The sequence below is a fragment of the Leifsonia virtsii genome (assembly GCF_030433675.1).
GTDB classification, from domain to species: Bacteria; Actinomycetota; Actinomycetes; order Actinomycetales; family Microbacteriaceae; genus Leifsonia; species Leifsonia virtsii.
This window is the reverse complement of sequence record NZ_JAROCB010000005.1, coordinates 108825-164391: the sequence shown is the minus strand read 5'-3', so window position 1 is coordinate 164391 and position 55567 is coordinate 108825. Positions and strand designations below refer to the sequence as shown.

General features: G+C 70.1%; 56 protein-coding genes and 3 tRNA genes (2 of these 59 only partly in view). 23 read left to right on the top strand and 36 right to left on the bottom strand.

What is annotated here, in order from left to right; translation table 11 throughout:
• The 8 genes in view from aldh to P5G59_RS17665 are tightly spaced (at most 44 nt apart) and all read right to left on the bottom strand, a layout consistent with a single transcriptional unit that may run on beyond the window.
• Positions 1 to 770, bottom strand: partial view of an aldehyde dehydrogenase AldH gene (gene aldh, locus P5G59_RS17700; protein WP_301220334.1) — the 5' portion only. It extends 607 nt beyond the left edge of the window; 770 of the gene's 1377 nt are visible here — the first part of the coding sequence; it begins with the start codon at positions 768 to 770; its stop codon lies beyond the left edge, outside the window.
• A gap of 44 nt (positions 771 to 814) precedes the next feature.
• Entirely contained in the window at positions 815 to 1708 is an 894-nt protein-coding gene (locus P5G59_RS17695; RefSeq protein ID WP_301220333.1) for a BadF/BadG/BcrA/BcrD ATPase family protein, read from the bottom strand.
• The gene (locus P5G59_RS17690) at positions 1705 to 2724 is read right to left on the bottom strand and encodes an SIS domain-containing protein (protein WP_301220332.1); all 1020 of its coding nucleotides are present in this window, start codon (positions 2722 to 2724) and stop codon (positions 1705 to 1707) included. The genes P5G59_RS17695 and P5G59_RS17690 overlap by 4 nt, the downstream gene beginning before the upstream one ends.
• Positions 2721 to 3857 (bottom strand): Gfo/Idh/MocA family protein, encoded by a 1137-nt coding sequence (locus P5G59_RS17685; protein ID WP_301220331.1) that lies wholly within the window; start codon positions 3855 to 3857, stop codon positions 2721 to 2723. Before P5G59_RS17685 ends, P5G59_RS17690 begins: the two co-directional genes overlap by 4 nt.
• On the bottom strand, positions 3854 to 4567 hold the full coding sequence (locus P5G59_RS17680; protein WP_301220330.1) for a sugar phosphate isomerase/epimerase family protein: 714 nt from the start codon (positions 4565 to 4567) through the stop codon (positions 3854 to 3856). Before P5G59_RS17680 ends, P5G59_RS17685 begins: the two co-directional genes overlap by 4 nt.
• On the bottom strand, positions 4564 to 6567 hold the full coding sequence (locus P5G59_RS17675) for a primary-amine oxidase (RefSeq protein WP_301220329.1): 2004 nt from the start codon (positions 6565 to 6567) through the stop codon (positions 4564 to 4566). Before P5G59_RS17675 ends, P5G59_RS17680 begins: the two co-directional genes overlap by 4 nt.
• A 1-nt stretch (position 6568) precedes the next feature.
• Positions 6569 to 7348, bottom strand: a complete 780-nt coding sequence (locus tag P5G59_RS17670) for a GntR family transcriptional regulator (protein WP_301220328.1) — start codon at positions 7346 to 7348, stop codon at positions 6569 to 6571.
• Complete coding sequence (locus tag P5G59_RS17665) at positions 7345 to 8385, bottom strand: Gfo/Idh/MocA family protein (protein WP_301220327.1); 1041 nt, start codon at positions 8383 to 8385, stop codon at positions 7345 to 7347. Before P5G59_RS17665 ends, P5G59_RS17670 begins: the two co-directional genes overlap by 4 nt.
• A 166-nt stretch (positions 8386 to 8551) precedes the next feature.
• On the opposite strand from P5G59_RS17665, the gene P5G59_RS17660 reads away from it, so the two are divergent.
• The 5 genes from P5G59_RS17660 (at position 8552) to P5G59_RS17640 (ending at position 14069) form a co-directional block, all read left to right on the top strand.
• Positions 8552 to 10231, top strand: a complete 1680-nt coding sequence (locus P5G59_RS17660; RefSeq protein ID WP_301220326.1) for an ABC transporter substrate-binding protein — start codon at positions 8552 to 8554, stop codon at positions 10229 to 10231.
• A gap of 64 nt (positions 10232 to 10295) precedes the next feature.
• Positions 10296 to 11279, top strand: a complete 984-nt coding sequence (locus tag P5G59_RS17655; protein WP_301220325.1) for an ABC transporter permease — start codon at positions 10296 to 10298, stop codon at positions 11277 to 11279.
• Between the two features lie 8 nt (positions 11280 to 11287).
• Positions 11288 to 12286, top strand: coding sequence for an ABC transporter permease (locus P5G59_RS17650; protein ID WP_301220324.1), 999 nt, complete (start codon positions 11288 to 11290; stop codon positions 12284 to 12286).
• Positions 12283 to 13140: an ABC transporter ATP-binding protein gene (locus P5G59_RS17645; RefSeq protein WP_301220323.1), complete on the top strand. Its 858-nt coding sequence runs from the start codon at positions 12283 to 12285 to the stop codon at positions 13138 to 13140. The genes P5G59_RS17650 and P5G59_RS17645 overlap by 4 nt, the downstream gene beginning before the upstream one ends.
• The gene (locus tag P5G59_RS17640) at positions 13137 to 14069 is read left to right on the top strand and encodes an ABC transporter ATP-binding protein (protein WP_301220322.1); all 933 of its coding nucleotides are present in this window, start codon (positions 13137 to 13139) and stop codon (positions 14067 to 14069) included. Before P5G59_RS17645 ends, P5G59_RS17640 begins: the two co-directional genes overlap by 4 nt.
• A gap of 40 nt (positions 14070 to 14109) precedes the next feature.
• On the opposite strand, the gene P5G59_RS17635 is transcribed toward P5G59_RS17640, so the two are convergent.
• From P5G59_RS17635 to P5G59_RS17590, 10 genes are all read right to left on the bottom strand, one after another.
• The gene (locus tag P5G59_RS17635) at positions 14110 to 14883 is read right to left on the bottom strand and encodes a GntR family transcriptional regulator (RefSeq protein WP_301220321.1); all 774 of its coding nucleotides are present in this window, start codon (positions 14881 to 14883) and stop codon (positions 14110 to 14112) included.
• Positions 14884 to 14931: 48 nt separating this feature from the next.
• A complete protein-coding gene (locus P5G59_RS17630) occupies positions 14932 to 15909 on the bottom strand; it encodes an NAD-dependent epimerase/dehydratase family protein (protein WP_301220320.1) in 978 nt (325 codons plus the stop codon).
• A complete protein-coding gene (locus P5G59_RS17625) occupies positions 15906 to 16694 on the bottom strand; it encodes a sugar phosphate isomerase/epimerase family protein (protein WP_301220319.1) in 789 nt (262 codons plus the stop codon). The genes P5G59_RS17630 and P5G59_RS17625 overlap by 4 nt, the downstream gene beginning before the upstream one ends.
• Positions 16691 to 17359 carry a ThuA domain-containing protein gene (locus P5G59_RS17620; protein ID WP_301220318.1) on the bottom strand — a complete coding sequence of 223 codons (669 nt, stop codon included), beginning with the start codon at positions 17357 to 17359 and terminating at the stop codon, positions 16691 to 16693. Before P5G59_RS17620 ends, P5G59_RS17625 begins: the two co-directional genes overlap by 4 nt.
• Positions 17360 to 17427: 68 nt before the next feature.
• Positions 17428 to 19086, bottom strand: a complete 1659-nt coding sequence (locus P5G59_RS17615) for an ABC transporter substrate-binding protein (protein WP_301220317.1) — start codon at positions 19084 to 19086, stop codon at positions 17428 to 17430.
• Complete coding sequence (locus P5G59_RS17610) at positions 19083 to 20234, bottom strand: ABC transporter ATP-binding protein (RefSeq protein WP_301220316.1); 1152 nt, start codon at positions 20232 to 20234, stop codon at positions 19083 to 19085. Before P5G59_RS17610 ends, P5G59_RS17615 begins: the two co-directional genes overlap by 4 nt.
• Entirely contained in the window at positions 20231 to 22315 is a 2085-nt protein-coding gene (locus tag P5G59_RS17605) for a dipeptide/oligopeptide/nickel ABC transporter permease/ATP-binding protein (RefSeq protein WP_301220315.1), read from the bottom strand. Before P5G59_RS17605 ends, P5G59_RS17610 begins: the two co-directional genes overlap by 4 nt.
• A gap of 8 nt (positions 22316 to 22323) precedes the next feature.
• Positions 22324 to 23298, bottom strand: a complete 975-nt coding sequence (locus P5G59_RS17600) for an ABC transporter permease (protein ID WP_301220314.1) — start codon at positions 23296 to 23298, stop codon at positions 22324 to 22326.
• On the bottom strand, positions 23295 to 23948 hold the full coding sequence (locus P5G59_RS17595; RefSeq protein WP_301220313.1) for a ThuA domain-containing protein: 654 nt from the start codon (positions 23946 to 23948) through the stop codon (positions 23295 to 23297). Before P5G59_RS17595 ends, P5G59_RS17600 begins: the two co-directional genes overlap by 4 nt.
• 5 nt (positions 23949 to 23953) lie before the next feature.
• Positions 23954 to 25033 (bottom strand): Gfo/Idh/MocA family protein, encoded by a 1080-nt coding sequence (locus P5G59_RS17590; protein WP_301220312.1) that lies wholly within the window; start codon positions 25031 to 25033, stop codon positions 23954 to 23956.
• A 191-nt stretch (positions 25034 to 25224) separates the two neighbouring features.
• Here P5G59_RS17590 and P5G59_RS17585 point away from each other — a divergent pair, with 191 nt between their 5' ends.
• Both P5G59_RS17585 and P5G59_RS17580 read left to right on the top strand, forming a co-directional pair.
• The gene (locus P5G59_RS17585; protein WP_301220311.1) at positions 25225 to 26172 is read left to right on the top strand and encodes a zinc-dependent alcohol dehydrogenase; all 948 of its coding nucleotides are present in this window, start codon (positions 25225 to 25227) and stop codon (positions 26170 to 26172) included.
• Between the two features lie 100 nt (positions 26173 to 26272).
• Complete coding sequence (locus P5G59_RS17580; protein WP_301220310.1) at positions 26273 to 27664, top strand: APC family permease; 1392 nt, start codon at positions 26273 to 26275, stop codon at positions 27662 to 27664.
• A gap of 22 nt (positions 27665 to 27686) precedes the next feature.
• On the opposite strand, the gene P5G59_RS17575 is transcribed toward P5G59_RS17580, so the two are convergent.
• Positions 27687 to 29417, bottom strand: a complete 1731-nt coding sequence (locus P5G59_RS17575) for a glycoside hydrolase family 9 protein (protein ID WP_435871285.1) — start codon at positions 29415 to 29417, stop codon at positions 27687 to 27689.
• On the opposite strand from P5G59_RS17575, the gene P5G59_RS17570 reads away from it, so the two are divergent.
• Positions 29379 to 30779, top strand: a complete 1401-nt coding sequence (locus P5G59_RS17570; RefSeq protein WP_301220308.1) for an MFS transporter — start codon at positions 29379 to 29381, stop codon at positions 30777 to 30779. The genes P5G59_RS17575 and P5G59_RS17570 overlap by 39 nt on opposite strands.
• Here P5G59_RS17570 and P5G59_RS17565 read toward each other — a convergent pair.
• Together P5G59_RS17565 and P5G59_RS17560 are read right to left on the bottom strand one after the other, a co-directional pair.
• Positions 30703 to 31338, bottom strand: a complete 636-nt coding sequence (locus P5G59_RS17565; RefSeq protein ID WP_301220307.1) for an N-acyl homoserine lactonase family protein — start codon at positions 31336 to 31338, stop codon at positions 30703 to 30705. The genes P5G59_RS17570 and P5G59_RS17565 overlap by 77 nt on opposite strands.
• On the bottom strand, positions 31335 to 31928 hold the full coding sequence (locus P5G59_RS17560) for a dihydrofolate reductase family protein (protein WP_301220306.1): 594 nt from the start codon (positions 31926 to 31928) through the stop codon (positions 31335 to 31337). The genes P5G59_RS17565 and P5G59_RS17560 overlap by 4 nt, the downstream gene beginning before the upstream one ends.
• A 73-nt stretch (positions 31929 to 32001) precedes the next feature.
• Between P5G59_RS17560 and P5G59_RS17555 the strand changes: the two genes are divergently transcribed.
• On the top strand, positions 32002 to 32412 hold the full coding sequence (locus P5G59_RS17555; protein ID WP_301220305.1) for a winged helix-turn-helix transcriptional regulator: 411 nt from the start codon (positions 32002 to 32004) through the stop codon (positions 32410 to 32412).
• A gap of 472 nt (positions 32413 to 32884) precedes the next feature.
• Positions 32885 to 33874, top strand: a complete 990-nt coding sequence (locus tag P5G59_RS17550) for an NADP-dependent oxidoreductase (protein WP_301220304.1) — start codon at positions 32885 to 32887, stop codon at positions 33872 to 33874.
• 105 nt (positions 33875 to 33979) lie between these two features.
• Here P5G59_RS17550 and P5G59_RS17545 read toward each other — a convergent pair whose 3' ends face one another.
• Together P5G59_RS17545 and P5G59_RS17540 are read right to left on the bottom strand one after the other, a co-directional pair.
• Positions 33980 to 34645 (bottom strand): response regulator transcription factor, encoded by a 666-nt coding sequence (locus P5G59_RS17545; RefSeq protein ID WP_301220303.1) that lies wholly within the window; start codon positions 34643 to 34645, stop codon positions 33980 to 33982.
• A gap of 18 nt (positions 34646 to 34663) precedes the next feature.
• Entirely contained in the window at positions 34664 to 35023 is a 360-nt protein-coding gene (locus P5G59_RS17540; RefSeq protein ID WP_301220302.1) for a response regulator, read from the bottom strand.
• A gap of 141 nt (positions 35024 to 35164) precedes the next feature.
• Here P5G59_RS17540 and P5G59_RS17535 point away from each other — a divergent pair, with 141 nt between their 5' ends.
• From P5G59_RS17535 to P5G59_RS17510, 6 genes are all read left to right on the top strand, one after another.
• Positions 35165 to 35539, top strand: a complete 375-nt coding sequence (locus tag P5G59_RS17535) for a cupin domain-containing protein (protein WP_301220301.1) — start codon at positions 35165 to 35167, stop codon at positions 35537 to 35539.
• Between the two features lie 36 nt (positions 35540 to 35575).
• Positions 35576 to 36667 carry an SLAC1 family transporter gene (locus tag P5G59_RS17530; RefSeq protein ID WP_301220300.1) on the top strand — a complete coding sequence of 364 codons (1092 nt, stop codon included), beginning with the start codon at positions 35576 to 35578 and terminating at the stop codon, positions 36665 to 36667.
• The gene (locus P5G59_RS17525) at positions 36664 to 36855 is read left to right on the top strand and encodes a DUF302 domain-containing protein (RefSeq protein ID WP_301220299.1); all 192 of its coding nucleotides are present in this window, start codon (positions 36664 to 36666) and stop codon (positions 36853 to 36855) included. The genes P5G59_RS17530 and P5G59_RS17525 overlap by 4 nt, the downstream gene beginning before the upstream one ends.
• The gene (locus tag P5G59_RS17520; protein ID WP_301220298.1) at positions 36852 to 37676 is read left to right on the top strand and encodes a sulfite exporter TauE/SafE family protein; all 825 of its coding nucleotides are present in this window, start codon (positions 36852 to 36854) and stop codon (positions 37674 to 37676) included. The genes P5G59_RS17525 and P5G59_RS17520 overlap by 4 nt, the downstream gene beginning before the upstream one ends.
• A gap of 24 nt (positions 37677 to 37700) precedes the next feature.
• The gene (locus tag P5G59_RS17515) at positions 37701 to 38456 is read left to right on the top strand and encodes an SDR family NAD(P)-dependent oxidoreductase (protein WP_301220297.1); all 756 of its coding nucleotides are present in this window, start codon (positions 37701 to 37703) and stop codon (positions 38454 to 38456) included.
• 98 nt (positions 38457 to 38554) lie between these two features.
• Positions 38555 to 38941 carry a hypothetical protein gene (locus P5G59_RS17510; protein WP_301220296.1) on the top strand — a complete coding sequence of 129 codons (387 nt, stop codon included), beginning with the start codon at positions 38555 to 38557 and terminating at the stop codon, positions 38939 to 38941.
• A 127-nt stretch (positions 38942 to 39068) separates the two neighbouring features.
• Here the strand turns inward: P5G59_RS17510 and P5G59_RS17505 are convergent, their stop codons facing one another.
• Complete coding sequence (locus P5G59_RS17505) at positions 39069 to 40028, bottom strand: alpha/beta hydrolase (protein ID WP_301220295.1); 960 nt, start codon at positions 40026 to 40028, stop codon at positions 39069 to 39071.
• 63 nt (positions 40029 to 40091) lie between these two features.
• Positions 40092 to 40931 (bottom strand): alpha/beta fold hydrolase, encoded by an 840-nt coding sequence (locus P5G59_RS17500; protein ID WP_301220294.1) that lies wholly within the window; start codon positions 40929 to 40931, stop codon positions 40092 to 40094.
• Between the two features lie 266 nt (positions 40932 to 41197).
• On the opposite strand from P5G59_RS17500, the gene P5G59_RS17495 reads away from it, so the two are divergent.
• Complete coding sequence (locus tag P5G59_RS17495; protein ID WP_301220293.1) at positions 41198 to 42592, top strand: nuclear transport factor 2 family protein; 1395 nt, start codon at positions 41198 to 41200, stop codon at positions 42590 to 42592.
• Positions 42593 to 42822: 230 nt separating this feature from the next.
• Here P5G59_RS17495 and P5G59_RS17490 read toward each other — a convergent pair.
• The 3 genes from P5G59_RS17490 to P5G59_RS17480 all read right to left on the bottom strand — a co-directional run bounded on the left by P5G59_RS17490 (position 42823) and on the right by P5G59_RS17480 (position 44173).
• Positions 42823 to 42896: transfer RNA gene (locus P5G59_RS17490), tRNA-Met, on the bottom strand.
• Positions 42897 to 42941: 45 nt separating this feature from the next.
• A tRNA-Thr gene (locus P5G59_RS17485) sits at positions 42942 to 43013 on the bottom strand.
• Positions 43014 to 43216: 203 nt separating this feature from the next.
• The gene (locus P5G59_RS17480) at positions 43217 to 44173 is read right to left on the bottom strand and encodes an aldo/keto reductase (RefSeq protein ID WP_301220292.1); all 957 of its coding nucleotides are present in this window, start codon (positions 44171 to 44173) and stop codon (positions 43217 to 43219) included.
• A gap of 110 nt (positions 44174 to 44283) precedes the next feature.
• Here P5G59_RS17480 and P5G59_RS17475 point away from each other — a divergent pair, with 110 nt between their 5' ends.
• From P5G59_RS17475 to P5G59_RS17465, 3 genes are all read left to right on the top strand, one after another.
• Entirely contained in the window at positions 44284 to 45141 is an 858-nt protein-coding gene (locus tag P5G59_RS17475; RefSeq protein WP_301220291.1) for a pentapeptide repeat-containing protein, read from the top strand.
• A gap of 181 nt (positions 45142 to 45322) precedes the next feature.
• Complete coding sequence (locus tag P5G59_RS17470; RefSeq protein WP_301220290.1) at positions 45323 to 46348, top strand: LacI family DNA-binding transcriptional regulator; 1026 nt, start codon at positions 45323 to 45325, stop codon at positions 46346 to 46348.
• Between the two features lie 88 nt (positions 46349 to 46436).
• Positions 46437 to 48155, top strand: a complete 1719-nt coding sequence (locus P5G59_RS17465) for a glycoside hydrolase family 13 protein (protein ID WP_301220289.1) — start codon at positions 46437 to 46439, stop codon at positions 48153 to 48155.
• A gap of 12 nt (positions 48156 to 48167) precedes the next feature.
• Here the strand turns inward: P5G59_RS17465 and P5G59_RS17460 are convergent, their stop codons facing one another.
• The 3 genes from P5G59_RS17460 to P5G59_RS17450 form a co-directional block, all read right to left on the bottom strand.
• The gene (locus tag P5G59_RS17460; RefSeq protein WP_301220288.1) at positions 48168 to 48980 is read right to left on the bottom strand and encodes an inositol monophosphatase family protein; all 813 of its coding nucleotides are present in this window, start codon (positions 48978 to 48980) and stop codon (positions 48168 to 48170) included.
• Between the two features lie 198 nt (positions 48981 to 49178).
• Positions 49179 to 49260 (bottom strand) — tRNA-Tyr (locus tag P5G59_RS17455).
• A gap of 90 nt (positions 49261 to 49350) precedes the next feature.
• Positions 49351 to 49677: a helix-turn-helix domain-containing protein gene (locus P5G59_RS17450; protein ID WP_301220287.1), complete on the bottom strand. Its 327-nt coding sequence runs from the start codon at positions 49675 to 49677 to the stop codon at positions 49351 to 49353.
• A gap of 148 nt (positions 49678 to 49825) precedes the next feature.
• On the opposite strand from P5G59_RS17450, the gene P5G59_RS17445 reads away from it, so the two are divergent.
• Both P5G59_RS17445 and nagA read left to right on the top strand, forming a co-directional pair.
• On the top strand, positions 49826 to 49969 hold the full coding sequence (locus P5G59_RS17445; protein WP_301220286.1) for a hypothetical protein: 144 nt from the start codon (positions 49826 to 49828) through the stop codon (positions 49967 to 49969).
• 150 nt (positions 49970 to 50119) lie between these two features.
• Positions 50120 to 51271 (top strand): N-acetylglucosamine-6-phosphate deacetylase, encoded by a 1152-nt coding sequence (gene nagA, locus P5G59_RS17440; protein ID WP_301220285.1) that lies wholly within the window; start codon positions 50120 to 50122, stop codon positions 51269 to 51271.
• Between the two features lie 19 nt (positions 51272 to 51290).
• Here nagA and P5G59_RS17435 read toward each other — a convergent pair whose 3' ends face one another.
• From P5G59_RS17435 to P5G59_RS17420, 4 genes are all read right to left on the bottom strand, one after another.
• Complete coding sequence (locus P5G59_RS17435; RefSeq protein WP_301220284.1) at positions 51291 to 51938, bottom strand: biliverdin-producing heme oxygenase; 648 nt, start codon at positions 51936 to 51938, stop codon at positions 51291 to 51293.
• A gap of 122 nt (positions 51939 to 52060) precedes the next feature.
• Complete coding sequence (locus P5G59_RS17430) at positions 52061 to 52642, bottom strand: DUF5666 domain-containing protein (protein WP_301220283.1); 582 nt, start codon at positions 52640 to 52642, stop codon at positions 52061 to 52063.
• A 23-nt stretch (positions 52643 to 52665) separates the two neighbouring features.
• Positions 52666 to 54036 (bottom strand): HAMP domain-containing sensor histidine kinase, encoded by a 1371-nt coding sequence (locus tag P5G59_RS17425; protein WP_301220282.1) that lies wholly within the window; start codon positions 54034 to 54036, stop codon positions 52666 to 52668.
• Positions 54037 to 54040: 4 nt separating this feature from the next.
• A complete protein-coding gene (locus P5G59_RS17420) occupies positions 54041 to 54730 on the bottom strand; it encodes a response regulator transcription factor (RefSeq protein ID WP_301220281.1) in 690 nt (229 codons plus the stop codon).
• 214 nt (positions 54731 to 54944) lie between these two features.
• Between P5G59_RS17420 and P5G59_RS17415 the strand changes: the two genes are divergently transcribed.
• Positions 54945 to 55433, top strand: a complete 489-nt coding sequence (locus P5G59_RS17415) for a YajQ family cyclic di-GMP-binding protein (RefSeq protein ID WP_301220280.1) — start codon at positions 54945 to 54947, stop codon at positions 55431 to 55433.
• Here P5G59_RS17415 and P5G59_RS17410 read toward each other — a convergent pair.
• On the bottom strand, positions 55420 to 55567 hold the 3' end of the coding sequence (locus P5G59_RS17410; protein WP_301220279.1) for an alpha/beta hydrolase. 848 nt of this gene lie beyond the right edge of the window; the window shows 148 of its 996 coding nt (coding positions 849–996); its start codon lies beyond the right edge, outside the window; the stop codon is at positions 55420 to 55422. The genes P5G59_RS17415 and P5G59_RS17410 overlap by 14 nt on opposite strands.

The following is a 55567-nucleotide window of genomic DNA, read 5'->3' as shown; positions in this document are numbered from 1 at the left end:
GCGTTGACGCCCGCGGTCGCGGCGGCGGCGATGTCGGCGGACGGCATGACGACGAACACATCGGTGCCGCCGAGCTCCAGGACGGACTTCTTGATGTTGCGCCCGGCGGCCTCGGCGACCGAGGAGCCGGCGCCGACCGAGCCGGTCAGCGTCACCGCGCGGATGCGACGGTCGTCGATGAGCGGCGCGACGGCGCCGCCCTCGACCAGCACCGTCTGGAACGCGCCCGCAGGGAACCCGGCGCGCTCGAACAGCGAACCCAGGTACAGGGCGCTCTGCGGAACGCTGGACGCGTGCTTGAGGATGCCGGTGTTCCCGGCCATCAGCGCGGGCGCGGCGAAACGGATCACCTGCCAGAACGGATAGTTCCAGGGCATCACGGCGAGCACGGTCCCGATCGGCTGGTACCGCACGCTGACCGCGGACGCCCCGACATCGCCCGCCGCGACCGGGTGCTCCTCGGCGAGGTACTCGGCCGCGTGGTCGGCATACCAGCGCATCCCGCGCGCCGACTTCGCCACCTCGTACTTCGCCGTGCCGATGGTCTTGCCCATCTCGGTGGTGACGAGCGCGGCGACCTCGTCGAGTTCGGCGTCGAGCAGATCGGCCGCGGCGCGCATCCACTCCGCCCGCTGCTCGAAGGTGGTGTCGGCGAGCCCGCGGTAGGCGGACTCGGCGGCGGCGAGGATCTCTTCGAGCTGCTCCGCGGTGTGCGGCTCGAACGTCCTGAGCGTCTCGCCAGTGCTGGGGTTGATGGAGGCGATGGCCATTGTTCACTCCTTCGTTGCGACGGCCGGTGGGGGTGCGCGGGCGGTCAGACCGCGATGCGCCTGGCCAGCTCGACGGCGCCGGCGACCGGCGCGTCCGCGAGCGGGACGATGGTGAGGCAAGGATGCGCAGCGGCGACGGCGTCGCCGAACGCGGCCAGCAGGCGGGGCTGGTGCACGAAGACACTGCCGCCGACGACGATGTGGGAGCCGGTCGCTCCGCGTACGACGACCCTGCCGACCAGCTCGGCGAGCGCCTGCCCGGCGTTCCGGATCACGCCGGCCGCGAGCGCGGAGCCGGCGTCGGCCGCCTCGAAGACGGTGACCGCGTGCGGACCCCAGTTCTCGGGGGTCGGGTCGTCGTTCACCGCGCGCGCGAGAGCCGGTGCGGAATCCACGCCGAAGGACCGCTGCAGGAGCGCGGACAACGGATCGTCTGTGGCACCCTCGTCCTCGGCGCGCAGGGCGGCGATGGTGGCCTCCCGGACGATCGCGGGCGCTCCGCCCTCGTCGCCGATCACCCAGCCCCATCCTCCCGCGAAGAGTGTGCGTCCACCGGCGTCGGAACCGACCGCGATGGAGCCGGTGCCCGCGATCACCCCGATGCCCTCGGTCAGGCCGGCGGCGGGCACGAGCAGCTCGGCGTCGTTGACGACGGTCGCCCGGTAGCCCAGCTCGCCCAGGGCCGTGCGCAGTTCGCGGGCGTGCTCGACGGTGTCGAGGCCCTGGGCGCCGACGCCGAGCGCCGCGACCGAGGCCCCCTCCGGCAGCACCTGACGGACGCGCGCGTGCAGCCAGCGAGCGGCGCCGCCTGCCGGGGATGCGCTCCATTCATCCGCCGGCAGGGCGACGTCGGCGACGCGCGAGCCGTCGAGGGTCTCGGCGCGTACACCGAGCTTGGTGCCACCGGCATCCAAGCCCACGATCAAAGGGGTGCTCATACCGCCCCTCCCGCGTCCACGGGCACCTTGGTGTCCGCGTTGTGGAAGACGAACTCCTCGATCTCGACCCCGCGCACCTCCGCGACGGCGCCGACGAGGATCTGCATGACCAGGACCTCCAGCACAGCCCGCTGCGCCGCAGGCAGCTTCGGCAGCCGCACCGGGTGCAGGGTCGGCGACGACACGATGTCCTCCGCCGACACCAGGATGACGTGGTGGCCGGCGTCGGCCAGGGTCGTCGCCAGGTCGAGCTCCCGGCTGTCGCCGAGGACCACATGCACACCGCCGCCCGCCGACTCCATCGACCCGTGCAGGTACTGCCGCGTGCTCATACCGGTCGCCGGGATGCGCGCCACCTCGCGGAACAGCAGTGCGCCGGCCTCGGCCGACCCGACCGCGGGGCCCGAGCCGACGAAGTCGCTCGACGTCACATGCTCGAACAGCCCGGCGAGCGCCGAGAGCGGCCCGGCGAGGCGGTCCTCGACCTCGGCGAAGGTGTCGCCGAGTCGGAGCCAGCCCGGGTCGGGCTCTCCGCCGTCCCAGGTGTCGGCGAGCATCCCGAGCGCCGCCGCCGTGGCGGTGTAGCCGAGGGTCGACGCGTAGCTGTCGGCGAGGTTCCCCAGCGACAGCGTGGAGGCGATGCGACCGATGGGCGACGGCTCGCTGTTCACGACGGCGAACCGCAGCTCCGGCGGCACCGACTCGAGCACGGCAAGCGTCTCGGCGCTGCGGCCGCTCTGCGAGATCCCGACGATCGGGTGCGGGCTGGACGGGAACGGCAGCGGGTAGTCCCCAGCGCCGAGCCGCCACGAGTGGATGCCGCGCGACCGGAGCGCCCAGACCGGCGCGCAGGCGGCGGCGAGGCTGGCGCCGATGCCCACGAAGACCGGACCGGGCCCGGCCAGCTGGCCGAGCTCCGCCCGCGCCGCGACCTGATCGGCGATCAGCGGGATCGCCCGGCTCAGCTCGGAGGCCTGCGTGGCGCGTGCTTCCGCGAACGTGATGTACCCCTTCATCGGGCTCCCCCTGACGGTGCGGTGCCGGCGGGCGCCGGCGTGGTCTGTGCGGTCGGATCCCAGTCGGTCGGCAGCGGTTCGACGACCGGAGCGGAGCTGCGGACGGCGACCGGGCCGCCCGACCGGGCGGACTCCTCGATGGCGAGCATCGTCTCGAGGGCGTGGAAGGCCAGGCGGCCGGAGGCGCGCGGCGGCCGCCCCTCGCGCAGCGCGCGGGCGAGCTCGAGCACGCCGACGCCCCGCTCGCGGTGCGCACCGGGAGGCGCGGACTCCGACCAGTCGTGGTCGCGGTCGTCGCCGGCGAGGATGCGCGTCGCGCCGTCGAAGCCGCTCACCGGAACCTCCAGCACGCCCTCCGAGCCGGTGATCTCGAACGCCTGGCGGCGACGGGGCGAGTCGAAGCTGTAGACCGAGGTCCCGACGACGCCCGAGGCGAACCGGGTGAGCACGCTCACGTGCGTGTCCACTTCCACGGGGAACCGGGTCCCGGCGTCCGGTCCCGACCCGATGACGCGCTCGGAGCGCGGTCGCTGGCCGATCGCCTCCACCGAGACGATCGGTCCGAGCAGCTGGATCATGGTGCTCACGTAGTAGGGGCCGATGTCGAACAGCGGCCCCGCCCCGCGGGCGAACAGGAACTGGGGGCGGGGGTGCCAGGCGTCCGGTCCAGGACCCTGCATGAGGGTCAGCAGCGTGCGCGGCTCGCCGATCGCGCCGTCGAGGAGCAGGCGCTGCGAGTGCTGGATGCCCTCGCCCAGGATGGTGTCCGGCGCGTTCGCGACGACGACGCCTGCCGCCTCCGCCGCGTCGAGCACCTGCTGGGCCGCTGCCAGCTCGAGAGTGAGCGGCTTCTCGCCCCAGACGTGCTTCCCCGCGGCGATGGCGGCGAGCGCGACCTCGGCATGGGCGGCCGGGATGGTCAGGTTGACGACGATCTCGATGTCGTCGCGGGCGAGCAGCGCGGCCACCGACGGCGCCGCCTCCACCTCGTACCGCTCCGCCTGCGCCCGGGCACGCTCGACGTCGAGGTCGGCGATGGCGACGACCCGGATGTCGGGGTACGTGGCGAGGGAGCGGAGGTACTCGTCCGAGATGTTGCCCGCGCCGACGATGCCGACGCCCGTGGCCGTCATGCGCCCACCGCCGGACGGACGGCCCCGAAGAAGCGGGCGTTGCGCTCCACCAGCGGGAAGACATCCCCCTCGTGCACCACCACCTCGACCACCGGGAGCTCGAGCGCGGTGGCGGCGGCCATGGCCTCCGTCACGTCGAACGGGTTGGCGTCGTCGTCCTTCACGTGCAGGAACCGCACGCGGTCGCCGAGGCGCGGGATCAACGACAGCACATCCTCGCCGCCGACGGCGGCCCAGTACGTGTCGAGCTCCAGCACGACCGCCGGGTCGAGGGCGTCGACGAGCACGTCGTAGGCGGTCCGGCCGTCGATGTGCTGCGAGAGCTCGAAGTCGTGGTTGTGGTAGCCGATGCGGATGCCGCGGTCGGCGGCGACGGGCACCACCGCGTTGATGGCGTCCGCCAGCGCCTCCACGCCGTCCCGGTCGGCGATGCTCTCGGGCGGGACGAACGGCACGATCACCGTCGAGATGCCGAGGCGTGCCGCGGCGTCGAGCACGGCGTCGCGGTCCAGCTGGGTGATCTTGGCGTGCGCCGTCTCTGCGACGAGCCCCGTGGCGTCGAGCGCCGCCCGGAGCCCCTCGGTGTCGCTCAGGATGTCGTACGGTTCGACGTGTGTGAAGCCGTACCCGGCGAGACGCTCCAGGGTGTGCGGGAGGGCGTCCGGTCCGATGTCGTCGCGGACGCTGTAGAGCTGGATGCCGAGGCTCATGCGCCGTGCCCTTCGTGCCCGTGGTGCTCATGCCCGTGGTGCTCGTGCCCGCCGTCGCCCGGCGCGCAGTGGTCGCCCACCGTCTCGGGGATGTCGAGCGTCGGGTTGGCCCCGAAGAAGCCGTGCGGCTTGAGGGTGAAGCCGGCGGAGTCGACCGGCATCACCGGCCAGTCCTCGATGCGCGGGAAATGGGTCAGCCCGAACGTGTGCCACAGCACGATGTCGGCGCCGTCGACGTCGCGGTCGGCGGCCGTCCACTTCGGCAGACCCGCCCCTCCCGGGTGCATGTTGACGAAGTCCCCGGCCGGGTAGAGCTCGGAGGGCTCGTAGGCGGTCACCCACAGGTGCTTGGCGGAGTAGGTGGCGCGCTGGTGGATGTCCGACTGCTCGTCGGCGAGGAGCGCAGGCTTCCCCTCCGGATACAGCACGTAACCGACGTCGCCGCCGAGACGGTTCTGCCGCTCCGGATTCGAAATCAGCCACACGCGGTTCTTGGCGTTGTCCGCCATCCGCTGCGCCTCCTTCTCCGTCCGCAGCCGGGTGACCGTCTGGGTGATGCCCGTCCCGGTCGGGTTCGCGGGCCCGCGCGGGACGAGGGCGGCCTCCAGCTCGTCGACCGCGTTCACCGTGCCGTCGATCATGGTGTCGAGCCGGGCGGAGAACAGGTGCTGGTGGTACGGGGCGCCGAGGCCCGGAGCCAGCTCGGAGGCGTACGCGTAGCCCGGGCCGGGATAGGCGGACGTGAACACGACGCCGGTGGCCTTGACCTCCAGCTCGATGTTCCCGTCGAGCGAGAAGTACCAGTAGAAGCCGTAGTCGTAGTTGCCGACCGTGACGAAGAAGCTGACCACCAGCCGGCGGTTGCGCCGGGAGTCGCTCGACCCGTTCCAGTTGTCGAAATGCTTCCAGAGGATGCCGGCGTCCTCCTCGTGGATGCAGATGGCCTGCGGGATGACGCGGACGTTCCCCGCGTTGTCGGCGAGGGTGGCGTCGAGGTACGTGATGTCGCCGACGCAGTCGCAGCCCAGCTCGAGCGAGTTCGCGAACCCGCCGAGCAGGTACTCGCCGCAGTCGAAGAAGTTCTGGAACCAGCGCTGCGGGCTGGGGTCGCCGTAGGGGACCATCATCTCGGCGATCGAGGCGCGGTAGAGCACGGGACGCTGCACGCCGTCGTCGGCGATGGAGACGTTGTGGAAGACCAGTCCCTCGCGCTGGTCGAAGGACACCTGCAGCCTCCAGCCCAGCCAGTCGAGCACACCGTTCTCGTCGATCGTGAAGCTCGGGCCCTCGGGCTGCGTGATCTCGATCGGCTTGAGGCCCGCCCGCTCCGGCTTGCCCACCCACTCCGGGAGGTGGAAGTTGCCGTCCTCCTGCGGCACCGGCAGGTCGACGTAGTCGATCACGTCGAGCACCTCTCGGGTCACGACATCGACCATGACGGTGACGCCGTCGACGGGGTGCGCCCAGCCCAGGTCGTCCGGCGTCTTCTGCACGAAGGTGAAGCAGCGCTGGATGCGCCGGCCCGCCTCGTCGGTCGCCGGAGCGCCCGCCGACAGCGGGTTGACGCGGAGGGTGGTGAGGTCGGTGAGGCCGCGCTTGGCCATGGCGGCGCGCCAGCGCTCGTCCTGGTGCACGATCTCCTCGACGAGGCCGAACTCCGCGAGCACCACCGGCACCTGGCCGTCCGCCGGGTCGAGCTCGACGACGGAGACCAGCCGGTCCTCCGCCGGGCAGACGACCACGTCATGCGATGCGCCGGTGCCGAAGTCGACGAGCATCGCCCGGAAGCGGCGCGGCTCGGGGCGGGCGCCCGGAGCGAGCAGCGTGCGCTTGTCCTGCTCCAGGAGCCCGAAGTACGACACGTGCCCGTCGGGGCCGAGCAGCCCCTCCCGGACCAGGATGGCCCGCGAGGCGGCGACCTCCTCGGGGCGCAGGGAGGCGAGCGCCGCGGCGACGGCCGCGGAGTCGGTCTCAGCGAGGGCGGGGGCGGTCTCGGTCATGTCAGGGCTCCGTTCGGTTGTGGCGGGAGAAGTAGGTGCGCAGCCGGTAGCGGTCGCCGGCGTACTGGACGGTGGAGGCGAGCACCGCGCGCTCGGAGCGGTTGCGGACGACCTGGTGCATGACCAGGGTGGGCGTGCCGGGCTGCACGCCCAGCTGGTCGGCGACCTCGGCGCTCGCCTCCCGCGCCTCGATGGTCGTTTCGGCGTTGGCGAGCTCGTTGCCGGTCTCGGTGAGGGCCTCGTACAGGGAGGACGTCTCGAAGTCGTAGCGGTCGGCGTCGGGGAGCAGCGCAGCGGGGATGAGCGCCCAGTCCAGGGCGATCGGCACACCGCCGAGCATGCGGACGCGGCCCAGCCGGAACAGCGGAAGCCCCGGAGCGATGCCGAGCAGCTCGGCGTCGTCGATGGTGCTGGGGGCGACGCTCGCCTCCAGCACCCGGGAGGTCGCGGCGAGGCCCATCCTCTCGGCGGTCTCGCTGAACGACTCGAGACTGTTCGGCCACTCGTTGCGCGTGTCGCCCGGGCCGGAGACGTACCAGCCGCGTCCGTGCGACGGCGCGAGCGCTCCGTCCTCGACCAGGGCCTGCAGCGCCTTGCGGAGCGTGACGCGGCTGATGCCGAGCGTCAGGCACAGCTCGCGCTCCGGTGGGAGGCGCGACCCGGCGCGGAGCGTGCCCGCCCCGATCCTCTCGCGGATCGAGGCCGCGGCCTGCACCCACAGCGGGTCGGGGTAGTCGGCCCGGACGACGCCGCCCACGGGACCGATCGGTGTCGTCGTCATCGTTCGAGGCTCACCTTCTCCCAGACGCCGGTCCGCATCGAGGCGTAGCAGGCGTCCAGGATGCAGTTGACGACGAAGCCGTCGTCGAAGGTCTCATCCGGCTCCTCGCCGGCGGCGAACCGCTCGACGAAGTGCCGCATCTCCTGGCTGAAGCCGTAGGCGCGCGCCTCCTCCGGCACCGGGTAGACCCAGCCCGTGTCCGCGTCGGCCTTCTCCACCAGGTACCCCGCCGGGTTCTCGATGAAGCCCCAGACCGGGGTGTGCGAGGTGTCTGTGACGAGTCGCCCGGCGGTGCCGACCAGTTCGTGGCGCAGCTGCATCCCGCCCTTCTCGATCCACGACGACTCGATCTGGGCGAGCTGGCCGCCGGCGAACTTCAGCAGCGCGACCGCCGTGTCCTCGCCCGTGGTCTTGTCCGCGTGCGCCATGGTGGCTCCCCAGGCGAACACCTCGGTGACCGGGTTGTCCTTGCCGAAGAAGTGGCGGGCCGACTCGACCGTGTGGCAGCCCATGTCGAGCAGGGCGCCGCCGCCCGCGGTCTCGGCGTCCCAGAAGTGCGGCGCATGCGGGCCGGAGTGCGCCTCACGGGCACGCATGGTGAGCGGCTCGCCGATGGCGCCGGCGACGACCATCTGATGCGCCTTCGCGATGTTGGGCGAGAACACCGAGCTCTCCGCATAGCCGTGCCACACGCCTGCCTCGCGGACGAGCCGGAGGATCTCCGCCGCTTCGGCCCCCGTGCGGGCAAGCGGTTTGGTGCAGACGATCGCCTTGCCGGCCGCGGCCGCGATGCGCACGGCCTCGACGTGCGCCTCGTTCGGCAGGGCGACGACCACGAGGTCGACCTCCGTGTCGGCGCACAGGGCGGCCATGTCGTCGTACTGCCGGTCGACGGGTCCCCACTTCTCGGCGAAGGCTTCCGCCCGTGCGCGGTCGCGGGAGTAGTTCGCGACGATCCGGGCTCCGCGGGCGTCCTGGAGCGCGTCCGCATAGGTGTCGGCGATGAATCCGGAACCGAGGAGTCCGACTCGAATCACATTTCCTCCTGCTCGATGGGGCATGTTCGCAATAGTAGCGATGTGGTACGCCATTGGTCTATACCAAAACCGATCTTCGGCGAAAGAAAGAATACCTCTTGCTACCTCTAGGTACCGCTATGTATGCTCACGGTCATCCATCACCCCGCTACCCGAGGAGAATGCAGTGCGACCACGAACGTCGACCAAGAGGCGAGTGGCTGCGGCTCTCGCCACCGTGGCAGCCGCCACGCTGATCATGACCGGATGCGCCGGAAGCAGCGGAGCCTCCAGCAGCTCCCGCTATCTGAACGTCTACTCCGGCAACCCCGGCAACCTGACCGACAACTTCAACCCGTTCGTCGCCGATGTCGCCTACGGCGCGAACGGCGCCGTCCTGGGTGCGGTCTACGAGCCGTTGTTCTACTTCAACTCGGCCAAGAACGAGAAGCCGCATCCCTGGCTCGGGACCGAGTACACCGTGTCGCCCGACGGCCTGACGTACACCGTCACGCTGCGCGACGGCGTGAAGTGGCAGGACGGCAAGCCGTTCAGCGCCGCAGACGTCGCCTACACGTACAACCTGCTCAAGCAGAAGCCGGAGCTCAACCTCTACGGCCTCAAGATCGCCGACGCCAAGGCCGTCGACGACACGCACGTCACCATCACGCTGAGCCAGCCGGACTATCCCAACGAGTACCGCCTGCTCGGTCTCACCTTCATCGTCCCCGAGCACATCTGGAAGAGCATCCCGGATCCGGCGAAGACGACCAACCAGAAGCCGGTCGGCACCGGCGCGTTCGACTTCGGCCAGTTCACGCCGCAGTCGGTGACGCTGACCGCCAACAAGGACTACTACCAGCAGGGGCAGCCGGCCATCCCCGGCATCCGCCTGGTCACCTCGACGGGCAACGCCGCGGCGCTCAACTCGCTCAACGCCGGCCAGATCGACTGGGCGGGCATCGCCCTCCAGGACGTGCAGAAGTCGTTCGTCGACAAGGACAAGAAGTACAACAAGTACACGTCGATCCCCGCCGACATCAAGGTGCTGATGCCCAACCTCAGCAAGGCGCCGTTCAACGACCTCGCGTTCCGCCAGGCGCTCAGCCTGTCGATCGACCGCGACGCCATCATCAAGCAGGCGTTCGGCGGCACCGACACCCCGGCCAACCCGACGAGCCTCCTGCAGCCGCGCGACGAGGCCTATATCCCGGCCCAGTACCAGGGCAAGACACTCGACCAGAACATCGACAAGGCGAAGAAGACCCTCACCGACGCCGGCTACACCTACGACGGCTCGGGGAACCTCCTCGGCAAGGACAAGCAGCCGGTGAAGTTCAAGATCACCACGGTCACCGGCTACACCGACACCATCACCGCCGACCAGCTGCTCGTGCAGGACTTCCAGAAGATCGGCATCCAGGCCACCCCGGAGGAGCTCTCGCTCGGCGCCTACTCGACGGCCCGCCAGAACGGCACGTTCGATCTGCTCGACGACCGCATCCCGACCGGCCCGAACCCCTTCCAGCAGTTCAGCGACAGCCTCGACTCGGCCAAGACCGCGCCGGTGGGCACCGCGGCGAACGCCAACTTCGTGCGCTTCAGCGACCCGAAGGTGGATGCGCTCATCGCACAGGCCGGCGGCACCAACGACCCGGCGACGCTGACCACCGCGTACCAGGCTCTCGGCACCTACTTCGCCGAGAACCAGCCGTACATCATCCTCAGCCAGAACGGCGCGGTGACCACCTACCGCGACCAGTACTTCACGGGGATGCCCACACCGGACAACCTGTGGGCGACACCGTCCAACTGGCTCTCCGGCAACATCGGCTACATCGCGAAGTCGCTGAAGCCCGTCAAGTGAACCCCGGTGCGGGGCGGCGGCCGACCGGTCGCCGTCCCGCACCCCGACCCGGTGGGACGGCCTCGTGCGCTACTACCTCAACAAGCTCGGCTTCTACCTGATCGCCGGCTGGATCGCGATCACCCTCAACTTCCTCCTGCCCCGGCTGGTCAAGGGCAGCCCGGTGGACGTCATCCTGGCCAAGACCCAGGGCGTCGCCCCCATGCCCCCGGAGGCACGTCACGCCCTCGAGCTGCAGTTCGGCGTCTCTCACGAACCGCTGATCGTGCAGTACGGGCAGTACCTGCACAACATCTTCACCGGCCAGTTCGGGCTCTCGGTGAGCTACTACCCGACCCCGGCCATCGATGTGGTGATGCAGGCACTGCCCTGGACCCTCGGCCTCGTGGGCCTCGCGACCGTCATCAGCTACGTGATCGGCGTCGTGTTCGGGTCCTGGCTCGGCTGGCGCCGCGGGACCTGGACGGACGCCGCGCTTCCCGCATCCACCTTCTTCTCGGCGATCCCGTACTTCTGGCTGGCGCTCGTGCTGGTCTACGTCTTCGGCTCGATCCTGCACTGGTTCCCGGTGAGCGGCGGCTACGACCTCAACGTCGCGCCGGGCTTCACCCCGGAGTTCATCGGCTCGGTCGTCGTCTACGGCGCGCTGCCTGCGATCACGATCATCCTCGCCTCCGTCTCCGGCCAGTTGCTCGGGACGCGCAACATGATGGTGTCGACCATGGCCGAGGACTACGTGGTCACCGCACGCGCGAAGGGCCTCCGCCCGACCCGCGTGTTCGGGTCCTACGCCATGCGCAACGCGCTGCTGCCGTCGGTCGCCGGCTTCGCGATGTCCCTCGGCTTCATCGTGAACGGGTCCGTCGTCACCGAGAGCGTGTTCGGCTACCCGGGCGTCGGCTTCACCCTGCTCACCGCCGTGCAGAACAACGACTACCCCCTGATGCAGGCCCTGTTCCTCATCATCACCCTGGCCGTGCTTGGCGCGAACCTGATCGTCGACCTGGTCTACGGCTTCATCGACCCCCGCACCCGGCTGGCGAACTAGGAGGAACCATGAGCTTCACCCAGCAAGAGCTCGCCGACCCGGAGCTGTCCGGCTCCGAGGCGGACACCGACGACGCGGCCACCGCCCGCACCGGCTTCCTCCGCGCGGCCGGCCGCCGAGGCGGAGCCGCCGGACGGCGGCGCACGACCCGCGGATGGAAATTCTGGGTCGGCATCGGGATCTGCGCGTTCTTCGCCGTCGTTGCGATCGCGGCGCCCTTCCTCGTGCCGAACCCGAACCAGTCCAGCCCGGTCGGCCTGCAGCCGCCGAGCGCCGAGCACTGGTTCGGCACGACCAACATCGGCCAGGACGTGTTCGGCCAGGTCGTCGCCGGGACGACCGGATCCGTGGTGATCGGGGTGGTCGCCGGCGCGATCACCGTGGTGCTCTCGATGCTCTTCGGCATCGGCGGCGCGTTCCTCGGCGGCTTCTGGGACAACGCCTCGTCCCTGATCAGCAACGTGTTCCTGGTCATCCCGGGGCTGCCGCTGCTCATCATCGTCACCGACTACGTCGAGTCGCGCGACATCGTCGTGATCGCGATCGTCATCGCCCTCGTCTCCTGGGCGGGCGCGGCCCGCGTGCTCCGGGCGCAGACCCTCAGCGTCCGCTCGCGCGACTACGTCGACGCCGCCCGGGTCGCCGGCGAGTCGACGTGGCGGATCATGCTGCGCGAGATCCTGCCCAACCTGATGCCGATCATCGCCTCGCAGTTCGTCTTCGGAGCACTCGGCGCCATCCTGGCGGAGGCCGGTCTGTCGTTCCTGGGGCTCGGCGCCCCCGGCGGCAAGAGCTGGGGCAGCATCCTGTTCTTCGCCCAGAACGCGCAGGCGATCACCCTCGGCGCGTGGTGGTGGTTCGTCCCGCCTGGGCTCTGCATCGCGATCCTGGGCGCAGCCCTCGGTCTGATCAACTTCTCCATCGACGAGCGCATCAACCCGCGCCTGCGCACCGCGGCGATCGCCAAGCGGTCCCGCGCGCGCCTCACGAGAGGAGCCGCCGCATGAGCGAGCCGCTGCTGCGCATCCGCGACCTCACCGTCGACTACGTCACCGACCGGCCGGTCCGCGCCGTCGACGGCGTCTCGCTCGACGTCCGCCCCGGCGAGATCGTCGGGCTGGCCGGCGAGTCGGGCTGCGGCAAGTCGACCCTCGCGTACGCCGTCACCCGGCTGCTGCAGCCGCCCGCGCAGATCAGCGGCGGCACCATCGAGTGGCGCCAGGAGGACGGGTCATCGACCGACATCCTGCGCCTGGACGGGCGGGCACTGCGCGCCTTCCGCTGGCAGGAGATCTCGATGGTGTTCCAGGGCGCGATGAACGCGCTCAACCCCGTCCACCGCATCGGCTCCCAGATCGAGGATGTCCTGATCGACCACCGCACCGGACTCAGCCGGGCGGAGCGCCGCGAGCGCGCCGCGGAGCTGCTGCGCACGGTCGGCATCCCGGTGGACCGCCTGCAGAGCTACCCGCACGAGTTGAGCGGCGGGATGCGGCAGCGCGTGATGATCGCGATGGCGCTCGCGCTGCGGCCCCGGCTGATCATCATGGACGAGCCGACCACCGCCCTCGACGTCGTGGTGCAGCGCAACATCCTGGAGGAGATCGACCGCCTGCGCGCGGAGTTCGGCTTCGCGGTGCTGCTCATCACCCACGACCTCGGGCTGCTGCTGGAGGTGAGCGACCGCGTCGGCGTCATGCTCTCCGGCCGGCTCGTCGAGGAGAACACCCCGCGGGCGCTGCTGGACGGTGCCGGGCACGACTACACCCGTCACCTGTTGCGGTCCTTCCCCAGTCTGCGCGGCGACGTGCCGGTGACCGGGACCCGCTACATCGACCGAGGAGAGGAGGCGCTCGCGTGACCACGCTGGAGGCGCTCCACCTTAGCAAGGACTACCCCATCCGCGGCCGCGGCCTGCGCCCGCAGACCCTGAAGGCGGTCGACGACGTGTCCCTGCTCGTCCGGCCGGGCGAGTCCGTCGCCCTGGTCGGCGAGTCCGGCAGCGGCAAGTCGACCATCGCGAAGATGCTGATCCGGCTGACGGAGCCGACAGGCGGCGACATCACCCTGGACGGCGAACGCATCCCCGCCGGCCGCCGCGCCACGAAGCGGTACCGGAAGCGCGTGCAGATGGTGTTCCAGGATCCGTTCTCGTCGCTGAACCCGTCACTGCCCATCCGGCACCAGCTGGTGCGGCCTCTGCGCATCCACGGCATCGTGCGCACCAGGGCCGAGGAGGAGCGGGAGCTGCGCCGACTGCTCGACTCGGTCAACCTCGCGCCCGCGTCCGAGATCCTCGCCAAGTACCCGCACGAGCTGTCCGGCGGCCAGCGCCAGCGCATCGCCATCGCCCGGGCGCTCGCCCCGCGTCCGGAGGTGCTGATCGCCGACGAGCCGGTCTCGATGCTCGACGTGTCCATCCGCCTCGAGATTTTGCAGCTCCTCGACGACCTGAAGCGCGAGCGGAATCTGGCGGTGCTCTACATCACCCACGACCTGGCGACCGCACGGCACTTCTCGACGCAGATCGTGGTCATGCGCCACGGTCGCGTCGTGGAGCGCGGGCGTTCGGCCGACGTCATCCTCGACCCGGTGCACCCCTACACGCAGCTGCTCGTGCGCGCCGCGCCCGATCCGCACTCCGAGCCGTTCCAGGTCGACCCCGATCGCCACCTGGGGTCACCGGACGTGCTCGTCAGCCCCTCCGACCCCGGCCCCGCCGACGAGCGGCACTGGGCGCGCGCCTGGGCGGACGATGCGGCCGTCGCTGAGCTGCTCGCCCGCGTCTGACGCCCGACGGACGCTGGGGGTAAGGCCCGCCGGGACGTGCTCAGCGGGTGCGCGCGAAGTGCGTGCGCAGGCGGTAACGCTCGCCGGCGTACGTGATCGTGGAGACGAACAGGGGCCGCTCGGACTGGTCGACGGCGGCCTGGCGCATCACCAGGACGGGCTTGCCGACCTCCAGGCCGAGGTGCTCCGCGACGTCGCCGGTCGACTCCCTCGCCTCGATCGTCGCGTCGGCGCGGAACGGCTCGACGCCGGCGTCCGACAGCGCCTCGTAGAACGAGGCGGTCGAGAAGTCCACCGACCCGAGCGACGGCGCGAGCGACGCAGGGAGGCGCGTGACGTCGACCGCGATGGGGACGTCGTCCAGCAGGCGCACGCGCTCCAGGTGGAACAGCGGCGTGCCCGGCGCGACGCCGAGCTCCTCCGCCTCGTCCAGGGTCGCCGGCTTGGTCTCGGCGCGGAGCACCCGTGACGACGAGGCCAGCCCCAGCCGGTTCGCCGTCTCGGTGAACGACTCCAGGCTGTTCGGGAAGTCCTTGCCCGGCGCGGGCGCCTGCGCCACGTACCAGCCCCGGCCGTGCGAGGCGCTCAGCACGCCGTCCTCTACCAGCTGGCTCAGCGCCTTGCGGAGCGTCACCCGGGAGATCGAGAGCTGCTGGCAGAGCTCCCGCTCCGGAGGGAGGCGCATCCCCGGCTTCAGCACACCGGTCGCGATCTCGTGGTTGATCAGGTTGATCACCTGGATCCACAGGGGCTCGGGATAGTCAGGCCTGATCGCGGCGACCGCGTCCCGGCCCAGAGTCTCCGGTTGCGTCAACGTCGATACCCTTCCCCCGCCGATAGCACGCCTCATTCATACCACTCATTACCGCGCGGCGAGACGATCGAACGCTGCGGCGAGTTCCGCGCTCACGCTCCTCGCCCCGGCGTTCCGGTCGTGGTGCTCGACCACGCGGCGCGCGCCCTCGGAGAACGACACCTGCGGAGCGAAGCCGGGGACGAGCCTCTGCAGCTTCGTCGTGTCGAACAGCATCGTGTGCCGGAAGTCATGCTCGAGCACCTCGTCCCACCCCGGGATCTCCTCGCCGATCGTCGCGCTCGACCGGTGGACCAGCAGCGGCGAGCGCACACCGGCGGCCCTCGCCAGCTCCAGGTGGATCTGATCCCAGGTGAGGATGTCGCCGCTCACGACGTTCACGCTCTCGCCGATCGCGTGGCCGAGCCCCAGGAGCGGCACGAAGGCGCGGGCGAAATCGGACGAGTGCATCAGGGTCCAGAGGGAGGTGCCGTCGCCGTGCACGATCACCGGCTCGCCGGAGCGCATGCGCTCGACGGCGGTCCAGCCGGCGAGCACCGGCACGGTGGTGTCGTCGTAGGTGTGGAAGGGCCGCACGATGGTGAGGGGCAGGCCGTCCTCCCGCGAGGCGCGTTCGAGCTCCAGCTCGCAGGCGATCTTGTCGCGCGCGTACCCGAACACCGGCTGGCTCCGCGGGCTGGACTCCGTGATCGGCAGCAGCGGCACCGGCCGGGCGAACACGGAGCAGGTAGAGATGAACACGTACTGTCCGGTGCGCTCGGCGAAGTAGGCGGCGTGGCCGTCGAGGTCCTTCGGCGTGAACGCGACCCAGTTGACGACGGAGTCCCACCGTTGGTCACCGAGCAACCGGGGCAGCTCCTCCGGGTCGCGCACGTCGCCGGTGAGCACCCGGACGCCGTCCGGCACCGGCCGGCGGGGCGCCGAGCGGGTCACGATCGTGACCTCCAGCCCTCGGTCGACCGCCTCGCGCACAGCCGCCGAGCCGATCATCCCGTTGCCGCCGAGGAAGAGGACACGCGCGCTCATGCCGCCACGCTCCCCTGCGAGACGCCGAGCCCGACCAGGTGCCGGTACGACCGCTCCAGGGCGTCGAACGTGTCGACGCTCAGCCGCTCCAGCTCGACGATGTGCCAGCGCAGCCCCGAGGGCGTGCCCAGGATGCGCTCCCAGTCCATCGCCCCCTCGCCGATCGGCACCATGAGGTCGTCCTCGTAGCTGACCGCCGGGCCGTCCTTGATGTGGATCAGCCGGACGCGATCGCCGAGCCTGGCGAGCACCTCCGCCGGATCGGCTCCGCCCATCCGCGCCCAGTAGGCGTCGAGCTCCAGCACCACGCGGGGGTCGAGCAGCCCGAGCAGCACGTCGTAGGCCTGGCGGCCGCCGAAGACCTGAGAGAACTCGGCGAAGTGGTTGTGGTAACCGATGGTCAGCCCGCGCCGCGCGGCGTTCTCCGCCGCAACGTTCACGCGCTCCACTCCCGACCAGATGGCGTCGGGGGAGTCGAACTCCTCCCGCTCCATCGACCACACCAGCGTGGACGCGCCCAGCGCCTCGGCGACGTCGAGCAGGGCCTCCGCCCCGTCGCCCGCTGGGAAGGGGGTGTGCGCGCTGGTGATGGCGAGCCCCGCGGCCTCGGCGGCGCGACGCACCCGCTCCGGCCCGTACTCCTCCACGAGCCCGTAGGTCTCGACGCCCTGGTAGCCGATGGCGGCGACCCGGTCGAGGGTGCCCTCGAGGTCGGCCAGCGCCTGCTCCAGGATGGTGTAGCCCATCACCGCGAGCGGCACAGCCGTGCGGACCTCCGCGCTCACAGCGCGCCCGCCGTCCAGCGGAGCGCCCGGCGGACCAGCTCGCGCACCGGCGGCTCCCCCCACGAGCGCAGGTCGTGACCGAGCGCCAGGTAGACGACGCGCCCTGCTCCGACCTCTCTGGCGTACATCACCGGGATCTCGAGTCCGTCCGCGCGGTGGCGCTTGGCGAGCACGTCGATGTCGTCGTCCGCGAGCTCGAACTCGTAGTACTCGTCGAACAGCTCGAAGTCCTCCAGCCCGGCCGTGATGGGATGGTCGCCGACGATCTCGATCGTGTGGCGGCCCTCGTGATGGCCGGGCCCGTGCGAGAGGTAGCGGTTGCCCAGCAGCTCGAACATCGGCCGGTCGGCCGGGTCCAGCCCGTCCCCCTGCCAGCCGAGGATGTTGGCCCCGTGGATGCCGACCAGGCCCTTCCCCCCGGCGACCGCGGCCTTCAGCGCCTCCTGCTGCGCGGTCGGGAACTGGCCGCCCGACGTGTAGAGCAGGTAGGTGTCCGCCTCGGCGGTCTCCGGACGCGGGTCCACGAACCGGTTCATGCCCATCGCCCGGCGGGTGACCAGCCCCGCCTCCAGGCCGAGCTGCTGGTAGACCAGCGAGGCCGTGAGCAGGTCGTGGTGGATGTCGTCGCCGTTCACGACGACGAGTGCGTTCTTGTTGCTGCTCATCTCTCTTCTCTCACGAGACCGCGGACGGGCCGGCTGCCCGGCCCGTCCGCGGGCGGTTGCGCGGTCGCTCAGGAGACCGGCTTGAGCTTCAGCGCCACCACCGGGTTGGGGTACGGCGCGAAGTAGGGGTTCTGCTCGCTGGGCCATCCGGTGACCTTCGCGCTGCTCCAGTCGCCGTAGTTGCCCCAGTAGAACATCACGATCATCGGGAGCTGGTCGATCCAGATCCCCTGCAGCTGCTCGAGGATCTTGGCGCGCTCGGCGTCCGAGGTGGCCAGCGGGTACTGCGTGAACAGCTGCTTGGCCACCGGGTCGTTGAAGCGCTCGATGTTCTCGAACGTCGGCGTCGCCTGCCCCAGCGGGTAGTACTTGTTCGGGTTCATCATCGAGTCGTAGATGTTGAACGCTCGAGGCGCAGGCCCGACCGGATAGCCGATCGTCGACTGGAAGGTGCCGTCGGCGGTGATCTTGTTGATGTCGTTCACCGAGGTGGTGTCGATGTCGAGCTTGATGCCGATGTCCTTCAGCTGCGAGACCAGCACCTGGGCGCGGGCCGCGATGTCGGTGTACGACGCCGGGAAGCTGACCGAGAACTCGACCTTCTTGCCGCCCTTCTCGTAGTACCCGTCCGAGCCCTTCGTGTAGCCGGCGTCGGTCAGCTGCTTCTCGGCGGCCGGCTTGTCCTGCTTGAAGTTCAGGTCCTTGTACTTCGGCGCGACCTCGCTGAGGAACGCGGGCATCGGCAGGCCGGTCTGGTTCGTGGCCGGCGGCGAGTCCGTGGCGGCGCCGACCTGCGCGCGGTCGACGCCCAGGCTGATCGCCCGGCGCACCGCGATGTCGCTCAGCGGCCACTTCTCCAGGTTCGGGATGAGGCCGTCGGATCCGACGACCGGCGCCCAGTAGTGGTTGTCCTTGCTCTTGGAGAGGTAGGTCTTCTCGGCGTCGGCGATGTAGGTGCCGGACCAGTCGGCCTGCCCCTGCACCAGCGCGTTCGTCTGGCCCTGGTTGTCCTTGTAGGGGATGAACCGGATGCCGCCGATCTTCGCGGGCGTCTGCCAGTAGTTCTTGTTCGTCTTCAGCACGAAGCTCTGGGGAGAGAACGTGTCGAGGACGAAAGGACCGGTGCCGACCGGGTTCTTGTCCACGTACTTGGTGGGGTCGCCCACCTTCGACCAGATGTGCTTCGACACGATCGCGGCAGAGACCAGCGAGGTGAACTGCGTCTCCGACGGCGCGGCGAAGGTCATGACGACCGTGTCCGGGTCCTTGGCGGTGATGGTGTCGAAGTTGACGCCGCCGACGTTGAGCGCCGGGTACTTCTTGAGCAGCTCGTAGGTGAAGACGACGTCGTCGGCCGAGAACTTCTGGCCGTCGGTCCACTTCACCCCGGACTGCAGATGCAGCGTCAGGGTCTTGTTCTCGTCCGTCCACTCCCACGACTTGGCGAGCCACGGGATGTCGTGTCCGATGTCGACGTTGTTGATCTGCACGAGCGGCTCGTAGATGAAGCCGCCGGCGCCCTGGTTGGTGTACGTCGCGCCCTGGGCCGTGTTCGGCAGGTACGGGTTGAAGGACTGGGTGAGGCTGTCGGACTGACTCGCCACGTTGAGGATCAGTCCGTCGCCCGAGCCGGAACCGTTCGAGGAGCAGGCGGCGAGCGGCACGACGAGCGAGGCGGCCAAGGCCGCGCCGATGGCGGCGTGACGTATGGACCTTCTGCGATTCATTGCTGGTCTCCCTTGGTGTCGGTTGTTGCTGGAGCGTCTGTGGGGAGACGGCGGCCCGCAGGGCGCACCGCTCCGAGTCCGTAGGCCGCGGCGTTCTCGACGCGGCGCGCTGCGGCCTCGTCGTCGCCGTCGTACAGCCAGCACTTCGCCCATTGGCCGTCCTCGAGTGCGAAGGCGGGCGGCGCGTCGGTGCGGCAGCGCTCCATCGCGAACGGGCAGCGCGGGTGGAAGCGGCATCCGCTCGGCGGGTCGATGAGGCTGGGAGGCTGGCCGATGTCGCGCGGCCGGGCGTCGTCCGCGCGGGACGGGTCGGGGGCGGAGGCGATCAGCAGCTGGGTGTACGGGTGCGCGGCGTTCTGGGTCACCGTCTCGCTCGGTCCGGCCTCCACGAGCTGCCCGGCGTACATGACGCTGGTGTCCTCGGCGAAGTAGCGCGCGGAGGCGATGTCATGGGTGACGTAGAGCAGGGCGACACCGCGCTCCTCGACCAGGCGACGCAGGAGGTTGAGCACTCCGAGCCGGATGGACACGTCGAGGCTCGACACCGGCTCATCGGCGAGGAACACGTCCGGGTTCGCGGCGAGCGCGCGGGCGATCGAGATGCGCTGCAGCTGGCCGCCGGAGAGCTCGTGCGGGTACTTCTCGGTGAACTGGCGCGCCGGCCGGAGGCTCACCTGGCCGAGCAGGTCGTCGATGATGCGGCGCTGCTCGGCGGCCGTGGCCTTCGGGTGGTGGATGCGGACGGCCCGCATGAGCGTCCGGGCAATCGTCGCCACCGGGTTGAAGGAGCCGAACGGGTCCTGCAGGATCAGCTGGACTTTGCTCACGTGCGCGCGCAGCGAGCGGCCGCCCTTCACCCGGACCGGCTTGCCGCGGTAGCGGATCTCCCCGGAGGTGACGGGGTGCAGTTGCGCGAGCAGCCGGGCGAAGGTCGACTTGCCGGAGCCGGACTCGCCGACCAGCGCCATGATGCGTCCGGCGCGCAGCGCGATCGACACGTCGTCGGCGGCGTGAACCACCCGGCGCGGGCCCCGCTTGAAGAGCGAGCCCCGGGCCGGGAAGTGCTTCGTGACGTGGAGGGCCTCGAGGATGGGCACGTCGCCGTCCGCCGGGGACCCGGCGAGTGGGGCGGTCTCGGTGGTCGTCATCGGGCGTCCTCCATCTGATCGGCGTGCGGGAGCTCGGCCACCGCGTCGGTCGGGCGGTCGGGCGCGGACCCGTCGCCCTCGTAGAGCAGGCAGGCGGCCTCTGCCTGGCGCCACTCGGCCGGCCCGGCGAGCGGGACCAGGGGCGGGACGACCTGCACGCACCGGTCGAAGGCGAGCGGGCAGCGGGGCGCGAACGCGCATCCCGCGGGCAGCTTGCGCAGGTCCGGCGGGGACCCGGGGATGCCGGCGAGCTCGCGCTTCGGCCCGGACAGCGTCGGGAAGGAGGCGAGCAGCCCCTGACTGTAGGGGTGGCGTGGATTGCGGTAGAACTCGCCCGCGTCGGCGAGCTCGACGACACGGCCGGCGTACATCACGGCGATCGTGTCGGAGAGCTCGATGAGGAGGGAGAGGTCGTGGGTGATGAAGACGACGGCGAACCCGAGGCGGTCTTTCAGTTCGATGATCTTCTCGATGATCTGCCGCTGGATCACCACGTCGAGCGCGGTGGTCGGCTCGTCCATGACGATGATCTCCGGGTCGAGCGCGAGCCCGACCGCGATCATGGCGCGCTGCCGCATCCCGCCGGACAGCTCGTGCGGGTACGCGTCGACCCGGTCGGTCTGGATGCCGACGAGCCCCAGCAGCTCGATGACGCGGGCGGCACGGTCGGCGCTGGACATCTCCGGGCGGTGCGCCCGCAGCACGTCGTCGAGCTGGGCCCCGACGGTGAGCACCGGGTTGAGGGCGTGCATCGCCGACTGGAACACGATCGACAGCTCGTCCCAGCGGAACTCCCGCAGCTCGCTGTCGCTCATCCGCAGGATGTCGGTCGTCGACCCGTCGGCGTTCGTGTAGAGGATGCCGCCGCCGGTGATCTGCGCCGGCGGCTTGTGCAGCCGGGTGATGGCGTAGGCGAGCGTCGACTTGCCCGATCCGGACTCCCCCGCGATGCCGAGCACCTCGCCGCGGCGCAGGGTCAGCGACACGTCGTTCACCGCGGGCGTGACCGAGTTCTCGCCGACGTAGTCGACGTGGAGGTTCTGGATGCGGAGGATGACGTCGCTCGTCGCCGGGTCGTACGGCCGGTGCGGGGCCCGCTCGCCTCGCGCCCGGGCCGGACGGCGGACGACGCGCGCCCGCTGCGCCCTGGCCTGAGCCCGTTGCGCCTTCTTCGTGCCGATGCCCGCCTGCCGCAGCCGCGGGTTGATGAACTCGTCGATGCCGAAGTTCACCAGCGACAGGCCCGTCCCGAGCAGCGCGATGGCGAGACCGGCCGGCACGAACCACCACCAGGAGCCGGTGAGCATCGCGCTGGACACCTGCGCCCAGTAGAGGATGGTGCCCCACGACCACTCGGTGACGTTCGTGAGGCCGAGGAACGCGAGGCTCGCCTGGGTGAGGATCGCACCGGTCACCGTGCCGAGGAAGCTCGCGGCGATGACCGCGATCTGGTTCGGGAAGATGTCGCGGAAGATGATGCTCGACGTGCGCTCGCCGGTCGCGCGGGCGGCCTCCACGAAGTCCCGCTTGCGCAGCGACAGCGTCTGCGCGCGGAGCACGCGGGCGCCCCACGCCCATCCCGTGATCGAGATGACCAGGATGATGCCGATCGAGCCGGACTTGGGCAGGTAGGCCGCCAGGATGACCGTCAGCGGAAGCGCCGGGATCACCAGGAACACGTTGGCCAGCAGCGAGAGCAGCTCGTCGGAGAGGCCGCCCAGGTACCCCGCGGCGAGGCCGACCAGCACCGACAGGAGGGTCGCGATGATCGCGGCGCCCACGCCGACGATGATCGAGATCTGCGTCCCGTACAGCATCTGCGACAGGACGTCCTGGCCGGTCTGGGTGGTGCCGAGCCAGTGCTCGGGGCTCGGCGGCTGGAGCGTCTCCTTGCTGACGGCCGACGGGTCGTACGGGGCGACCCACGGCCCGATGATCGCGAACAGGCAGAAGATCGCGACGATGACGACGCCGGTCAGCGTCCAGGGGCGCCGGAAGGCGCGCATCCACGCGAAGCGGGATGTCGGGGTGTCCGTCTCGGCGTTCTCCGCCTCGGCGACGGTGGCGGTGGCGATGGCCATGTCAGCTCTCAGCTCTCTCGTGTGCGGGGGTCGAGGAAGACGTACAGGAGGTCGGCGAGCATGTTCGCGATCAGCACCGTGATCGTGATCACCAGGAAGATGCCCTGCATCAGCGGGTAGTCCTGCGCTTGCGCGGCCTTGAACAGCACGGTCCCGATCCCGGGGTAGTTGAAGACGACCTCGGTCACGATCGATCCGCCGACGACGAAGCCGAGCGACATCGCGAAGCTCGAGAACGAGGGCAGGATGGCGTTGCGCGCCGCGTAGGTCACCATCACCCGGCGCTTGGAGAGCCCCTTCGCCTCGGCGAGCCGGACGTAGTCCTCGCTGAGGGTCGTGACCATCATGTTGCGCATGCCGATCAGCCAGCCGCCGATGGAGGCGACCACGATCGTCAGGGCGGGGAGCACCGCGTAGTAGGTGGCGCTGCCGATGAAGCCGAGGTTCCAGCCGATGGTCTCGGTCACCGAGTAGCCGCCGGAGAGCGGGAACCAGCGCAGGATGATCGAGAAGATCAGGACCACGCAGATCGCGAACCAGAAGTAAGGGATGCTCGACAGGAGCGTCGTCACCGGGATGAGGCCGTCGAGCCAGCTGCCGCGCTTCCAGCCGACGATCATCCCGAGTCCCGTGCCGATGACGAAGCCGAGCACGGTGCAGACCGTGATGAGCACGAGCGTCCAGCCGATGCTACTCGCCAGCACGTCCGACACCGGCGTCGGATAGTACGCGTAGGAGATGCCGAAGTTGCCGCTGAACAGGTTCTTCCAGTAGTCGAGGTACTGCTGCCACAGGCTGGCGTCGCTCTGGCCGAACAGCACGCGCAGCGCCTCGATGGCCTGCGGCGAGAGCTTGCCGTGGAACTTGGCGATGAGCGCATCCGCCGGGCTGCCCGGCATGATCCGCGGCAGCAGGAAGTTGAGGCTGATCGCCGCCCAGGCGGTGATCAGGTAGAAGACGGCTCGTCTCAGGAGCACTCTCATAGCGGGTTCGTGTCCTCCGCGTCGTTCGGGCGGGTGGTCGTGGGGGCGGCGAGCCAGCGGGCGGCGTTGGTCACCAGCCGCCGCACCTCCGGTTCGCCCCAGGCGCGCAGGTCGTGGCCGAACTGCAGGTAGCAGACGCGGCCTCGGCCGTAGGAGTGCGCGGTGACGAGCGGCTCTCGGCCGTACGGGGCCTCCCGCCAGGCGAGCACGTCGACGCCGGGCTGGACCGCGAGCCTGTAGTGCTCGTGCTCCAGCTGGAACGGTGCGACGCCCGCGGTCACCGGGTGCGGGGCCAGCTGCACCGCGAAGCGCGACTCGTGGGGTCGCGGGCCGTGGTCGACGTAGCGTGCGCCGATCACGGGAGCCAGCTCGTCGTCCTCCAGGTAGGCGGTCGAGTGCACGGCGAGCAGGCCCGCTCCCCCGGAGACGGCCTCCTCCAGCCCGCGCCTCTCGGCGTCGTCGAGTTCGCCGGCGGCGCGGTACAGCGCGATCACGCCGTCGGCGGTCTGCGCATCGCGGAGCGCTCCTGCGCCGATGCGCACGCGTGTCGCCAGCCCCTCCTCGGCGAGGAGCGCCTGCAGTTCGACGCCGGCGCCGAAGAGGTCCTCGTACACGTCGTCGCCCACGAGCATGACAGTCGCCGTCGCCACCGCGGTCACCACGTCGACCGCAGTTCGCCGACGGGAGACCACAGTCCCTCGTGCAGGCCGCTGAGGAGGGCGTTGTCGTGGACCTCCAGCGGCAGCGGGACGCGGCCCCGCGACCGGCTGCTCTCGTAGGTCGCGAAGACGATCGCGGCTCCGGCGAGAGCGTGACGTGCGGCGAGGACCGGCTCGGACCCGGTCTCGACACCGTCGATCAGGTCGGCGACGGCGGCCTCGGTGCAGACGAAGATCGCGGGGTCGATGCCGTGGTCCCAGGTGGCGGGATCGCTCGCGTACGGGGAGGCGAACCGCATGCCGTCGGCGCCGAACCGCTGGACGAGGGCCTCCCGCCCGTTGACGACGATGCGACCGCGGGTGCCCTGCAGGATGAGGCCGAGGTTGTTCTCCCGGTTGAGGACCGGCGTCGCCGGCTCCCGCCCGGTGGAGATCACCGCGCGGACGCCGTCCTCCCAGGCCACCTGGGTGATCGAGGACGTCTCGACGAACGCGCCGTAGACGTAGCGGTTGGTGCTCACGTCGATCTGCCCCAGCACCCACTCGGCCGGCCGATCGTGCCGGTAGAACAGCGCGAGGTCGACGATGTGGCTGCCCCAGTCGAAGAGGTTGGGGCAGTAGCCCTCGATGCTGACTAGTTCGCCGATGGCGCCGTCGTCGAGCTGCGCGCGGGCGAAGCGGTGGACCGGCTCGAAGCGGCGCTGCAGGTTGACGGTCAGCTGCACCCCGGCCGCGGCGGCGAGCTCGGTCATCGCCACGGCGTCCCCGTAGCTGAGCGCGAAGGGCTTCTCGCAGTGGATCGCCCGCACCCCGGAGGCGATGGCCGCTTCCACGATCGGCCGGCGGTGGGCGGGCGGCGTGCAGACGCTGACGACATCGGGGCGCTCGGCGGCGAGGAGGTCCGCGACCTCGGTGTAGACGTTCGGGATGCCGAGGTCCTCCGCTAGGCGTCGCGCCGCGGCGAGGTCGACGTCGGCCACGGCGGCCAGGCGCACGCGTGGGTCGGCCGCATAGGCGGCGGCATGGACTCGGCCCTGCCCGCCTGCGGCGACGACGGCCGCGGAATACGTCTGCATCGCTGTCTCCATTGAACGAACCGGCGGTATCCCAGTTGGATACCACGCAATGCCAGACTAAGACAGAACAGGCCGCTGAACAAGAGATGGTTCGTTGATTTACGCGCTGGAAACATCGGAAGTCGACTCAACACACCGCAGGACAGCCGTCCACCTAAAACCACAATGGACCACGGCGCTACACTGACCGCATGCTGATCAGTCGCGTCGTCGCACCCCGCACCTCCCGCATCCACGAGGAGCCCACTCCCGAGCCCGCGCCGGGCCAGGTTCTCGTCGAGATCGTCGCCAGCGGGGTCTGCACCTCCGACCTCGGCCCGTGGCTGAGCGGCCCGGCCGACGGGCAGCCGCCGATCGAGCTCGGTCATGAGATCACCGGCCGTGTCGTGGCCACGGGGTCCGCCACCTCCCGCTGGCGGACCGGCGAACTCGTCACCGGGCTCGGCGGCCCCGGTTTCGCATCGCACGCCGTCCTCGACGACGACCTGCTGCTGCCCGTCCCCGCGGGGATCGAACCGGCGCACGCCATCGGGGAGCCGATCGCCACCCTCGAGGAGGCGATCTCGCGCACTCCCCTCTCCCCCGGCTCGCGGGTCGCGATCGTCGGGCTGGGCTTCATGGGCCTCGGCCTGCTCCAGCTCGCACGCAGTCGCATGCCGCGCACGATCATCGCGGTCGACCCCAACCCGGAGGCGCGGGCCCGGGCGCTCTCGCTGGGTGCCGAAGTGGTGCTCCACCCCGACGAGGTGCCGGCCTTCGTCGCGGCCGACGGGACGGGGGCGGCGGATCCTCGCGCCGACGTCGTCCTTGAGGCGACGGGAGTGACGCGCGGCCTCGCGACGGCGTCGCCGCTCGTGCGCCCGTTCGGAACGCTGTGCGTCGTCGGCTATCACCACACCGGCGACGCCCCCTTCGACATGGAGCTCTGGTACAAGGGCGCGACGGTGGTCAACGGCTTCTGCCCGGACCACCCGCGCGTCATGCGGGCCATGACGGACGCGCTGGGCCAGGTGGCATCGCGCGCCTTCACCTTCGCCCCGCTCATCACCCACCGGTTCGGGCTCGACAGGGTCGACGAGGCCTACGCGCTGATGGCCGATCGCGCGCCCGGGTTCGTCAAGGCCGTCGTCGAGCCCTGAACCGACCGGGAGTCGGCTCGGAAAGATTTCTCTTTACCAATCCAGGACCAAAGCTATACATTCCGGGTAAACGCTTTCCCGCATCGACGAAAGGCACCCCGTGACCACCACCCCTGGGACCGCGAGCACCGTCGCTCCGGCCGGTCCACGCCTCAAGCGCAGCCTCGGCACCCCGTCGCTCCTCCTGTTCGGCCTCGCCTACATGCTCCCGCTGGCCGTCTTCACCACCTACGGCCTCGTCACCGAGACGACAGGCGGGCACCTCGCGGGCGCCTACCTCGTGACGACCATCGCGATGCTGTTCACCGCGGGCAGCTACGCCAGCATGGTGCGCGCCTACCCGGTCGCCGGTTCCGCGTACACCTACACGCAGCGCACCTTCGGTCGCCACCTCGGCTTCCTCACCGGGTGGACGCTGCTGCTCGACTATCTCGCCCTCCCGCTACTCAACTACCTCGTCATCGGGATCTACCTGAACGCCGCCTTCCCCGCCGTGCCCGCCTGGGTCTGGGTCGTCGGATCGGTGGTGGTCGTCACCCTCCTGAACGTCATCGGGATCACCCTGGTGTCGAGCGCCAACCTCGCCCTCGTCGGCGTGCAGATCGTCTTCATCGTCGTCTTCGTGGCCACCGGCATCGCCTACCTCGGTGGCGGCGCACAGGTCCCGAACCTCCTCGACCCCTTCTTCTCGGCGAGCACGCCGGTCGGGGGCATCGCGGCGGGAGCGGCCATCCTCGCGCTCGCCTTCCTCGGCTTCGACGCCGTGTCGACGCTGAGCGAGGAGGCCAAGGACGCCAGGAAGAGCATCCCGCGCGCGATCATCCTGTGCACGCTGATCGGCGGTCTGCTGTTCATCGTGACCGCCTACGTCGCAGGACTCGTGTTCCCGGACTACGCGCACTTCACCAACGCCGACTCCGCGCCGCTCGATGTGATGACCCGGATCGGCGGAGGGGCGCTGTTCACCTTCTTCACCGCCGCGTACATCGCCGGCAGCTTCGCGTCGGCGATGACCTCGCAGGCCAGCGTCGCGCGCATCCTGTTCGCCATGGGACGGGACGGGCAGCTTCCACGGAAGGTGTTCGGTGCCATCCACCCGCGCTTCACGACGCCGTGGCTGTCCATCCTGATCGTAGGCGCCGTCGGACTCGTCGGCGCGCTGCTGCTGCCGCTCGACGTCGCCGCCTCGGTGATCTCCTTCGGCGCCCTCGTGGCCTTCAGCTTCGTCAACCTGGCGGTGATCAAGCACTATCTGATCGATCGGCGAGAGCGCGGCACCCGCGCGGTGCTCTCGCACCTGGTGGCGCCGCTGATCGGCTTCGCCCTGACGGTCTGGCTCTGGACCAGCCTGTCGGTCACCACGTTCATCGCAGGCGCCATCTGGGTCGCGATCGGCGTCGTGCTGCTGGCCTTGATCACGGGAGGCTTCCGTCGCAAGCCGCCCGTGATGGACTTCTCGGAGGACGACCCCGCCCCGCTCCCCACCGACTGACCGGCCGGATGCGTCGGCGCGGTCAGCCCGCGCAGACGGCGAGGAGGAACCAGCCGGAGTGCGGGATCCACTGCTCCGCCCAGCGCCACTCCTCGCCGTCGGGCGCCGCCTCCGGGAGGAACGCGATGCCCTCCTCGTCGTCCCACCCCGACGTGATGCCGTTGACGATGCCGCCCGGCGTGTTCTGGTAGGTCGCCGAGTACTCGACGCCGTTCCTCCCCCGCCCCTGAACCATGCACGAGTCGAACGGGTTGAGGCCGCCGACCCACCCGACGACGTCGGAACGGAGACGGCGCAGCCGCTCGCGCAGGCCGCCGTCGAGCCCGGGAAGACGGGAGGCGACCGCGGCCGCGTACGCCAGCGACGCGATACCGGCGTTCTCGCCCTGCCACCAGTAGCCGGTCTCGTTCTCGTGCGGGAAGAAGAACGCGTCGCGCGGCTGCCCGCCGAGCGGCTGCACGCGCTGCCGCGGGTAGCCGAACGGGTTCGGCACGGCGTCCGTCCGGGCCAGCGTCCCCGCCAGCAGGGCAACTGCGGTCTGCGCCGCGCTCTCGGCCGCCGCGGGGTCGCCCAGGATGTCGCGCGCGACCTGCGCCCAGCGCAGCAGCGCGACCGCGGGGAGGCCGGCCTCCGCCGCGTGGAAGTACGGTCGGCCCTCGAAATCGCCGACCAGCCAGGCGCCGCCGTCGCCCTGCCGCAGCCGCCCGGCGAGCGACGCGGCCCGCGCTGCGCCCGCCGCCGCGAACCGCGAGACATCGTCTCCGCGCTCGGCGGCCGCCTGGACCAGCTCGGCGGTCGCGAGGAGGGCGCAGTAGTCGTCGATGACCGACTCCTCGCCGTCGAACAGATAATCGCGGTTGTGGAGCTCCAGGTGGTCGAACCCGCGGATCGCCGCCGCGAAGTACTCCTCGCGCGTGAAGTCGCCGTCCGTGTCCGCGGTGGAGGCTAGGGCCAGCGCGGCGATCGCCACTCCCCCGCCCTGTCGGTAGCCGGCCTGCCATCGCTGCGTGCGCACGCTGTCCTGCAGGGGCGCGGTGATGACCCGCTCCTCGAGCCGCTTCGTGAGCGCGTCGAAGATCGCCGTATAGAAGAAGCCGCTCTCGTCCTGGAACCGCACGAGGAAGTCGGCGCCGAACAGCCCTTCGTCCCGCAGCCGCGGGTACTGGCTGGTGGAGAAGCCGGGATGCGCGGAGCGCAGTTCGCGACCGGCGGTGAGCAGCGACCAGGCGCACAGCGGGATCTGCTGCGGGCTCATCATCCGGGTGTAGGTGAGGTGGCTGAGGAACTTGCTGTAGTCGCCGGAGGCGTCCAGCCAGCCGCCGCGCGCATCCACCGACCGCCCCGAGTCGTCGCCGTAGAACCGGGCCGCGGCATCCTTGCGCTCGATCTCGCCGCTGGAGCGCTGTGCCCGGAACATCGCGGTGATGTCGGAGACGATCAGTCCGGGGATGCGGTCGTCGGCGACGGTGAAGGGCTCAGACACGACGACGCCGTCGTCGTCCTCGGCGACCAGGAGGTAGCGGCCGGGCGCGCGCAGCTCGTCGAACTCGAGCCGGGCATAGCGGACGCTCGACCATCCGGCCACGGGAGCGGGCGCCGCGATGGAGACCGCCACGCCGAGTGGGCGGCCGTCCGGGTCCTCGATCCGCGCGCGCAGGCCGTCGGCGAGGCCGACGACCACCGCGGCCTTCGGCGCGCCGGAGTCGTAGCCGAGATGGCTGACCAGCACGGCTCGTTTCGTGATCGCTTCCACGCGCATTCTCCATCCGGCGGGCTGTGTACAATACCACTTATTACCAATTCTATACCGAACGCCCTCACGTCTCGCAGCGGGCGCCCGTCCCCGGCGCGCTACATCCTGTCGTCGCGGCTGCTCAGCGGGGCATTCGTCAGCCTGGTCGTATCCGGCATCGGGATCTCGGTCACCGCACCCCAGATCACGCTGTTCCTCGTCCAGCAACTCCACATGTCTGCCACCGTCGCCGGCCTGTACTTCCTGACCAACCTGGCCGCGCCGGTTGCAGGCTACGCCCTCGGATCCCTCTCCGACCGTCTCGGATCCCGTCTGCTCGTCTTCCGGCTCTCCGCCCTGGCCGGCTTCGCGGGGTGGACCCTGATGGCCGTCGCCACCCAGACCTGGATGCCCTTCGCAATCAACATCGTGCTGCTCGGCGCCGCCGGCGCCGGCGCCGCCCAGCTCCAGGCCGCCGTGCGCGACGAGCTGACCGTCAACCCGACGCCGGTCGACAACCAGGTCGTGGCGCTGATCCGCATGGCGATGGCGATCGGCTGGATCGTCGGCCCGGTGATCGGAGCGGTGGCCGGAGCCGTCTGGGGCCTCCGTCCGCTGCTCCTGGGTACGGGACTGACGATGCTGCTGTCGATCCTGCCGACACTCGGGGCGGGCGCCGGCGCGCCACCGCCGTCCGGCTCGCCCAGCCTCGACCGGCCGCCCGCGCTTTCGGCGGCGGAGCGCGGGAGGTTGACTCCGCTCTTCGTCTTCACCGGCATCTACGTCCTGATCATGTGCGGGGAGACGGTCAAGCTCGCCTACCTCCCTCTCTACATGGACGGCCCCCTACGTCTCGCAGCCGGCCTTCGCGGCGCCGTCATCGGGTTCCAGCCGCTCGTCGAGGTCGCGCTGATGCCTGTCGCCGCGAAGCTGGCCGACCGGTTCGGCATCCGCCCCGTGCTGTTCGCGGGTGCCGCGATGGCCGTCGCCGCCCACTGCTGCTACGCCTCTGCGGATCTCTTCCGGGCACCGGTGAGCGCGCTGATCGCCGGACAGTTCCTGATGGCCGGAGTGATCGCGACGTTCGGCGTCCTGGGCATCACCGTCGCCCAGCGCCTTGAGCCGTCGCGCGTCGGCATGGCGTCGAGCGTGTTCCTCAGTGCCTTCGCCGTCAACGCCGCGGTCGGCGGCTTCGTCGGGAGCCTCGGCACCTCCTGGCTCGGCGTCCCGCACCTGTTCTGGATCTCAGCGGCCATCGCCGCGACCGGAGCGGTCGGGCTCGTGGTCTTCGACCGCTACCGGCCGCTCAGCCGAGAGAAGGAGGAGGCCACGGAGCGTCCTGATGGGCGAGCCAGACCTCGGTCGGGTCGAGGCTGCGGATGAGGTGCTGCGCTTCGGTGGCGGGATCGTCCAGCTCGCCGAAGAAGACGGCGCTGTCACCGCAGATCACCGCGGGACCGTTGGCGGTCTCGACGACGACGATCTGGGATCCGGACGAGTGCCCGGGCGCGGGCAGGAGGCGGACGCCCGGCAGCAGCTCGAGCTCCCCGTCCACCAGCGTGTACTCGACGCCCGGAGCATCCACCCAGTCGAGGATCGTGTACTCGCCTGCGTGCGCTTCGCGGTACTCGGCCCGCTGCACGTAGATCGGACGCCCGGCGAAGAGGTGGTTGCCTCCCACGTGGTCGAAGTGCAGGTGGGTGTTGACGACGATGTCGACGCTGCCCGGATCGAACCCTGGCAGCTCGTCCAGCGGCTGGAAGCGGGGGTCCATGTCCTCGACAGCCGGATGCGTCCGGGTGAGGCCCGTGTCGACGAGGATCCGTGCCTCGGGGTGGTCGATCACGTGCACATTGATCGGCAGACGCTCGTCGCCGGCCTGCAGATCGCCCACCCGCAGGCGGGTGATCGTCGGGTGCGCCGGACGTTCGGAATCGGTCACTGTTCGTTCTCCTTCATCGAGACGACCTGGTATCGGTGCATCGTCACACCGGAGGTGAACCTCTTCTGCTCGAGCAGGTGCAGGTCGATCGGCCTGTCGTCGTCGTCGAAGAGGGGGCGCCCGAAGCCGATGATGCTGGGGTGGGTGTAGAGCAGGAGCTCATCGAGCAGGTCGGCACGCAGGAGCTGCGACGCCAGCGCCGCCCCTCCGACCGCGATCCGCCCCTCGGTCTCGGCCTTGAGCTGGGCGAGCTGGGCGATCGTGTCGCCCCGGCCGATGATCCGCGTGTCGTTGTCGGCACTGGTGCGCGTGCGGGAGACCAGCACCTTCGGCGTCGAGACCCAGATCCGGCCGTACTCCTGCGTGACGCCGGGAGCCGACGCGTCTTCCGCGGCATCCGGCCACGCCTTCTCCATGATCTCGTAGAAGACGCGGCCCTGGACGAACATGGCGAAGCGCTTCGCTTCGTCGTTGAAGTCCTGGTGCAGTTCCTCGTCGATCCGCAGCCACCACCCGGCTCCGTGATCGCCGGGCACCTGCTCGATCAGCAGATCGAGCGAGGTGTTCATGGTGTAGACGAAGCGGCCCATCCGGCGACCAATCGATAGTGGTTGTAAGTTGCAATCACTATAGTGGGGTCGAGCCCCGTGTCAAGGAGGATCGATGGACAGCGCTTCGGACCACGTCGCCGAGGGAGCGGACGTCTTCGGCGACCGGTGGACGCTGCTGATCCTCCGCGACATCGTGTTCGAGGACCGGCGCAACTTCCGCGCGCTCCTCCTCGGGTCGCGTGAGCGGATCGCGTCCAACATCCTCGCCGACCGCCTCGTCAGGCTCGTGGAAGCGGGACTCCTCGTCAGGGGCGAGGGCCGCAGGGGCCAGCGCACGACGTACAGCCTCACCGAGGCCGGCATCCAGTCGGTCCCGATCCTCTACCAGCTGGCTGCGTGGGGTGCCCGCTGGAGGGGCGGCGACGGGGACGGGCGGCCGCTGACGGCCCACACCGACGACATGCCGGTGGACGCGCTGATCGCGGAGCTGAGGAGTCGACACCTCAGCGACGGCGCGACCTGACAGTGCGACCGGGCCGGGCGACGAAAAGCCCCGGCACCGTGAGATTCCGGGGCTCTTGCGGCGAGAGTGGGACTCGATCCCGCGACGCCAGGTCGATGAATCGCGTGCTCGCATCGACGGCTTTCCGGCTATCGAGGCCAGAGTGTGTCCACATTCTCGGATCACATCCGTTTCGTTGCCGAGTTGGCACGAGCAGAAAGGCCACTTGAGCATTGCGCATCCGACCACTATGTTCGACGCCGTCATCAGCCCCGAAGGCGTTCGGGCGGCGCTGCAGGCGAAAGAACGGCGCCCGGTCGCGGCCGCGAACCGAGCCCCCTTCGTTCATCGAGGCTCCGGGGCGGAGCGTTCCGCAGTTCATTCGGCAACTGGGCGATTCGAATGAGGACATGAACCGTAGCCCGTAGAATTTCTAGCCCGGCTAGGGATATTCTTCGGCCAGGGTCTTGGACCCTGGCGGAAGGAGCATCCGATGGCGAAGAAGCCCGAGGAGATCACGGTCTTCGAGTACGACCGCAACGGGGACGTGGACGTGCTCGAGAAGCGCACGCGCCCCCTCCCCGAGCCCGGCCCGGAAGAGGTGCTGGTCGAGGTGATCTCGACGGGCATCAGCCACATCGACGGCTTCATCCGGAGCGGTCGTGAGGAGGCGTGGGCCGACGAGCCGTTCCCGCGGGGCTCCGGCAGCGACTTCGCGGGGATCGTCGTCACTGGCGATGCGGGCGGACGGTTCCGCCGCGGCGCCGAGGTCATCGGCCATGTCCGCACCGGAGCCCACGCGACCCACATCGTCGTACCGGTCGGCGCACTCGTACCGAAGCCGCCGCATGTGCCATGGGAGGTCGCCGGAGGCTTGTACCTGGCGGGCGTCACCGCGCTCGACACCCTGGACGACCTGCGGATCGGGCACGACGACATCGTCGTGATCTCGGCCGCGGCCGGCGGCGTCGGCAGCATCGAGGCGCAGTTGGCGAAGCACCGCGGCGCGTACGTGATCGGCACCTGCGGCGACCGCAATTTCGACTATCTGCGACAGCTCGGAATCAAGCCGGTGCGATACGGAGAAGCGATCGAGGAGCGGATCCGCGAGCAGGCGCCCGGCAGGGTCACTGCGCTGATCGACAACTTCGGCCGGGACGGCCGTGCCCTGGCCGAGTCCCTCGGCGTCCCTGCAGCCCGCTACCGGTCGAGCGAGGACCGCCGCGACACCGAGCTCACGCTGCTGCAGGAGGACCCGGAATCCGTCGCCCACGGCACCGCACAGCTCGCCCGGCTGGCCGAACTGGCCGAAGAGCGCGCGTTCACCCTGCTCATCTCGGGCTTCTACCCGCTCGACGAGATCAAGTACGCCTATGACGACCTGCAGAATCTGCACTCCCGCGGCAAGATCGTGCTCGGCACGCACCCCGTCACCACCTACCGCACCCTCAAGGCCCGCGACGTCCAGGAGGCCCGGGACTGACCCTGACATCAGCGCCGGCGCCGACCTGACGGCCGATGGAGCCGCCCGTTTCCGGATCGCGTACAACGGCAACTGTCAGGAGCAGCCCCACCGGAACGCCAGAGGTCACCCTTGGTTCGCCGTGATGTAGCGGAGCACGGCTTGGACCCGTCGGTGCCCGGCGGGGTCCTCCGGGATCTGCAGTCGGCGGAAAATCGAGGTCACATGCTTTTCGACCGCCGCAGTACTGATCAGCAGGCTGCGTGCGATGCCGGCGTTCGACTGCCCCTCGGCCATCGCGGCGAGAACCGCACGTTCACGCTCCGTAAGCAGCGCCAGCTGTTCGGGGATGGTGTTCGGTCGCATCATCTTGGCGACCACGGTCGGATCCAACGCGCTTCCGCCGTGAGCGACACGGACGATGTCGGCGCAGAAGTCGGTGACGTCACCCACGCGTTCCTTCAACAGGTAGCCGACCCCGTCCGCGCGGTCGCCGATCAGCTCCATCGCATAGGCGGGCTCGTCATGCTGGGTGAGCACGACGACACCGATCGACGGGAGCCGCCGGCGCAGTTCCACGGCAACCTGCAATCCATCGTCTCCGCGATGGGGTGGGAGGCCGATGTCGACAACTGCGACGTCTGGCTTGTAGGCGAGCGTCTTGGCGAGCAGCTCCGGTGCGCTCCCCGATTCGGCGACGACGTCGAGGCCGCCGTCGGTCAAGACGCGGACGACCCCACGTCGGAGAAGCACGTCATCCTCTCCGACGGACACCCTCACCGGCTGGACCACCGATCTTCCCCTTGCGCTTCAGTCAGTGTCGAGAAGCAGATGCAGGACGGCACAACTCAGGTCGCTCTTCGGGACGAATCCTAGTGCGCCGGCAGCACGGGCGTCACGCCCGGACGCCGAATCCGGGTCGGCCGAAACGAGGACGACCCGCGGCGACGCGGAACCGGCGGTCAGTTGACGTACAAGGTCGAACCCGTCCCCGTCGGGCAACCCCACGTCCACGAGTAGAGCGTCGGGCATCCGGGATGACGTCATCCTCACCGCGTCGGCGACGCTCCCCGCTTCCCCGTCCGCGGTGTAGCCGCACCCGGCGAGCATTCGTCGCGCCAATTCGCGGAACCGCTCGTCATCATCTACGACCATCACCGACAGGGACACACGCTCATCGTGCGCCGAATGGGCGACGGGCGCCGTAGGGTTTGCCGGAAATCTTCTCCGGGCCTCCCGGGCGTCGCCCGACGCGGCGGAGCGAAGACTCGGCGGCAGCACGAACTAGCCGCCCACTTCGCAGGAGCAGTCATGACCGACACGACCCCCACCGACGACCGCCCGATCGACGCCGACGACCTCCGCGACCGCCTCAAGCGCACCGAGATTCAGCACCAGCGCTCCTCCATCCCCGGACGCGACATCGTCCAGGTGCTGACCGAAATCCCCGTGGACGTCTCCTCTGGATGGCACCACCACCCGGGCGAGGAGGTCGGCTACATCCTCGCCGGCCGGGTCCGCATGGAACGACAGGATGCGGATACCCAGATCCTCAACGCCGGCGACGGCTTCCTCATCCCGCCGGGAGTCCCGCACAACGCCACCGATCTCGGGCCCGACCTCGGCCGGATGCTCTCCACCTACATCGTCGAGGCCGGAGAACCCATCGCCACCCTCGAGCCCTGACCAGCCGGGTCGACAGAAGCACAGGAGGCAAGGAATATGACCGCTGCCGGTCCCCGCAAGTCGATGCCGCGTATCCCGTTGAACACATTCGCCATCTGCTTCGGCATCGCCGGCCTCGCCACCGTGTGGAGCACCGTCACGACCGTGTTCGGCTGGAACGGCCTCGCACCGGCCGTTCTCTGGTGCGCGACCGCGGTCGCGTGGGTGTGGCTGATCATCGCGCACCTGAACCGTGGGCGGCACAGCACCGAGACGCTGCGGTCTCAGCTGCGACACCCGGCGCAAGGCCCTATCGCAGCGGTCATCCCCGCGATCGGAATGCTGCTGGGCTCGCAGCTCACCGCCTGGTGGCCGGTCGGCGCCGTCATCCTCACCGCAGTGTCGTTCGTCGCGGCGGTGCTGTTCGGCGGATGGATCCTCTCTTACTGGCACACCGGGGCGCTGAACCCGGAAGCGTTCCACGGCGCGTACCTGCTGCCGACCGTCGGCGGTTCCTTCATCGCCTCCATCGTCGCCGCGCGGCTTCAGGTGAACGGCGTCGCCGTGGCGGCGTTCGCTGTCGGGCTGTTCTTCTGGATTGTGCTGCTCACGGTGCTGCTTTCCCGGCTTGCGCTCTTCCCACCGCTTCCAGACGCATTGACGCCGACGCTCGCCATCCTTCTCGCGCCGCCCGCTCTCGGCGGCACTGCCTGGTTCCTGATTGCCGGAACGCACCGCGACCCGGTGTCCCTGTGCTTCCTAGGGATGCTCGCGATCATGGTCCTGCTGCAGCTGTTCCTCATCGGCACGTACCGCAAACTCCAATTCAGTCTCGGCTTCTGGTCGCTGACCTTCCCGGTCGCAGCGGCCGCCTCCTACGGCATCCAGTGGGTGCGACTGGATGGCTTCCCCGGTTGGGAGCCCGTCGCCGTGCTCCTGGCCGTCGTCCCCACTGTGTTGACCCTCATTGTTGCTGTCCGGAGTCTGGCTCTGGTCACCAGCGTCCGGCGCGGAGCGCGACGCGCCGAGCAGACCCTCCGGAAAGCCGACGACGCCGTCACCAGACCTGTCACCATCAGCAGACGACCTCATACCCGCAGCGATGGGACACCCGCAGCGAAGCGGGCGCCGGAAAGGGAACGACGATGAAGTACTGGCACACCACACGAATCGACCGCCCCGTCCCGGTCGTAGTCGACACGATCCGTGACCGTCTCGCCGCCGGGCAGGTCAGTCTTTTCGGCGTTTACGACCACTCGGCGAACGCCCGCGGCGCCGGCCTGTCGCTACCGGAGGAGACAGTGCTGGTCTTCGGGTCCGCGGAGATCGTCCGATGACTGGACACGCTGCCCCGGCGACCCCGCGACGCTGGACGACGATCGTCGTCATCGGTTTGGTCGGCGGCCTGCTCTCCGGGCTGTTCGCCATCGGCGGCGGCATCGTCATGGTGCCGCTGCTGGTCACCTTCGCGAAAGTGAACCAGCGAGTCGCCGCGGCGACCTCCCTGGCCGCGATCGTGCCGACCTCGATCGTCGGCTCCATCACGTACCTCGTCGCCGGGGAGGTGGACCTGCTCGCAGCCGTCCTGGTGTCCGTCGGCGCCGTCGTCGGCGCGCTTGCGGGCAGCGCCCTGCTCAAACGTATCCCGCTGACCTGGCTGCGCTGGATGTTCATCGTCTTCATCCTGCTCGTCGCCGCACGCCTGTTCTTCATCACGCCGCAACGCGGGCACGATGTCGCGTTCACCCCGGCGGTCGGTGTCGGTTACGTCGTGCTCGGCCTGCTGATGGGCGTGCTCTCCGCCCTGTTCGGCATCGGCGGCGGAATCATCGCCGTCCCCGCCCTCATCAACGTCTTCGGTGTCAGCGACCTGATCGCCAAGGGCACCTCGCTCGTCGTCATGATCCCGACCAGCGTGGTCGGCACCATCTCCAACTGGCGGGCGAAGAACGTGGATGTCCCCACCGGCCTCGCGCTCGGGCTCGCCGCCACGGTGGCATCGGTCCCGGGGGCATGGTTGGCGCTCGCCCTCCCACCGCAGCTGTCTAGCACCCTGTTCGGGCTGCTGCTGATCGCCGTCGCCGCCCAACTCACCTGGAAAGCCATTGCAGCGCAACGACTCGCCCGCCGGAAGACCGCGTCCGAGCCCTCCCCCTGAAACATCGACCCCAAGGAGAACATCATGGACGCACAGCAGGAGCTCGCCGGCAAGACCGCGCTCGTCACCGGCGGAACCAAAGGCATCGGTCTCGCTGTCGTTCAGCGCCTCGCCGCGGCGGGCGCCTACGTCTTCGTCACCGGCCGCACTCAGTCCGACCTCGATGCTGCCGTCGCCTCGATCGGAGAGAGGGGCACCGGCATCCGCGGCGACGCCTCCGACCTCGACGACCTCGACGCCGTCTTCAACGCCATCCGCGACAGCGGACGCCGCCTGGACGTCCTCCACATCAACGCCGGCGGAGGAGGATTCGCGGGCCTGCACGAACTCACCGTCGAAGACTTCGACGCCACCTTCGCACGGAACGTCCGCGGAGCGACGTTCACCCTACAGAAGGCCCTTCCGCTGTTGAACGACGGCGCCTCCGTCATCCTCACCGGTTCCAGCACCGCCGACACCGCCGCCCCGAACTTCGGCGTGTACGCCGCAACCAAGGCGGCGATCCGCTCGCTCACCCGCACCTGGGCGATCGAACTCGCGCCCCGCCGCATCCGCGTGAACAACGTCGTGCCCGGTCCCACCGAGACGCCCGGTCTGCGCGGGCTCGCCCCCAACGAGAAGGCCGCAGAGGTACTGCTGAACAACTTCAACCAGAACATCCCGCTCGGGCGTCTCGTCCAACCAGCGGAAGTCGCAGAGGCGGTCCTGTTCCTCGCTTCGGACCGCAGCTTCACCACCGGCAGCGAGCTCTTCGTCGACGGCGGGGAGGCGCACGCATGAGCGGCCTGACCCTCGATGAGCAGATCACCTTGGTGCGGACGTATTTCCACCGGGTGGACACCGGCGCTCGCTTCACGTGGGGCTGAGGACGGCCCGTCGTGGCGAGGAGGCCGTGGAGCAGCCGGGACGCCGGCGAAGACTACGCCGACTGGGCCGGCGGCGCGTGGGCGGATGAACACGTCGCGATCCGCCATCCCACGCTCGCTGAGACGGTCGGGCTGGACGCCCACCGGTGGCGGATCATCGCCATCGACCTGGAGGCGTCACCAGGCGGTGAGGACGAGATCATTCTCACCGCCCGGGAAATCGGGACACTGTGCGGGGGCGAAGCCGCCGTGGAGTTCCATGTCACCGGCGTCACGGTGGCCGATTTCATCGCGGAGGTCTTCACCGACTTCCGCGTATCGCTGATCGCTCGTGACGCCACGCGAGCGGAGGTGACGGTGACGGAGCGCCGCGAGCTGCGGCTGCCTCTCGAAGGATGAAGTCGTGTCCTCCGCGAAGCTGCGGACGTCGTCGGAGCTCACACGCCGTGCTGTTCGAAGACGGAAGCGATGCCCGGCGCTGAGGGGAGCATCACCGGGCATCGTTGGCATGACACCGTGGCCAGGGCTACGGCTTTTCGGTGCCGAGCGCCCTGCGCAGCGTGACGATCGCCAGGTCGACTGCGGCCGTCGTTCCCAGGGTGGGTCGTTCCTTGTTCAGCATCATGAAGTCGTGGGTGACGTGGTTGATGCGGACGCTCGCCGTGGGCACCCCGGCCTGGACAAGTTTGGCCGAGTACGCCTCGCCCTCGTCGCGGAGCGGGTCGTTCTGGTCCACGATCACGAGCGCCGGCGGCAGCCCGCGGAGCTCGTCGAGGGTGGCGTTCAGCGGTGACGCCAGCACGTCCGAGCGGCGCTCGACATCCGGGAGGTACGCGTCCCAGAACCACGCCATCGCCTTCGCCGTCAGGAACGGTCCGTTCGCGAACGTCCTGTAGCTCTCGGTGTTCTGGGCGCCTTCGGTGACCGGGTAGTACAGGGACTGGTGGACGAACGTGACGTCGCCGCGCTGCTTGGCAAGCATCGTCAGCGCGATGGTCATGTTGCCGCCGACCGAGTCGCCGGCGACCGCCATCCGGGACGCGTCGAGCCCTTCATCACCGCCGCTCCGGGTGATCCACCGGGCGGTCGCGTACGCCTGCTCGATCGCGTGAGCGAACTGTGCCTCCGGGGAGCGGTCGTATTCGGGGAACACGAGGGCGGCGTTAGCGCCCGCGCAGAGTTCCCGGATGAGTCGGTCGTGGGTGCCGGAGTCGCCGAGGATCCACCCGCCACCGTGGACGTAGAGGATGACGGGAAGGGTGCCGGTGGCGCCGACCGGTTTGATGATGCGCACCGGGACGTCACCGACCTCGGCGGGGACGGTGATCCACTTGTCTTCACCGACTTCGGCCTTCTCGATCGGTGTGGACTGGAGGTCGTCGAAGACCTTCCGTGCCTTCTCGACGCCGATCTCGTACAGGTACGGCGGGTTAGCGGTGGCGTCGGCGATTTCCTGAGCGCCGGGTTCGAGCACGACTTCGGACATGATGTCCGTCCTTTCTGGGTTGGGTTTGCTTCACTGGGGTGGGTGGGTTTGGGGTCGCTGGTGTCAGGCCGGGTTGGCGAGGAAGTCGAGCAGCTGGCGGTTGACCTCGGGGGCGTGGGTGACGGGGTTGATGTGCGGTCCGCCGTCGATCTCGACGTACCGGGCGGCCGGGAGCGCTTCGTGGGCACGGTGTCCCTGCCCGTCGATGGAGAGGATCCGGTCGGCGGTGCCGTGCATGATCAGCGCCGGAACGTCGACGCGGGCGAGGTCGGACTGGAAGTCCTCGAGCCACAGCTGCGGGCACGCCCACGTGGCGTACGGAGATGAATCGGCGCCGGTGGACCACATCCAGCGGACCGTGTCCTCGCTCACGAGCTTTCCCTGGTAGTCGTCGAGGTTGAGGAAGTTGTCCATCATCCCCGTCAGCCACGCGAACCGGTCCGCGGCGATCGCGTCCTGGACGCCTTTGACCCCCGCGGCGTCCACGCCCTTAGGGTTGTCGTCGCTCTTCACGAATGACGGGGTCAAGCTCTCCAGAAAAGCGACGCTCCGCAGCCGGGACGTGCCGAAGCGTCCGACATACCGGGCGACCTCGCCGGTCCCGAGGGAGAACCCGATGAGGTTCACATCGTTCAGGTCCAGGGTGGTCAGAAGCGTGTCGACGTCGCCGCTGAGCGTGTCGAAGTCGTACCCGGTGGTCGTGCCGCTGGAGCGGCCGAAGCCGCGCCGGTCGACGCTGATGACCCGGTAGCCCGCCTCCAGCAGCGGATGCAGTTGCGGCTCCCATGAGCGGGCGTCGAACGGCCACCCGGACAAGAGCACGACCGGTTGCCCGGCGCCCTGGTCTTCGTAGTACAGCTGGATCGGCGCGGAGTTCTCGCCGCCGACGGTGATTGTTCCCATTTGTGTCTCCCTCACTCGGACGTAGTCCGTTCGCTACGAGATTGCGCCGCGGCTGAGACCGCGACTCTGGGGACTGTAGGAGAACTTTTCCGGCAAACCCTACGGCCATGCGTTGTTGCCCAGCCGCGCTCTCATTCGGGCAGCCGCTGCCTTGCCAGTACAGCGAGCGGGAAGTCGTCGAGAAGTTCCCCCATGGTTCAGCGGGCTCGATAGCTCAGTGCAACCTGCGAGAGATAGACTTCGGCATCTGCTGCGAGGGTGGGGTGATGACTGACGGGGCTGTACGTGGCTCGCCTGCGCTCGTCGCGGAGCGTTACTACGACGCGTTCAATGCCCGCGATTTCACCCAGATGCGAGCACTGATCTCCCCTGAGATTCGGTACCGCATCGACGGCGGAGAACTGTTCGGGGCCGATGCCGCCATGTTCTACACAGAGCGATTCCTCGAACAGTTTCCGGGCATGGGACTGGTAGACCGTGTCGTTGCCGCGGCCAGCGATGAAACGGTTGTGATCGAGTACCGTTTCCGCGCCCTCCAGGAGTTCCAACCAGATCAGGTGGACTGGCAGCTCGACGGGCTGGTCATGGAAGTGCTTACGGTCCAGGGTGGACGAATCACGTCGTTGCACAGCTTCTACAACTCCGCTCCGACCGACCGTTTTGGCTCCATACGGATCCCCTCCCGATTCGAAGCCGCACAGATCGCGCAACAACAGACGGCCTTGCGCCGTATCGCAACACTCGTCGCCCGCGGCGCTCCGCTCGCCGAGCTGCTGGCTAGCGTGAGCGAAGAGGTCAAAGCTCAATACGGGGTGACAGATGTCCAGGTTGTTCCGCTTGGTGCCCCCGGCGACAAACCGTCACCTGAGACCCAGCCCGTGGTTTCCGCCCCCATCACCGTCGAAGAGCTCCCGTGGGGTTCGCTGGTAATCGTCCCCGACCCGACTGATCGTGTCGAGAACGCGGAATTTCGACCAGAGATCAGCGGATTCGCCGACTTGATCGGTCTGGCCCTCGCCAACGACCGCAACAAGGCCCAGCTGCTGGCGTCCCGCGCCCGGGTCATCGCAACCGCCGACCAAGCGCGCCGTCAACTGCAACGCGACATCCATGACACCGCGCAGCAGCGACTTGTTCACACGATCATCGCGCTCAAGCTCGCTCGCGACGTGCGCCTCCGGGATCCCGATGAGGCCTGGGAGCTGATCGAAGAATCACTCCGCCATGCGGAGGCCGCCAACGAGGAACTCCGCGATGTCGTACACGGTGTCCTCCCGGCCGTGCTCTCCACAGCGGGCTTGCGCACGGCCATCGAGTCGCTCGTCGCGGAGATGAGCCTGAAGGTCGCTCTCGATGTGACGCCGAGCCGTCTGCCAGTCGAGTTGGAGACGACCGCCTATTTCATCGTCGCCGAAGCGCTGACGAACGTGACCAAGCACGCGCACGCCTCAACTGCATCGGTCGCGGTATCTATCGCGGGGTCTGAATTGAGCATCGCGGTGCAGGACAACGGCATCGGGGGCGCCGACCTTCAAAGGGGCACAGGCGTAATCGGGATGCGCGACAGAGTCGAAGCAGCAGAGGGCATATTCGAACTCCACACAGGGCCCGCGGGCACCGTGATCCACGCCCATCTTCCGATACACGACCCGCGCGAGTGAGACGACCGATGACGACACGCCACGGTTCATCTTCCACGTCCGCGGAGACGGATGATGGCGTAGACAACCCCGCCCAGCCCCTCGTCTCGTTCAACGATTCGCGACGGTCACCAGAAGTGACCAGAGTCAGTCCGGGCGATTCGGAGAGTGTCCAAACTGTGTCCACATTGCTCCGGAAACCAGAGAACGGCGGCTGTTCAACAGCCGCCGTTCCAGTGTTTCAAGGACTGTAGCGAGGGCGGGACTCGAACCCGCGACACCACGATTATGAGCCGTGTGCTCTAACCACCTGAGCTACCCCGCCGTGGCATCCCCTCGTCGTGCGACGCGTCGCGAGACGGGGAGACGGAGCCCCCTGTGGGAATCGGACCCACTACCTCTTCCTTACCAAGGAAGTGCTCTACCAATGAGCTAAGGGGGCGGAGCCGGCGCCGGCCAGAGGACCGGCCGTTTTCGGCAACCGTACGAGGATACCATCTGCGGCCGGGTGCTCCGAACCACGCGCGGGTGGCGCATCCATGGGGCGCAACACGCCGTTATGCGGGCGTCGAAACGGCGTGTTGCGACCTATGGATGTTGCGGCACGCGGCCGGCCGCGACGGGCGGCCGGATGTGCGCCGAGCGTCAGGCGGCCTTGGCGGCGGCTGAGGCCCCGTCGAGGGCGGCGAGCTCGGCGGCGGACAGCTGCAGCTCGACGGAGGCCAGCAGGTCGGGCAGCTGCTCCAGCGTGCGGGCGCTCGCGATCGGGGCCGTGATGGTCGGCTGAGCGGCGAGCCACGCAAGGGCGACGGTGGCGACGGACGCGCCGTGCGCGGCCGCCACCTCGTCGAGGGCGGCCAGGACGGCGCGACCGGTCTCGTCGAGGTACTTCGAGGCGCCGCCGGCACGGGCGCTGTCGACCGTCACGCCGTCGCGGTACTTGCCGGTGAGGAAGCCCGCGGCGAGGGCGAAGTAAGGCATGACGCCGAGGCCTTCGCGCTCTGCGATCGGCCGGTACGCGGACTCGTAGCCGCGCTCCACCAGGTTGTAGTGCGGCTGCAGTGCGACGGCGCGGTGGAGGCCCTCGCGCTCGGTGATCCGGAACCACTCCTCGATGCGCTCGGGCGAATAGTTCGAGATGCCGATGTAGCGGACCTTCCCCGCGTCGACCAGCCCGGAGAGGGCGGCGACGGTCTCCTCCAGCGGCACCGTCTCGTCATCGAAGTGCGCGTAGTAGAGGTCGATGTAGTCGGAGCGCAGGCGCTCGAGCGACGCGTCGGCCGCGCGGCGGACGTTGTCGGCCGCGAGCCCCTTGAAGTCGGGGTGCTGGCTCACCTTGGTGGCGAGCACGACCTGATCGCGGTTGCCGCGCGCGTCGAACCACTCGCCGAGGATGCGCTCCGAGTCGCCGCCGGTGTTGCCCGGAACCCAGGCGGAGTAGCCGTCTGCGGTGTCGACGAAGTTGCCCCCGGCGCCGGTGTAGGCGTCGAGCACGTCGAACGAGGTCTGGCGGTCGGCCGTCCAGCCGAAGACGTTGCCACCCAGCGAGAGCGGGTAGACCTCGAGGTCGGACGAGCCGATCGTGCGGCGGGGTGCAGTCATGCGTGATCTCCTTCGTTTGTTCCTCTTCCACGCTAACGCGGCCCTCCCGGCGCTATTCCGGCTCTCCCTGAAGATGTGGAAAGGTCGGCGTCGGCCCGTACTGTGGACGGGTGCGCACCGCCGAGGATCCCCGCCGCGAGCTGAGAGCCGACTGCTCCCGCTGCGTCGGCCTCTGCTGCGTCGCGCTCGCCTTCGCCCGCTCCGCCGACTTCGCGTTCGACAAGCCCGCGGGCGATCCGTGCGTCAACCTCGACCACGACGACCGCTGCCGCATCCACCCGCAGCTGCGGGACCGTGGGTTCAAGGGCTGCACGGTGTTCGACTGCTTCGGCGCGGGCCAGCAGGTGACCCAGCACACCTTCGGCGGGCGCAGCTGGCGCGACGACGCCGATACCCGCTCCGGTATGTTCGCGACCTTCCCGATCATGCGCCAGCTGCACGAGTTGCTCTGGTACCTGGAGGACGCCCTCGCGCTTCCGGCCGCCGCTCACCTCCATCCCGCCCTCCGCCAGGCGCGTGCCGCAGTCCGTTCGCTGGCGCAGGCGCCCGCCGCCGAGATCGTCGCCGCCGACCTCGAGCAGCTGCGCGCGCCCGCCGCCCAGTTGCTGCGGGACGCCGCCCGCCTCACCCGCGAGTCCGGCCCGGTCGGCGCGGGCCCGATCGGCTCGGGACGCGGCCGGGTGGCTCGGTCGCGCATCCAGCCGGGAGCCGACCTCATGGGCGCCGACCTGCGCCGGGCCGATCTGCGCGGAGCGGAGCTGCGCGGCGCCCTGCTCATCGCCGCCGACCTCCGCGATGCCGACCTGTCCCGCGCGGAGCTCATCGGCGCCGACCTGCGCGACGCCCGCCTGGACGGCGCAGACCTGCACGAGGCGATCTACCTCGCGCAGTCGCAGGTGAACGCCGCCGCCGGCGACGCCCGCACCCGCCTCCCCGCGACCCTGGACCAGCCGGCACACTGGCGCTGACCCGCGGACTGCTGCCTCCCGTCACGTCTGCGCCCGCGCGCGCACGCGCAAACGTGACGCCGTACCGCAGTCACTGACTGCAAACGCTTCCACCCGACTCGCTATACTCCCCGTGTGCCCGGCGACACGCCCGGCACCGGCGGTCGCAAGCGCTTCCACCGCGGACGCTCCAGGAGGTGGCATGCCCGGCATCGACGACGTCGCGCGCCTCGCCGGCGTCTCGACGGCCACCGTCTCGCGCGCGCTGAGCGGCAACGGGCCCGTCTCGCAGAAGACCAAGGCGCGCGTCGTGCAGGCGGCGTCCGACCTCGGGTACGTCGTCTCCTCCGACGCCTCGAGCCTCGCCTCCGGCCGCACCCGCAACATCGGCGCCGTCGTCCCGCACCTCAACCGCTGGTTCTTCACCTCGGTGATCGAGGGCGCGGAGCGGGTGCTGCTGCGCAGCGGCTACGACCTCACCCTGTACAACCTCAGCGGCGACGGCGAGGAGCGGCGGCGCGTCTTCGAGCACAACCTGCTCCGCAATCGGGTGGACGCCGTCTTCACCGTCTCCCTCGAACTCGCCGAGGACGAGCTGAGCCGCCTGCTCGCGATCGGCAAGCCCGTGGTCGGGGTCGGCGGCCCGCTCCCCGGCGTCAGCACCCTCACCATCGACGACGTCGCCGTCGCCCGCCTGGCGACCGACCACCTGGTCTCTCTCGGGCATCGCCGGATCGCGCACATCGGCGGGTCGCATGAGTTCGACCTCGACTTCCACATCCCGACCAGCCGCCGGCTCGGCTACGAGGAGTCCCTTCGCGAGGCCGGCCTGCCGGTCGACGAACGGCTGCACCGCGCGTCCGACTTCACCATCCCCGGCGGGTACGACGCGGCGAAGCAGCTGCTCGGCACCCCGCACGAGCGGCCGACCGCGATCTTCGCGGCCTCCGACGAGATGGCGATCGGCGCGATCCTGGCCGCCCGCGACCTCGGGTTGCAGGTGCCGGGAGACGTGTCGATCATCGGCATCGACGACCATCCACTCGCCGAGTTCTTCGGCCTGAGCACGGTCGCGCAGCATCCCGTCGGCCAGGGCGAGCGCGCCGCCGAGCTCCTGCTCGCCGCCCTCGACCGCTCCCGGACGAGCGCCCCCGGCCGCCCGCAGCCGTCCGGCCACATCGCACCGGCCGACCTGATCGTGCGGTCGAGTACCGCCGCCCACCCCTGACCCCGCACACCCCCGCAAGCCAGCGAACCCCCGCAAGCCAGCGAACCCCCGCAAGCCAGCAAACCCCCGAAAGAGAGACGAACACGAGGTGACCACCATCGCATCCACCCCCTCCCCCGAATCCGCGCTCACGCCGTCGGCCCCCGGCCGCGAGTGGTGGCGCTCCGCCGTGATCTACCAGGTGTATCCGCGATCCTTCGCCGATTCCGACGGAGACGGGATGGGCGACCTCCCCGGCATCACCCACCGCCTCCCCGCGCTGCGCGCCCTCGGAGTGGACGCCGTCTGGCTGTCGCCCTTCTACCGCTCGCCACAGCGAGACGCCGGCTACGACGTCGCCGACTACCGCGACGTCGACCCGCGCTTCGGGACGCTCGCCGACTTCGACCGGATGCTCGCGGAGGCCCACGGCCTCGGGCTGCGCGTCATCATCGACATCGTCCCGAACCACTCCTCCAGCGACCATGTCTGGTTCCAGGAGGCGCTGGCGGCTGCCCCCGGAAGTCCGGAGCGCGCGCGGTACATCTTCCGCGACGGCAAGGGCGAGAACGGCGAGCTTCCGCCGAACAACTGGGAGTCGATCTTCGGCGGACCGGCCTGGACCCGCATCGCCGAGGCCGACGGGACGCCCGGCCAGTGGTACCTGCACCTGTTCGACAAGTCGCAGCCCGACTTCGACTGGGAGAACCCGTGGGTCTGGGAGCAGTTCCGCGGCGTCCTGCGCTTCTGGCTGGACCGCGGCGTCGACGGCTTCCGCGTGGATGTGGCGCACGGCATGATCAAGGAGGCGGGCCTCCCCGACTACACGCCGCCGGCCGACATGGGCAGCATGGGCGGCGTCCCGCTCGAGCCCGAGATCGCCGCGCACGCCGAGGCAGACCCGCCGACGCCGCCGTACTTCGCGCAGGACGGCGTCCACGCGATCTACCGCGACTGGCACAAGGTCCTCGACGAGTACGAGGGCGACCGCGTGCTGTGCGGTGAGGCCTGGGTGGAGCCGCTGGACAAGCTGGCCCGCTGGGTGCGCCCGGACGAGATGCAGCAGACGTTCAACTTCGCCTACCTGGAGACCCCGTGGGACGCGGCGGCGCTCCGCCGCGTGATCGACCGCTCCATCGCGGCGTTCAGCAGCGTTGGCGCCCCGAGCACGTGGGTGCTGTCCAACCACGACGTCGTCCGGCACGCGACCCGGCTCGCGCTGCAGCCCGGCAACCTCCAGGGCCACGGCATCGGGCCGAAGACCAAGGGCCTGCCCGACCCGGCGTTCGCGCTGCACCGCGCCCGAGCGGCGACGGCCCTGATGCTCGCGCTCCCCGGCTCCGCGTACCTCTACCAGGGTGAGGAGCTCGGCCTCCCGGAGGCGATCGACCTGCCCGACGAGGCGCGGCAGGACCCGACCTGGTTCCGCACCAACGGGGAGCGCTACGGCCGCGACGGCTGCCGCGTCCCGATCCCGTGGGAGGGCGAGGAGGCGTCGTACGGCTTCGGCCCGACCGCTGCGAGCTGGCTCCCCCAGCCGGCGAGCTGGGCGGCGTACACGCGATCGTCGCAGGAGGGTGTGCCCGGTTCGACTCTGACGATGTACCAGGATGCGCTGGCTCTGCGCCGGACGCACGACCTGGCGTTCGGCACGCCGGAGTGGCTCGACCTCGGCGGCGACACGCTGGCGTTCCGCAGCGGCGACGTCACGGTCGTGGTCAACTTCGGGACGACCCCGGTGACCCTGCCCGCCGGCGAGATCGTGCTGGCGAGCGGCGCCCTGGAGGACGGGCTGCTGCCGCGCGACACGGCCGTCTGGCTGGTCTGAGGTCGCGGGTACTCACTCCCACGCGGCGAAGTACGGCTCGACGCGCGGGTGAAGCTGGTCGGAGAGGTCCGGCGCGGCCGCCACGATGAGGCGGTTGTCCGCCGGGCCTCCCCCGAGCCCGCTGACGCGCGCGCCGGCCTCCTGCGCGATGAGGGCGCCGGCGGCGTGGTCCCACGGATTCAGGCCGCGCTCGAAGTAGGCGTCGAGCCGGCCCGCGGCGACGCCGCACAGGTCGAGGGATGCTGCCCCGATGCGGCGGATGTCGCGCACCTCGCCGATGAGCTCGCCGACGAGGGCCGCCTGGCGCCTCCGCACCCCGGCGTCGTACCCGAAACCGGTGCCGACCAGCGCCAGCGGCAGCAGCACGCCCTCGTTGACGTGGATGGGCTCCCCGTTGAGGCGCGCCCCTCCGCCTGCATAGGCGGTGAACACCTCGCCGAGCACCGGGTTCACGACCGCCCCGGCGAGCGTGCGCCAGGTCGCCGGGTCGGGGTCGCCCTCGACCACGGCGATGCTGACGGCCCATGCCGGGATGTCGTAGAAGTAGTTGACGGTGCCGTCGATCGGGTCGACGACCCAGGTGAGTCCGCTGTCGCTGCTGCCCCCGCCGGACTCCTCGCCCAGGAAGCCGTCGCGCGGGCGCGAGGCGGCCAGCGCATCCCGGATCAGCTGCTCGGTCTCACGGTCGGCGCGCGTGACGATGTCGCTCAGCGACGACTTGGACGCCGCGATCTCGACCCCGTCGCGCCGGCGCTGCAGGGCGAAGGCGGCCGCCCGGCGGGCGATGGTGGCGGCGATCTCGAGCAGCTCGGCGTTGGAGGTCATGCCCCCAGCCTGACAGATGCGCGGCTGCGCCGCTCCGGCTCCCGGCTCCCGGCTCTCTGCTCCCGGTTCCGTCGGAGATTCGGGCGATCCGCCTCCAGATCTCCGACGGAGGCCTGCCCAGCAGGAGAATCGAACGTTCGATCGCTCGCCACAGCAAGAAGCCCCCGGCCGTTGGCCGAGGGCGACTCAGTGAAAGGGTGGCGAGTGAGGGATTCGAACCCCCGAAGTCGTAGACAGCTGATTTACAGTCAGATCCCTTTGGCCGCTTGGGTAACTCGCCATTGGCGCTCCCGACCACCAGTGTTCTCGTGACCGAAGGCGCCAGACAAGAATAGCCGTACGCGCGCCCGCACACGAAATCAGCGGGCGTTCAGGCAGCGAGCGCCACGATGCCGGGCTCCACGGCTGCAGGATGAAGCTCCGGCGGCGCGGGGACGGCCTCGCGTTCCGGCACCAGAGAGAGCACCTGCGCCTCGGCGAACTCGGCGGCGACGCTGGTGAGCAGTTCGCCCTCCGTGACGTCGAGCACGCGGCACAGCGCGGCGAGGATCTCGGACGAGGCCTCCTTGCGGCCGCGCTCGATCTCGGAGAGGTAGGGCACGGACACCCGCGACTCCTCGGAGAGCTGGCGCAGCGTCGTACCGCGCTCCGTCCTGATCCGGCGGAGCACGGACCCGATCGCGTGCCGCAGAAGCATGGCCTCAGCCTATGTCGGAGCGGGTGGGCCCGCGCTAGAGGGTGTCGTCGGTTCTGCTGTGGGCAGAATCCCGCGCGCCCGATGCCGCGATCGCGACACCCCGGGGCGCCTGCCGCCGATGTCGGTGGTCGGGCGCACAATCGTGGGCATGAGAACGTTGGAGATTTGCGAACGGTGCGACGGCACGGGGGCCGACCCCCTCCAGCACAGCGAGGAGATCACCGTGTGCGTCGAGTGCAGCGGCGACGGCTGCCACGTCACCTACTACGCCGAGCTCGCCCAGACCGCCTGAGCGCGACCGCCTGAGCGCGCCCGCGACCTCCTCGGCGGCCCGTCGGACCGACCGGCATCGCCGGATGAGACGATGGAGCGCGCGACGAGGAGACGGGGCACAGATGAACAGAGTGGTACGAGCGAACGCCGGCACAGCGGCGGTCATCGCGTGACCGGCGGCGACCACCTCATCCACTCGGCCCGGCTGGTCGACGGCGGCACCGTCGCCGACGACGCCTGGGTGCGGTTCTCCGGTGGCGCCGTTGCGGCGGTCGGGTCCGGCCCGTCCTGGCGGTCGGAGCCCGCGGTGGCGACGACGGACGCTGCAGGCGCCTGGCTCACGGCCGGGTTCGTCGACATCCACGGGCACGGCGGGGTCGGCGCGAGCTTCGACGACGGCGGCGAGTCGATCGCCCGCGGGCTCGACCTGCACCAGCGCCACGGGACCACCCGCGCCGTGATCTCGCTTGTCACCGCCTCGGTCGCCGAGCTCGCCGGCCGCGTGCGCGGGGTCGCCGCCCTCATGGCGTCCGACCCGCGCATCCTCGGCTCGCACCTGGAAGGTCCCTTCCTCGACGCCGGGCACAAGGGCGCGCACGAGCCGTCGCTGCTGCGGCCTGCGACCCGGGCCGACATCGACACGCTGCTGGAGGCCGCGCGCGGCACCCTGCGTCAGATCACGGTCGCGCCTGAGCTGCCGGGAGGGATGGACGCGGTCCGCGCGTTTGCGGACGCGGGCGTCGCCGTCGCGGTCGGACACACCGGAGCCGACTACGCGCAGGCCCTCGCGGCATTCGAGGCGGGCGCGAGCATCCTGACACACGCCTTCAACGCCATGCCGGGGCTGCACCACCGCGCGCCGGGCCCGGTCGCCGCCGCGGCGAGGACCCCGGGTGTGACGCTGGAGGTCGTCGGCGACGGGGTCCACGTCCATCCCGAGGTCGTGCGGATGCTGTTCGCCTCTGCGCCAGGCCGCATGGCCCTGGTGACGGACGCGATGGCCGCGGCGGGCTCGCAGGACGGCGACTACGTGCTCGGCTCCCTTGCGGTCGAGGTGCGCGGCGGCATCGCGCGGCTGGCGGGCGGCGGATCGATCGCCGGCTCCACCCTCACGCTCGACGACGCGCTGCGCCGTACCGTGCGCGAGGCGGACGTCCCGGTCGCCGAGGCGGTGCGCGCCGTCACGGAGACGCCTGCAGCAGCGGTCGGCCGCGGCCACGATCTCGGGCGACTCGTCCCCGGCTACGCGGCGGACGCCGTGCTGCTCGACGACGACTTCGGGGTGCGTGCAGTTTGGCGCGACGGCGTGCAGGTGGTCTAGAGCCGCCGGACAAGAAGGCTCAGGCGGCGGCCTTCGCGGTCGCCAGGTCGTCGAACAGCTCGGTGTTGAAGCGGAACGCCAGCCCCACCTCGCCGATGACCCGGTCGCGCTCCTCCTCTGTCCACTGCACCGCATCCAGCTGCGACCGGTAGGTGTCCTTGAACAGCTTCGGCTTGGCGATGTCGGCGAACAGGTAGAACCCGACGCCGTTCGTGTCGAAGCCGTACTGCCGCTGCAGCAGGGTGCGGATGATCTGGCCGCCAGACAGGTCGCCGAGATACCGCGTGTAGTGGTGCGCGATGAACCCTCCCGGCCAGCCGGCGCCCACCTCGCGGATGCGGGCGGTGTAGCGCATGGTGGACGGCAGCGGCGCGATGCGGTCGCGCCAGTCCGCGCCGAGGAGGAACTCCAGGTCGGTCTCGATCGCGGGGAGCCGGGTCAGCTTCGGGCTGATGAACAGGGCGGCGACCGGGTCGTCCGCCATCCCCACGGCTGCCTCCTCCAGCGCCTCGTAGATGAAGTAGTGCTGCGCCAGCAGCGCGATGTAGTCGTCGCGCGAGCCCTTGCCGCTCATCAGGTCCTGCATGAAGACCGCGCCTTCGCTCTCCTGGTGGACGCCGCGGGTGCGTTCGCGCAGCGCCTCGGAGAAGGGGATGGGTTCGGCCATGTCGGGTCTCCTGACTCAGGTAAGGCTTGCCTAAGCCTCCCCTACGGCGGCCGTCAGCGTCAAGGCGGGGTCGGGCGCACCCGGCAGGGAGCGCCGACCCCGGGCCTCGAACGTTCGCCCGCTCAGACGCTCGGCGCGGGGGTCGGCGTCGCCTTCGCCGCGTGCGCGCGCAGCGGGACGTGCACGATGCGCGTCGCCGTGACCGTGTCCCCCGAGCGCTTGCCGAGCACGCCGATCCTGCTCCCGGTCGTGAAGCTGTCGCGGGTGGCCGGCGCCTTCTTGGTGCCGAACGCCGTCGACGAGGTGAGCTTCACCGTGAGGGTCTTCCCGGAGGCGGCCTTGATCGTCCAGCTGTCGCCGTTCACCGCCGTCAGCGTGCCGACGGCTCCGTGCTCTGCACGCTTGGCGTGCGCCTTCTTCTTGTGCGCGGTCGAGTGCATGGCGGTGTTGTCGGAGACCGGCGCCACGGCCGCCGGCTGCGTGCTCGCCACCGCCGCGGACACACCCCAGGCCGTCCCGCCGGCGACGACCACCACCGCCAGCACGGCGGCGGCGATGCCGACCCCGATCGCGTGGCGACGGAGGAAGGAGGGGGCGGATGCGGGCGCCGTCGCGGGCGCCGGCGATGCAGCAGGCGCGGCCGGGGCCGCGGGCGTGGTTCCGAGGGGCTCGGTGTCGAACGGTTCGGTGTCGTGGTTGTCCATACCCGAAGCGTCGCAGGGGGATGTCAGCGCTCCGCCGGGGGAATGTAAGAGGACGGTAAGGAGACCGAGAAGGCCGCGCCGCCCTCCGGGGCCGGCCGTACCTCCAGCGTTCCGCCGAGCCTGCCCACGAGCCGGCGGGCGATCGAGAGCCCGAGTCCGGTGCCCACCGGCCGCACGTCCCGGTAACGGGCGTGCAGCTCTCCCCGCTCGAAGGCGACCTCCGTGTCCTCCGCCGTGAGCCCGGGTCCCCCGTCGCGCACCCCGACCCGCACTCCGTCGCCCGCGGAGACGGAGACGACCACCGGGGCGCCCTCCGGCGTCACCCGCAGGGCGTTCTCGATCAGCCCGTCGACCACCTGCCGCAGGCGCGACTCGTCGGTGTCGACCGGGACCGGGCGACCGGGCAGCTCCTCGCGCAGCAGCACGCCGGCACGGGAGGCGACCCCGCTCCACGCCGCGACCGCCCGCTCCACGGTCTCCCGCGCGTCGAAGTGCTGCGGGTCGAGACGGAAGTCGTCGGCCTCCAGCCGCGCCAGCTCCAGCAGATCGTCGAGGAAGCGCCGAAGCCGGTCCGCCTCGGCGGTGAGGGTACCGCCGACGCGCCCGATGTCGTCCGACGGCACGACGCCGTGCGCGAGCGCCTCGGCGTAGCCCCGGATGGCGGTGAGCGGTGTGCGGATCTCGTGCGACACCGAGAGCAGGAACTCGCGCTGCCGGTCCTCGCTGACCGAGAGCGCGGCGTCGAGCCCGCGCAGCGCCTGCGCGATGTCCTCGATCTCGGCCACCGGCTCCCGCTCGATCGCCACGCCGCGGCGTCCGGAGGCCAGCTCACGCGCGCTCCCGGCCAGGCGCGTGAGCGGTCGCCCCAGCCGCCGGGCCAGCAGGACCCCCGCGACCGACGCGACCGCGAGCCCGAGCACCAGGGCGAGCGCCAGCCAGCGGATGAGCTCAGCGCTGGCGGCGGAGATGTCGGCGACCTTGCGCACACCGACCACGCCGCCGCCGTCGGAGGTGGGGATGCCCACCAGCACGGCATCCTTGTCCCCCAGGGTCGTGGTGCCGGACACCACCCGGCCGGCGCGCAGCTCGCGGACGACCGTGCCGCTCACCGACGAGCGCGCGGCCCCGGTGACCGTCCCGTCCGGCTCGACCACCGCGAAGCGGTCGCCGAGCGCCGCCAGCCGCGTCGCCGCCAGGTGCGACCCCGTCGCCCGGGCGGCGACCAGCGCGGTCGCCTGCGCTTTCAGCTGCTGCCGCGCCTGGCTCTCGACGACGCCCTGCACCACCTGCAGGGCGACGATGCCCGTCACCACCACCGCGATCAGGCTCACCGCGAATGTGCCGAGCATGATCCGGGCCGTCACGGACGCGGTCCAGGGCCGTCCGGCGCTCACCGCGTCACGCCTCCTGCTCGGCCGCGCTGTAGCCGACCCCGCGCACGGTGTGGATGACGGATGCGGCTGAACCGAGCTTGAGGCGCACCTGGGCCACGTGGACGTCGACGGTCCGGCTGCTGCTGTAGTCGGCCACGCCCCAGACGGAGGAGAGCAGCTGCTCGCGGGTGAAGACACGTCCCGGCTGCGACATCAGGTGCTCGAGCAGGTCGAACTCCGTCGCCGTGAGCTCTACGCGCGCACCGCCGACCTCCACCCTCCGCCGCAAGGGATCGAGCACGACCGTTCCGATCGTCCGCACCGGCGCGCCGCTGGGCACCGAGGCCCGGCGGATCAGCGCCCGCACCCTCGCCACGAGCTCGCGCGGCGAGAACGGCTTCGTCAGGTAGTCGTCGGCGCCGAGTTCCAGGCCCAGGATGCGGTCGACCTCGTCGTCGCGCGCGGTGACGAAGACCACGGGCGTCCAGTCGCCGCGGGCTCGCAGCGTGCGGCACAGCTCCAGCCCGTCCATCCCGGGGATGCCGATGTCGAGCACGATCGCCACCGGCCGAAGTCGCGCGACGGCCTCCAGGGCGCGGCCGCCGTCGCGCTCGATGTGGACGCCGAACCCACCGTCGGCGAGGTACAGCCGCTCGAGGTCGGCGATGGTCGGCTCGTCCTCGACGACCAGCACCAAGCCCCTGTCCTCGCCCACCCTCTCATCATGGCGGCAGCCCCGCCCGCTCGGGCGCGATCCGCAGACGACTTACCGGTTCTTTACATTCCGCTCTCACGACTGCGGCCTCCCGGAACATCCGCGCCGGGTCGAGCAGCAGCACTCCTTCCGCGGCGGCGCGGTCGCGAGGCCGAGCCACCCACGGCCCGCCCTCGTAGACTGGAGGGGAGCTCAACCGGGAAGGACGGACACCATGGCAGACTCCTCGTTCGACGTCGTCAGCAAGGTCGACAAGATGGAGGCGGACAACGCCGTCAACCAGGCCCGCAAAGAGGTGGACCAGCGCTACGACTTCAAGAACGTCGGCGCCTCCGTCGAGTGGAGCGGCGAGAAGGTGCTCCTGAAGGCCAACACCGAGGAGCGCGTGAAGGCCGTGCTCGAGGTGCTCGAGTCGAAGTTCATCAAGCGCGGGATCACGCTCAAGTCGCTCGACACCGGCGCGCCCTACCCCTCCGGCAAGGAGTTCCGCATCGAGGTCGGGCTGAAGAACGGAATCGAGCAGGACGCCGCGAAGAAGATCAACAAGCTCATCCGCGACGAGGCGCCGAAGAGCGTCAAGTCGCAGATCCAGGGCGACGAGCTCCGCGTCAGCTCCAAGAGCCGCGACGACCTGCAGGCCACCATGGCGCTGCTGAAGAACGCGGACCTCGACGTGGCGCTGCAGTTCGTCAACCTGCGCTGAGGTAGCCCCGCATCCACCGCTCGATCGCGGCGTAGGCGGCGGTGCGCGCGGGCTGCGCCGACAGGAAGACGTCGTGCAGCGCGTCCTGCACCCAGGACACCGCCACGTCGCCGGCGAGGCCGAGTGCACGCTCG

Coding starts and splice junctions, on each gene's coding strand:
- P5G59_RS17675 (WP_301220329.1), bottom strand. CDS start 6,567: ATGACCGAGACCGCCCCCGCCCTCGCTGAGACCGACTCCGCGGCCGTC.
- P5G59_RS17600 (WP_301220314.1), bottom strand. CDS start 23,298: ATGAGAGTGCTCCTGAGACGAGCCGTCTTCTACCTGATCACCGCCTGG.
- P5G59_RS17630 (WP_301220320.1), bottom strand. CDS start 15,909: ATGAGCGCGCGTGTCCTCTTCCTCGGCGGCAACGGGATGATCGGCTCG.
- P5G59_RS17585 (WP_301220311.1), top strand. CDS start 25,225: ATGCTGATCAGTCGCGTCGTCGCACCCCGCACCTCCCGCATCCACGAG.
- P5G59_RS17670 (WP_301220328.1), bottom strand. CDS start 7,348: ATGACGACGACACCGATCGGTCCCGTGGGCGGCGTCGTCCGGGCCGAC.
- P5G59_RS17695 (WP_301220333.1), bottom strand. CDS start 1,708: ATGAGCACCCCTTTGATCGTGGGCTTGGATGCCGGTGGCACCAAGCTC.
- P5G59_RS17615 (WP_301220317.1), bottom strand. CDS start 19,086: ATGAATCGCAGAAGGTCCATACGTCACGCCGCCATCGGCGCGGCCTTG.
- P5G59_RS17500 (WP_301220294.1), bottom strand. CDS start 40,931: ATGGGAACAATCACCGTCGGCGGCGAGAACTCCGCGCCGATCCAGCTG.
- P5G59_RS17445 (WP_301220286.1), top strand. CDS start 49,826: ATGAGAACGTTGGAGATTTGCGAACGGTGCGACGGCACGGGGGCCGAC.
- P5G59_RS17610 (WP_301220316.1), bottom strand. CDS start 20,234: ATGACGACCACCGAGACCGCCCCACTCGCCGGGTCCCCGGCGGACGGC.
- P5G59_RS17525 (WP_301220299.1), top strand. CDS start 36,664: ATGAAGTACTGGCACACCACACGAATCGACCGCCCCGTCCCGGTCGTA.
- P5G59_RS17535 (WP_301220301.1), top strand. CDS start 35,165: ATGACCGACACGACCCCCACCGACGACCGCCCGATCGACGCCGACGAC.
- P5G59_RS17645 (WP_301220323.1), top strand. CDS start 12,283: ATGAGCGAGCCGCTGCTGCGCATCCGCGACCTCACCGTCGACTACGTC.
- P5G59_RS17570 (WP_301220308.1), top strand. CDS start 29,379: ATGGCTGACCAGCACGGCTCGTTTCGTGATCGCTTCCACGCGCATTCT.
- P5G59_RS17605 (WP_301220315.1), bottom strand. CDS start 22,315: ATGGCCATCGCCACCGCCACCGTCGCCGAGGCGGAGAACGCCGAGACG.
- P5G59_RS17460 (WP_301220288.1), bottom strand. CDS start 48,980: ATGACCTCCAACGCCGAGCTGCTCGAGATCGCCGCCACCATCGCCCGC.
- P5G59_RS17435 (WP_301220284.1), bottom strand. CDS start 51,938: ATGGCCGAACCCATCCCCTTCTCCGAGGCGCTGCGCGAACGCACCCGC.
- P5G59_RS17450 (WP_301220287.1), bottom strand. CDS start 49,677: ATGCTTCTGCGGCACGCGATCGGGTCCGTGCTCCGCCGGATCAGGACG.
- P5G59_RS17650 (WP_301220324.1), top strand. CDS start 11,288: ATGAGCTTCACCCAGCAAGAGCTCGCCGACCCGGAGCTGTCCGGCTCC.
- P5G59_RS17680 (WP_301220330.1), bottom strand. CDS start 4,567: ATGAGCCTCGGCATCCAGCTCTACAGCGTCCGCGACGACATCGGACCG.
- P5G59_RS17620 (WP_301220318.1), bottom strand. CDS start 17,359: ATGAGCAGCAACAAGAACGCACTCGTCGTCGTGAACGGCGACGACATC.
- P5G59_RS17685 (WP_301220331.1), bottom strand. CDS start 3,857: ATGACGGCCACGGGCGTCGGCATCGTCGGCGCGGGCAACATCTCGGAC.
- P5G59_RS17530 (WP_301220300.1), top strand. CDS start 35,576: ATGACCGCTGCCGGTCCCCGCAAGTCGATGCCGCGTATCCCGTTGAAC.
- P5G59_RS17555 (WP_301220305.1), top strand. CDS start 32,002: ATGGACAGCGCTTCGGACCACGTCGCCGAGGGAGCGGACGTCTTCGGC.
- P5G59_RS17560 (WP_301220306.1), bottom strand. CDS start 31,928: ATGGGCCGCTTCGTCTACACCATGAACACCTCGCTCGATCTGCTGATC.
- P5G59_RS17515 (WP_301220297.1), top strand. CDS start 37,701: ATGGACGCACAGCAGGAGCTCGCCGGCAAGACCGCGCTCGTCACCGGC.
- P5G59_RS17415 (WP_301220280.1), top strand. CDS start 54,945: ATGGCAGACTCCTCGTTCGACGTCGTCAGCAAGGTCGACAAGATGGAG.
- P5G59_RS17590 (WP_301220312.1), bottom strand. CDS start 25,033: ATGCAGACGTATTCCGCGGCCGTCGTCGCCGCAGGCGGGCAGGGCCGA.
- P5G59_RS17690 (WP_301220332.1), bottom strand. CDS start 2,724: ATGAAGGGGTACATCACGTTCGCGGAAGCACGCGCCACGCAGGCCTCC.
- P5G59_RS17520 (WP_301220298.1), top strand. CDS start 36,852: ATGACTGGACACGCTGCCCCGGCGACCCCGCGACGCTGGACGACGATC.
- P5G59_RS17480 (WP_301220292.1), bottom strand. CDS start 44,173: ATGACTGCACCCCGCCGCACGATCGGCTCGTCCGACCTCGAGGTCTAC.
- P5G59_RS17430 (WP_301220283.1), bottom strand. CDS start 52,642: ATGGACAACCACGACACCGAACCGTTCGACACCGAGCCCCTCGGAACC.
- P5G59_RS17550 (WP_301220304.1), top strand. CDS start 32,885: ATGGCGAAGAAGCCCGAGGAGATCACGGTCTTCGAGTACGACCGCAAC.
- P5G59_RS17470 (WP_301220290.1), top strand. CDS start 45,323: ATGCCCGGCATCGACGACGTCGCGCGCCTCGCCGGCGTCTCGACGGCC.
- P5G59_RS17495 (WP_301220293.1), top strand. CDS start 41,198: ATGACTGACGGGGCTGTACGTGGCTCGCCTGCGCTCGTCGCGGAGCGT.
- P5G59_RS17505 (WP_301220295.1), bottom strand. CDS start 40,028: ATGTCCGAAGTCGTGCTCGAACCCGGCGCTCAGGAAATCGCCGACGCC.